This window comes from Streptomyces sp. NPDC007808 (genome assembly GCF_042868655.1).
In the GTDB taxonomy this organism is placed as follows: domain Bacteria; phylum Actinomycetota; class Actinomycetes; order Streptomycetales; family Streptomycetaceae; genus Streptomyces.
Genome location: NZ_JBIAEQ010000002.1, coordinates 216813 through 273678, shown reverse-complemented (window position 1 = coordinate 273678; position 56866 = coordinate 216813). Strand labels below are relative to the sequence as shown.

At 72.2% G+C, this 56866-nt stretch carries 49 protein-coding genes (1 of these 49 running past the window's edge); 14 read left to right on the top strand and 35 right to left on the bottom strand.

Annotated elements, in window-relative coordinates; all coding sequences use genetic code 11:
* Together ACFYNL_RS07445 and ACFYNL_RS07440 are read left to right on the top strand one after the other, a co-directional pair.
* Positions 1-1267: the 3' portion of a SpoIIE family protein phosphatase gene (locus ACFYNL_RS07445; protein WP_388800508.1), read on the top strand. Its footprint begins 407 nt before the window's first position; the window shows 1267 of its 1674 coding nt (coding positions 408-1674); its start codon lies beyond the left edge, outside the window; it ends in the stop codon at positions 1265-1267.
* A 28-nt stretch (positions 1268-1295) separates the two neighbouring features.
* Positions 1296-1652 carry a 5-carboxymethyl-2-hydroxymuconate Delta-isomerase gene (locus ACFYNL_RS07440; RefSeq protein WP_388798125.1) on the top strand — a complete coding sequence of 119 codons (357 nt, stop codon included), beginning with the start codon at positions 1296-1298 and terminating at the stop codon, positions 1650-1652.
* Between the two features lie 3 nt (positions 1653-1655).
* On the opposite strand, the gene ACFYNL_RS07435 is transcribed toward ACFYNL_RS07440, so the two are convergent.
* The 5 genes from ACFYNL_RS07435 to ACFYNL_RS07415 all read right to left on the bottom strand — a co-directional run bounded on the left by ACFYNL_RS07435 (position 1656) and on the right by ACFYNL_RS07415 (position 6931).
* Entirely contained in the window at positions 1656-2345 is a 690-nt protein-coding gene (locus ACFYNL_RS07435; protein WP_388798122.1) for a TetR/AcrR family transcriptional regulator, read from the bottom strand.
* Positions 2346-2401: 56 nt separating this feature from the next.
* On the bottom strand, positions 2402-3424 hold the full coding sequence (locus ACFYNL_RS07430) for a PDR/VanB family oxidoreductase (protein WP_388798119.1): 1023 nt from the start codon (positions 3422-3424) through the stop codon (positions 2402-2404).
* Positions 3424-4311 carry a metal-dependent hydrolase gene (locus ACFYNL_RS07425; protein WP_388798116.1) on the bottom strand — a complete coding sequence of 296 codons (888 nt, stop codon included), beginning with the start codon at positions 4309-4311 and terminating at the stop codon, positions 3424-3426. Before ACFYNL_RS07425 ends, ACFYNL_RS07430 begins: the two co-directional genes overlap by 1 nt.
* 100 nt (positions 4312-4411) lie before the next feature.
* Entirely contained in the window at positions 4412-6337 is a 1926-nt protein-coding gene (locus ACFYNL_RS07420; protein WP_388798113.1) for a hypothetical protein, read from the bottom strand.
* Positions 6338-6409: 72 nt separating this feature from the next.
* Complete coding sequence (locus ACFYNL_RS07415) at positions 6410-6931, bottom strand: tetratricopeptide repeat protein (protein ID WP_388800505.1); 522 nt, start codon at positions 6929-6931, stop codon at positions 6410-6412.
* A gap of 120 nt (positions 6932-7051) precedes the next feature.
* On the opposite strand from ACFYNL_RS07415, the gene ACFYNL_RS07410 reads away from it, so the two are divergent.
* A complete protein-coding gene (locus tag ACFYNL_RS07410; RefSeq protein ID WP_388798110.1) occupies positions 7052-7483 on the top strand; it encodes a hypothetical protein in 432 nt (143 codons plus the stop codon).
* 106 nt (positions 7484-7589) lie between these two features.
* Here the strand turns inward: ACFYNL_RS07410 and ACFYNL_RS07405 are convergent, their stop codons facing one another.
* From ACFYNL_RS07405 to ACFYNL_RS07370, 8 genes are all read right to left on the bottom strand, one after another.
* On the bottom strand, positions 7590-9137 hold the full coding sequence (locus ACFYNL_RS07405; RefSeq protein ID WP_388798107.1) for a DUF1996 domain-containing protein: 1548 nt from the start codon (positions 9135-9137) through the stop codon (positions 7590-7592).
* A gap of 202 nt (positions 9138-9339) precedes the next feature.
* Positions 9340-9993: a LuxR C-terminal-related transcriptional regulator gene (locus tag ACFYNL_RS07400; RefSeq protein ID WP_388798104.1), complete on the bottom strand. Its 654-nt coding sequence runs from the start codon at positions 9991-9993 to the stop codon at positions 9340-9342.
* Positions 9978-11246, bottom strand: a complete 1269-nt coding sequence (locus ACFYNL_RS07395; protein ID WP_388798101.1) for a sensor histidine kinase — start codon at positions 11244-11246, stop codon at positions 9978-9980. The genes ACFYNL_RS07400 and ACFYNL_RS07395 overlap by 16 nt, the downstream gene beginning before the upstream one ends.
* Positions 11247-11298: 52 nt before the next feature.
* Positions 11299-12327, bottom strand: coding sequence for an NAD-dependent epimerase/dehydratase family protein (locus tag ACFYNL_RS07390; RefSeq protein WP_388798098.1), 1029 nt, complete (start codon positions 12325-12327; stop codon positions 11299-11301).
* Positions 12328-12414: 87 nt separating this feature from the next.
* A complete protein-coding gene (locus ACFYNL_RS07385) occupies positions 12415-12972 on the bottom strand; it encodes a winged helix-turn-helix domain-containing protein (RefSeq protein ID WP_388798095.1) in 558 nt (185 codons plus the stop codon).
* Between the two features lie 350 nt (positions 12973-13322).
* On the bottom strand, positions 13323-14354 hold the full coding sequence (gene glnII, locus ACFYNL_RS07380; RefSeq protein ID WP_388798092.1) for a glutamine synthetase: 1032 nt from the start codon (positions 14352-14354) through the stop codon (positions 13323-13325).
* A gap of 250 nt (positions 14355-14604) precedes the next feature.
* The gene (locus ACFYNL_RS07375; protein ID WP_388798089.1) at positions 14605-15348 is read right to left on the bottom strand and encodes a hypothetical protein; all 744 of its coding nucleotides are present in this window, start codon (positions 15346-15348) and stop codon (positions 14605-14607) included.
* Between the two features lie 129 nt (positions 15349-15477).
* Positions 15478-15843 carry an arsenate reductase family protein gene (locus tag ACFYNL_RS07370; RefSeq protein ID WP_388798086.1) on the bottom strand — a complete coding sequence of 122 codons (366 nt, stop codon included), beginning with the start codon at positions 15841-15843 and terminating at the stop codon, positions 15478-15480.
* A gap of 243 nt (positions 15844-16086) precedes the next feature.
* On the opposite strand from ACFYNL_RS07370, the gene ACFYNL_RS07365 reads away from it, so the two are divergent.
* A complete protein-coding gene (locus ACFYNL_RS07365; RefSeq protein ID WP_388798083.1) occupies positions 16087-16413 on the top strand; it encodes a hypothetical protein in 327 nt (108 codons plus the stop codon).
* Between the two features lie 63 nt (positions 16414-16476).
* Here the strand turns inward: ACFYNL_RS07365 and ACFYNL_RS07360 are convergent, their stop codons facing one another.
* The gene (locus ACFYNL_RS07360; RefSeq protein ID WP_388798080.1) at positions 16477-17667 is read right to left on the bottom strand and encodes a winged helix DNA-binding domain-containing protein; all 1191 of its coding nucleotides are present in this window, start codon (positions 17665-17667) and stop codon (positions 16477-16479) included.
* Between the two features lie 490 nt (positions 17668-18157).
* Positions 18158-19804 carry a phosphotransferase gene (locus tag ACFYNL_RS07355; RefSeq protein WP_388798077.1) on the bottom strand — a complete coding sequence of 549 codons (1647 nt, stop codon included), beginning with the start codon at positions 19802-19804 and terminating at the stop codon, positions 18158-18160.
* Positions 19805-20037: 233 nt separating this feature from the next.
* Here ACFYNL_RS07355 and ACFYNL_RS07350 point away from each other — a divergent pair, with 233 nt between their 5' ends.
* Positions 20038-20325, top strand: a complete 288-nt coding sequence (locus ACFYNL_RS07350; protein WP_388798074.1) for a hypothetical protein — start codon at positions 20038-20040, stop codon at positions 20323-20325.
* A 34-nt stretch (positions 20326-20359) separates the two neighbouring features.
* Here the strand turns inward: ACFYNL_RS07350 and ACFYNL_RS07345 are convergent, their stop codons facing one another.
* From ACFYNL_RS07345 to glnA, 4 genes are all read right to left on the bottom strand, one after another.
* Positions 20360-20944, bottom strand: coding sequence for a hypothetical protein (locus tag ACFYNL_RS07345; RefSeq protein ID WP_388798071.1), 585 nt, complete (start codon positions 20942-20944; stop codon positions 20360-20362).
* A gap of 2 nt (positions 20945-20946) precedes the next feature.
* Positions 20947-21864 (bottom strand): zinc metalloprotease HtpX, encoded by a 918-nt coding sequence (gene htpX / locus ACFYNL_RS07340; RefSeq protein WP_388798068.1) that lies wholly within the window; start codon positions 21862-21864, stop codon positions 20947-20949.
* A 122-nt stretch (positions 21865-21986) separates the two neighbouring features.
* A complete protein-coding gene (locus ACFYNL_RS07335; RefSeq protein WP_388798065.1) occupies positions 21987-22256 on the bottom strand; it encodes a hypothetical protein in 270 nt (89 codons plus the stop codon).
* A 226-nt stretch (positions 22257-22482) separates the two neighbouring features.
* On the bottom strand, positions 22483-23892 hold the full coding sequence (gene glnA, locus ACFYNL_RS07330; RefSeq protein ID WP_388798062.1) for a type I glutamate--ammonia ligase: 1410 nt from the start codon (positions 23890-23892) through the stop codon (positions 22483-22485).
* Between the two features lie 198 nt (positions 23893-24090).
* Between glnA and ACFYNL_RS07325 the strand changes: the two genes are divergently transcribed.
* Positions 24091-24558, top strand: a complete 468-nt coding sequence (locus ACFYNL_RS07325) for an RDD family protein (protein WP_388798059.1) — start codon at positions 24091-24093, stop codon at positions 24556-24558.
* 86 nt (positions 24559-24644) lie between these two features.
* Here ACFYNL_RS07325 and ACFYNL_RS07320 read toward each other — a convergent pair whose 3' ends face one another.
* The 4 genes from ACFYNL_RS07320 to lipB all read right to left on the bottom strand — a co-directional run bounded on the left by ACFYNL_RS07320 (position 24645) and on the right by lipB (position 27756).
* A complete protein-coding gene (locus ACFYNL_RS07320; RefSeq protein WP_388798056.1) occupies positions 24645-25346 on the bottom strand; it encodes a DUF4191 domain-containing protein in 702 nt (233 codons plus the stop codon).
* 92 nt (positions 25347-25438) lie between these two features.
* Positions 25439-25639: a hypothetical protein gene (locus ACFYNL_RS07315; RefSeq protein WP_388798053.1), complete on the bottom strand. Its 201-nt coding sequence runs from the start codon at positions 25637-25639 to the stop codon at positions 25439-25441.
* Positions 25640-25895: 256 nt separating this feature from the next.
* A complete protein-coding gene (gene lipA, locus ACFYNL_RS07310; protein ID WP_388798050.1) occupies positions 25896-26861 on the bottom strand; it encodes a lipoyl synthase in 966 nt (321 codons plus the stop codon).
* A 94-nt stretch (positions 26862-26955) separates the two neighbouring features.
* Positions 26956-27756: a lipoyl(octanoyl) transferase LipB gene (lipB, locus tag ACFYNL_RS07305; RefSeq protein ID WP_388798047.1), complete on the bottom strand. Its 801-nt coding sequence runs from the start codon at positions 27754-27756 to the stop codon at positions 26956-26958.
* Between the two features lie 280 nt (positions 27757-28036).
* On the opposite strand from lipB, the gene ACFYNL_RS07300 reads away from it, so the two are divergent.
* Positions 28037-29512, top strand: coding sequence for a regulator (locus ACFYNL_RS07300; RefSeq protein ID WP_388798044.1), 1476 nt, complete (start codon positions 28037-28039; stop codon positions 29510-29512).
* 81 nt (positions 29513-29593) lie between these two features.
* Here the strand turns inward: ACFYNL_RS07300 and ACFYNL_RS07295 are convergent, their stop codons facing one another.
* Both ACFYNL_RS07295 and ACFYNL_RS07290 read right to left on the bottom strand, forming a co-directional pair.
* A complete protein-coding gene (locus tag ACFYNL_RS07295; RefSeq protein WP_388798041.1) occupies positions 29594-30976 on the bottom strand; it encodes an NAD(P)/FAD-dependent oxidoreductase in 1383 nt (460 codons plus the stop codon).
* A 153-nt stretch (positions 30977-31129) separates the two neighbouring features.
* A complete protein-coding gene (locus tag ACFYNL_RS07290; protein WP_388798038.1) occupies positions 31130-32026 on the bottom strand; it encodes a TIGR01777 family oxidoreductase in 897 nt (298 codons plus the stop codon).
* 71 nt (positions 32027-32097) lie between these two features.
* Between ACFYNL_RS07290 and ACFYNL_RS07285 the strand changes: the two genes are divergently transcribed.
* Positions 32098-32598 carry a GNAT family N-acetyltransferase gene (locus ACFYNL_RS07285; protein ID WP_388798035.1) on the top strand — a complete coding sequence of 167 codons (501 nt, stop codon included), beginning with the start codon at positions 32098-32100 and terminating at the stop codon, positions 32596-32598.
* Between the two features lie 18 nt (positions 32599-32616).
* On the opposite strand, the gene ACFYNL_RS07280 is transcribed toward ACFYNL_RS07285, so the two are convergent.
* Positions 32617-33804 carry a MarP family serine protease gene (locus ACFYNL_RS07280; protein WP_388798032.1) on the bottom strand — a complete coding sequence of 396 codons (1188 nt, stop codon included), beginning with the start codon at positions 33802-33804 and terminating at the stop codon, positions 32617-32619.
* Positions 33805-35052: 1248 nt separating this feature from the next.
* Here ACFYNL_RS07280 and ACFYNL_RS07275 point away from each other — a divergent pair.
* Positions 35053-35793, top strand: a complete 741-nt coding sequence (locus ACFYNL_RS07275) for a peptidoglycan recognition protein (protein WP_388800503.1) — start codon at positions 35053-35055, stop codon at positions 35791-35793.
* Positions 35794-35857: 64 nt separating this feature from the next.
* On the opposite strand, the gene ACFYNL_RS07270 is transcribed toward ACFYNL_RS07275, so the two are convergent.
* The 8 genes from ACFYNL_RS07270 to ACFYNL_RS07235 all read right to left on the bottom strand — a co-directional run bounded on the left by ACFYNL_RS07270 (position 35858) and on the right by ACFYNL_RS07235 (position 48154).
* Entirely contained in the window at positions 35858-36985 is a 1128-nt protein-coding gene (locus ACFYNL_RS07270) for a lipid II:glycine glycyltransferase FemX (protein WP_388798029.1), read from the bottom strand.
* A 648-nt stretch (positions 36986-37633) separates the two neighbouring features.
* Positions 37634-38152, bottom strand: a complete 519-nt coding sequence (locus ACFYNL_RS07265; protein ID WP_388800500.1) for a DUF4240 domain-containing protein — start codon at positions 38150-38152, stop codon at positions 37634-37636.
* Between the two features lie 110 nt (positions 38153-38262).
* Positions 38263-39249 carry a helix-turn-helix transcriptional regulator gene (locus tag ACFYNL_RS07260; protein ID WP_388798026.1) on the bottom strand — a complete coding sequence of 329 codons (987 nt, stop codon included), beginning with the start codon at positions 39247-39249 and terminating at the stop codon, positions 38263-38265.
* Between the two features lie 98 nt (positions 39250-39347).
* A complete protein-coding gene (gene aceE / locus ACFYNL_RS07255) occupies positions 39348-42050 on the bottom strand; it encodes a pyruvate dehydrogenase (acetyl-transferring), homodimeric type (protein WP_388798023.1) in 2703 nt (900 codons plus the stop codon).
* Positions 42051-42313: 263 nt separating this feature from the next.
* Entirely contained in the window at positions 42314-42943 is a 630-nt protein-coding gene (locus tag ACFYNL_RS07250) for a GntR family transcriptional regulator (RefSeq protein ID WP_388798019.1), read from the bottom strand.
* A gap of 194 nt (positions 42944-43137) precedes the next feature.
* The gene (sucB, locus tag ACFYNL_RS07245; protein ID WP_388798016.1) at positions 43138-44916 is read right to left on the bottom strand and encodes a 2-oxoglutarate dehydrogenase, E2 component, dihydrolipoamide succinyltransferase; all 1779 of its coding nucleotides are present in this window, start codon (positions 44914-44916) and stop codon (positions 43138-43140) included.
* A gap of 63 nt (positions 44917-44979) precedes the next feature.
* Entirely contained in the window at positions 44980-46368 is a 1389-nt protein-coding gene (lpdA, locus tag ACFYNL_RS07240) for a dihydrolipoyl dehydrogenase (protein WP_388798013.1), read from the bottom strand.
* Positions 46369-46612: 244 nt separating this feature from the next.
* The gene (locus tag ACFYNL_RS07235; protein ID WP_388798010.1) at positions 46613-48154 is read right to left on the bottom strand and encodes a leucyl aminopeptidase; all 1542 of its coding nucleotides are present in this window, start codon (positions 48152-48154) and stop codon (positions 46613-46615) included.
* A gap of 381 nt (positions 48155-48535) precedes the next feature.
* Here ACFYNL_RS07235 and ACFYNL_RS07230 point away from each other — a divergent pair, with 381 nt between their 5' ends.
* The 4 genes from ACFYNL_RS07230 to ACFYNL_RS07215 all read left to right on the top strand — a co-directional run bounded on the left by ACFYNL_RS07230 (position 48536) and on the right by ACFYNL_RS07215 (position 54411).
* Positions 48536-50590 carry a hypothetical protein gene (locus tag ACFYNL_RS07230; protein ID WP_388800497.1) on the top strand — a complete coding sequence of 685 codons (2055 nt, stop codon included), beginning with the start codon at positions 48536-48538 and terminating at the stop codon, positions 50588-50590.
* 127 nt (positions 50591-50717) lie between these two features.
* Complete coding sequence (pelF, locus tag ACFYNL_RS07225; RefSeq protein ID WP_388798007.1) at positions 50718-52241, top strand: GT4 family glycosyltransferase PelF; 1524 nt, start codon at positions 50718-50720, stop codon at positions 52239-52241.
* Positions 52238-53767: a hypothetical protein gene (locus ACFYNL_RS07220; RefSeq protein WP_388798004.1), complete on the top strand. Its 1530-nt coding sequence runs from the start codon at positions 52238-52240 to the stop codon at positions 53765-53767. Before pelF ends, ACFYNL_RS07220 begins: the two co-directional genes overlap by 4 nt.
* Positions 53764-54411: a spherulation-specific family 4 protein gene (locus ACFYNL_RS07215; protein ID WP_388798002.1), complete on the top strand. Its 648-nt coding sequence runs from the start codon at positions 53764-53766 to the stop codon at positions 54409-54411. Before ACFYNL_RS07220 ends, ACFYNL_RS07215 begins: the two co-directional genes overlap by 4 nt.
* A gap of 3 nt (positions 54412-54414) precedes the next feature.
* On the opposite strand, the gene ACFYNL_RS07210 is transcribed toward ACFYNL_RS07215, so the two are convergent.
* Positions 54415-55194, bottom strand: a complete 780-nt coding sequence (locus ACFYNL_RS07210; RefSeq protein ID WP_388800494.1) for an adenosylcobinamide-GDP ribazoletransferase — start codon at positions 55192-55194, stop codon at positions 54415-54417.
* 73 nt (positions 55195-55267) lie between these two features.
* Between ACFYNL_RS07210 and ACFYNL_RS07205 the strand changes: the two genes are divergently transcribed.
* On the top strand, positions 55268-56032 hold the full coding sequence (locus tag ACFYNL_RS07205) for a hypothetical protein (RefSeq protein WP_388797999.1): 765 nt from the start codon (positions 55268-55270) through the stop codon (positions 56030-56032).
* Positions 56033-56866: the final 834 nt, after the last annotated feature.

Below are 56866 nucleotides of genomic sequence, written 5' to 3'. Positions count from 1 at the left end.
GCGCCGGATGACCGCCGCGGCGACGCTCGCCCAGCGGCTGACGCTGCTGTCCGAGGCGATCGTCACCGTGCAGACCGCGCGCTGCCTGGGGGAGCTGGCCGACGCCGCCGCCGCGGGCGCGGCCCGGCTCACCGGCACCCCGGCCGTCGTCTTCGTCATCGGCCCGGACGGCGAACCGCACTGGGGCAGCTCCCGGCGCCTGCCCGGCGGGCACGGCGCCGCCCGCCGGGCGGACACCCCCTCCGCGCTGCCCGACGCGGCGCTCGGCGACACCGGCAGGCACGGCACCGCCCCGCACGTGGCGGCGGCACGGCTGATCACGCGGATCACCAAGGGCTGGGGCGGGCGGCGCGGCACGCACAGCACAATCGTCCCCGCCTCGCTGTGGCCCGCGGGGTTCTTCCGCCCCGGCGTCCAGGAGGACGCGCGCCTGGTGCTGGTGCTCCCCGAGACCGGCCCGGCCCCGGTCTGCGTGGCCACCCCGGTGCGCCCGGCCGACGACGACCTCCTCGCCCGGCTCGCCCAGGCCACCGCGCTCGCCGCCGAACCGCTGCTGATGTACCAGGCCGAACGGCACATCGCGCTCACCCTCCAGCACAGTTTCCTGCCCCAGCCGTACCGGATGCCCGCGCTGCCCGGCGTGGAGGTGGTCGTCCGGTACGTGCCCGCGTCCCGGCAGGCCGAGATCGGCGGCGACTTCTACGCCGCCCTGCGCACCTCGAAGGGGGTGCTCACCGCGGTCGGGGACGTCGTCGGGCACTCGCTGGACGCGGCCACCGTCATGGTCGAGATCAGGCACGCCCTACGCGCCTACTGCGTCGAGGAGAGCGACCCGGGCACGCTCGCCGCACGACTGGACCGCATGCTCCAGCACTACCACCCCGACGTCACCGCCACGGTCTGCCTGACCCTGGTCGACCCCGGCACCGGACGCACCAGCGTCGCCAACGCGGGCCACATCCCGCCGCTGATCGTGCGGGACGAGGGCGAGGCCGAGTACGTCCGCGCGGCCGGCCCGCTGCTCGGGCTCGGCCTGGACCGGCCCGAGCCGACCGAGCTGGTCCTCACCGGAAAGGAGCGGCTCCTCATGGTCACCGACGGGCTCATCGAGACCCGCGGCGTCGACCTCGCCGCCTCCATGGAGCAGTTGCGCACGGCCGCCGCCGATGCCCCGCCCGGCGTGGAGGAGCTGTGCGACACCCTGCTGGGCTGCTTCGGGCACCAGCAGGAGGACGACATCGCGATGCTGGCGCTGCGGTTAGGGTGAGCGCTGACGTCGTAGAACAGGAGTGCCCATGCCGCAGATCACCGTCGACTACTCCGCACCGCTCGCCGAGGGGTTCGACCGGCGCGGTTTCGTACTCGCCCTGCACGACGCGGTGGTCGAGATCGCGGCCGCTAAGTACGAGGCCTGCAAGACGCAGTTCCGGCCCGGCGAGGAGACGGCCGTCGGGCGGGACACGGACGGGCACGCCGTCGTCCACGTCACCCTGGGCCTGCTGGCGGGACGCACGGACGAGACCAAGGAGCGTCTGACCGAGGCGGTCCTGGAGCTGGTGCGCACCCATGTGAAGCCCGCCGACGGCACCGCGCTGCACGCGTCCGCCGAGGTGCGGGACCTGGATCCGTCGTACCGGAAGTTCGACGCCTGAGCCTCAGGAGGCCAGCGAGACGATCCGGGTGACCAGATCGCTGAACGGGCCGTCGGCCGGCTCGTCCTTCAGTATGCGGCGCAGCAACGCGCCCATCTCCTCGTCGTAGGCGGCGCTGACGGCGGCCAGCGCGGCGAAGTCGTGCACGAGCTGCTTCTCCAGCTCGGCGCGCGGGATGCGCCGGCCGTCCAGCCAGATCAGTGCCGTCGACTCGGCGAGGGATATCCAGGAGCGGACGACCAGTTCCAGCCGCGCGGGCGGGTCGTCCACCCGCAGATGCGAAAGGATCTGGACATACGCGGCCTGCCGGACGGAGTCGATGAGCGCGTTCGTCGCGGTGGAGCCGACCGCCGGACCGCCGCGCATCAACGCCGAGAAACCGGGGCCGTGCTCGTCGACGAAGTCGAAGAACCGGCGCATCACCCGCAGCAGGCGCGCCCCGAGCGGGCCGTCCTGCGGTTCCACGAACCGTTCCGCCAGATCCTGCGACGCACGCTTCAACGCGGCCTCGTACAGGCTGAGTTTGCCGGGGAAGTAGTGGTAGACCAGCGGCCGCGAGATGCCCGCGGCCGACGCTATCTCGTCGATGGAGACATCGTCGGGAGAGCGCTGGCTGAACAGTTCGAGGGCGACGCCGATCAACTGCTGCCGCCGCTCCTCGACTCCCATTCTTCGCCGTACCCCGGTAGTCATGCGAACACCTTACCGATCGATTCCGGCCTCGAACGGAGCGGACCGGTCGCCGATGTTCACATGTCCAGTACGAGTCGGTCACCTCGCGCCCGTGACACACAGATGAGCATGGAATCGCCCCGCTCCGCGTCCGTCAGCAGTTCGTCCCGGTGATCCACCTCGCCCTCCAGCACCCGTTGTTGGCAGGTCCCGCAGAAGCCCTGCTCGCAGGAGTACGCGGTGTCCGGCAGCTCGGCCCGCACGGCGGCCAGCACGGTCGAGTCCTCGGGGACGGTCAACGTCCTCCCGCTGCGCCGCAGTTCGACCTCGAAGGCACCGCCTCCCGAGGCACGGGGCGAGAACCGCTCCAGGTGCACCCGCGGCACCCGCTCCGCCACCGCCCCCATCAGCCCCTCGGGACCGCAGCAGTAGACGGCGGCGTGCTCGGGGACGTCCGCGAGGAACGCGTCCAGATCGGGCAGCCCCTCCACGACGAGGACCCGGTCCGCACCGAGTTTCTCGATCTCCTCCAGGAACGGCATCGACGCGCGGTCGCGCCCGCAGTACAGCAACCGCCACGCGACCCCCTGCGGCAGCGCCCGCAGCATCGGCAGGACGGGCGTGATCCCGATGCCGCCCACGACGAACACGTACGATGCGGCCTCGACCAGCGGGAACCGGTTCCGCGGCCCCCGCACCTCCAGCTCCATCCCCTCCCGTACCTGCTCGTGCACCTCGCGCGAGCCGCCCCGGCCGTCCGGGACCAGCCGGGCGGCCACGGTGTACGACGAGGTGTCCGCGGGATCGCCGCACAGCGAGTACTGCCGTACCAGCCCCGACGGCAGCACGAGGTCGAGATGGGCGCCCGGCTCCCAGCGCGGCAGGTCGTGCCCCTCCAGCCGCAGCCGTACGACTCCTTCGGCGACCGGCTCGCGCGAGGTCACCAGCAGCCGCAGCGCCCGCGAGCGGGGCCGCCCGGAGACGGGCTCCTCCAGGGCGGGCAGCGGCCACAGCGGCGAGGACCGTATCCGGCGGCGCAGCGCCCGCCGCGCGAGCAGGGCGGCACCGGCGACGACCATGACGGTCCGGGGCTTCGGCATCAGGCGGCGCCCTTCTCGTGCTTCTGCGCCGCGAGCGCGGCGGGGGAGGAGGCCAGATAGGCGAGGGCCTGCTCGGTCGAGCCCTCCTGGGAGGGGTGGTAGGCGCGGCTGAGGTAGCGCGGGACGGACCTGAGCATGTCGCCGGTCGTGGGCAGGGTGCCGCGCCGGCCGCGTACATGGAAGTCCTTGAAGCCGGCCCTGCCGTCGATGAGCGTCGGGTCGTTCTCCATGAAGAAGCGCGCCCCGCGCTGCCACAGGAACACCAGCGCGGTGAACGCCGTGGCCCATGTCCGCACCCGGCGCCGGTAGCTCCCGTCGACGTGCGTGAACAGGTCGAAGGCGACCGACCGGTGCTCGACCTCCTCCGCGCCGTGCCAGCGCAGCAGGTCCAGCATGGTCGGGTCGGCGCCCCGGCGGTCCAGTTCCTCGGCGTTCAGCACCCAGTCGCCGAGGAAGGCCGTGTAGTGCTCGATGGCCGCGATGAGCGCCACCCGCTCCATCAGCCACCAGCGCCGCGCCCGGCCGGGCGGCAGGGTGCCGTCGCCCAGCAGCTTCTCGAAGAGCCAGTCCACCTGCGCGGTGTACGGCGTCGGATCGAGCCCCTGGTCCCGCAGGTGCGGCAGCACCTCGTCATGGGCCTGCGAGTGCATCGCCTCCTGCCCGATGAACCCGAGGACGTCCTCGCGCAGCCGCTCGTCCCGGATGTACGGCAGCACCTGCTTGTAGACATGGACGAACCACCGCTCACCGGCGGGCAGGAGCAGATGCAGCACATTGATCGTGTGGGTCGTGAACGGGTCCCCGGGCACCCAGTGCAACGGAGTGTCGTCCCAGGAGAAGGACACCTTGCGGGCCTTGAGGGGCACCCGCTCCTGCTTGTTAGACATGGCGTCAATGTACTGACGGGTAGGGCGTGGGTGAACCCCTGTGCGGCACCTTGTTCACGCGGTTGTCAGCAAGGTGGCCTTCGTCGTACCGCCGCCCGCCTCATCCGAGCCCGTGGATCGACCGCCCGCTCTCCAGCGTGCCCTTGAGCTCGGCCTGGGCCCCCTGCTCGGCCCGCGCCGTCAGGAGACTGCCCCGCGAAGTGCCGCGCACGCCGCCCGTGGCCCGGATCGACGCCGTGTCCCCGGCGCCCGCCGCCAGCAGGTACCAGTCGCCGGTCTGCGCCTTCCACAGCACCCCGGCCAGCACATGCGGATCCCGCGCCCCGCAGGCCGAGACGTTCTGCGCCTTCGCCACCACCGCGGCGGCCGCCGAGCCCGGCGTCCGGAACTGGGCCAGCACCCGCTCGCCGCCGCCCCGCCAGGTCTCGGCACGGGTGCACACCCAGTCCGCCGAACCGGTCCCGTCGGGCAGCGGCTGCCGGGCGTACGTCCAGGCGTTGACCGTGCGCACGCCCGCGGAGCGCAGGTTGCCCAGCCAGCAGGAGTACGGCGCCCAGGCGCGCAGGGCCGCGGGCCCCGCCGCCTCGCCGGTCTTGCCGGGACGGCCGGTCGTGAGGCGGGCCGGGACCAGTTCGGCCAGGTCGGTCAGCAGCCGGGTGCCGGTGCTGTCGGTCACCTGCAGGACGTTCCAGGACGTGCACGTGGCGGACTGCCGGGTGGCGGGGCTCGCCATCGGCGAGGTGACGCCGTCGGACACGGTCAGGTCCATCGCACCGGTACGCGGCTTCAGCAGGTCCCGCTCGGCCGCCCTCTTCACCCAGGGCGCCATCAGATAGCGGACATTGCCGTCGGCCCGGCTCAGGACAACCGCGCTCGCCTCGGCCCCGGTCGCGCCGTCGACCCGGGAGAAGTCCAGGGCGGCGCCGGACGTGCCGTCATTCGGCTCGGCGTAGCGGGCGATGCGCAGCCCGTCGTAGAGGATCACCACGCGGGCGTTGTCGATGCTCCCCGCGTACAGCAGCTGCGGCGCCCCGGGCGGGCCGCCCGACGGGGTGCCGGGGGTGGCCGAGACCGCGACCGTCTCGCCGGGGCGTGCCCACACGGCGAGGGCGCGGCGCAGCAGGGCCGAGTCGTCGGTGAGGTCACCGCGCGCCGGCCACACCGAGAAGTCGGTGCGGGCGGAGGACTGCCAGGCCAGCGCCGGGATCTTCGTCAACTGGGCCGGGTCGAGGGCCGCCTCGGCCGCCGGGTTCTGCGCGTACGAGGGAGCGGCCGGGCCGTCCGGGCTCCAGCCCTCGCCGGGCAGGCCCAGCAGCGCCCCGCACACCAGCAGGGCCGCCCCGGCGGCGAGCGTGGCCTTCAGGTGCTGCCTGCGCCGCATCAGGTCGGTGGGCCGGGCCTGGAGCGAGCAGGGGTCGAACTCGGGGGAGTCGAGCAGCGCGTACTGCGCCTCGACGGTGTCGGCCTCCTCCAGCGCGGCGTCCCAGTCCTCGACGCCCGCCGCCGCCAGGACCTCGCACACGTCGTCGTCCGGGAGCTTCTCCAGACCGCGCAGGACGTAGGCCGCCCGCGCCGGGCCGGACAGCGCCGACAGCCGCTGGTCCAGGGCGAGTTCGTCGGCGCCGCCCGACCTGGGGAAGAGGCGCAGGCCCCACACGTGGGGCAGCAGCGGGGGCAGTTGGGAGCGCTTGGGCCAGGCGAGGCGCTTCAGCGGCTTGCCCGCCTCCAGTGCCGAACGCAGGACGCGCAGGCGCAGGAAGGCGTATCCGACGTCGCTCTCGCGGCCGGTCGACTGGGCCGGGATCGTGGGTGTCGCGCTCGTCCGGCCACGGGGCAGCGCGCGCTGGGTCAGGGAGTGCGCGGTCACCACGCGCCGGTTGCGGCCGAGGCTGGGCGGCAGCACCAGGTAGGCGAGCCGGACGAGGCGCGGGTAGTGCTCGACGAGCGCGGCCTCCGCCCGCTCGACGTCGACGACCGGGTCGGCCGGGGCGGGGGCGGGGCGCGGGGCGACATCCTGTGACTGCACGTTCAGCAGAACGAGCGAATCGTCGGTTGGTCACCGTCACTCCTGGCGCCCGAGGGCGTTCCCGTGCCCGGTTCAGTCCTCGGTCTCCACCAGCTCGCGCGCGTAGTTCGCCATGGAGCGCTGATAGCGCGGCAGATGGGGTGCGAGGGCGCCCAGGGCCAGGGACAGGCCCTCGCGGTCACGGCCGAGGCTCGACAGGCACAGGGCGAGTGTGGCCCGGACCGCGTCGTCGAGTTCGTCGGAAAGGGCGGTCAGTTCGGGGGTCAGGAGCTTGACGCCCTCCTCGGCCTGCCCGATGTTCCTGAGCGAGCTGGACATCTGGATCTTCGCCCGCCGGCCCTTGTAGCCGCTCAGACCCCGCGCGAGCGCCTCCCGGTACAGCGGTACCGCCTTGTCGGAGTGCCCGGTGGAGTCCCACGCGCATGCCTGCTCGAAGGGGCCGAGCGGGCTGTCGTCCGGCAGTTCGGCGACGAGGGCGTCGATCACCGCCCGGAAACCGGCCTGCCCGGCGGAGTCGGCCTGGTCGTCGAACGCGGCCCACGCGGCGATGACACGGTCTTCCCAGTCCTGGTTCACCGGATCACCCTCGCACAGGCGTCTCAGGGAGCGCACGGGTATTTTGAGCGCTCCGGCCGCCGCAGCCGTATCGAACACGAGGGCCCCGCGCCGGGGCCCGGTACGGCATGTCGCCGGAAGGGACCGGAGGAACAGCAGATGAGGTTGACCCGACCGAGGCTCGCGCTGGCCGGCGCGGCGGCGATCTGGACACTGGCGGGCTGCGGATCCGGCGGTAAGGGCGAGGCGGCCGTTCCCGAGACGGCCACCGGCAGCCTCGAACACCTGGCCGCCGAGGTGAAGTGCAAGCCGAACATGCAGACCGACGCGGACGAGATCCGGCAGGCCCTGTGCAAGAACCCCGACGGAAAGTTCGTCCTCGCCACCTTCGCCACCGACCGCGGTCAGCGCGAGTGGCTGAACGGCGCGAAGGACTACGGCGGCTACTACCTGGTGGGCCGCAAGTGGGTGGCCGTCGGCCAGGAGAAGACCGTCAACGCGCTGCAGACCACCCTCGGCGGCACCATGGAGGAAGGCTCCGAGCACATGAACCCCGGCGGCAGCCACAACAAGGGCGGCCACCACGGCTGACCACGCCAATTCTTTCTCGGGGGCATTCTTTTCTCTGGGCGTTCGCTCCGGACAGGGAAAGCCGGCGGTGGGAAATCCCACCGCCGGCTTTTTCAGTGGTTCAGGACTACTGGCAGTCCTGGCCGCTGTTGATGCACTGAACCATCTCGTTCATCAGGTCCTCGTCGAAGAAGTTGATGAAGTCGTTGTGGTCGGTGATCGGCTTGTGCAGCTGCTCCGGGAAGGAGTCCACCGCGAAGGCGTTCTGCACCTGTCCGTTGTCGATCTGCGGCGCCTGGACGTCGTAGACCAGGCGGACCTGGAGCTGGGGGATGGCCTGGAAGCCGTTCGAGCAGGTGCCGTCCGCCTCCACGAAGTCCACGTGGGTGCGGTGGTTGGCGCTGTCGATGTTCTGGCCGTCCCAGCAGCTCTGGAAGTTGGACGTGCGCACCACGGAGCTGCCCTCGGGGCAGATCGGGTACTTGTCCGTCACCTGCCGGTCCTCGAAGCCGGTGCAGCTCCAGGACGTGTTGGCGTTGTTCAGGCCGTTGGTGAAGGACTTGGCGTCACCGGTGATGATGCGCAGGGCCCTGGGCATCGCGACGACATCGCTGGTCCGGTTGCCGACGAACTTCAGCTGCGCCTCGCTGGCCTCGACGATCTTGCCGACGTTGCCGTCCTGGCCGCCACCGGGCTGACCCTGGTCGATGTCCTGCGTACCGTCCTGGATCCGCAGCACCGGCCAGAAGTACGACGACTTGTCACCCTGGTTCTGGCAGGTGGTGTTGCCGTTCGCCAGGTCCTCGTCGCTCGCGAAGGCGTTGTTGGCCTGGTTGCCGACGTAGTCGTGCTGGTGCTGGGCACCGTTGCTGACACCGGGGGCCACGATCACGTTGTCCGAGTTGCGGTTCTCGTTCTCGTTGACGCCGCAGTTCGTGGTGAAGCTGCCGGTCGAACCGCCGTCCCCGTTCGCCGCCAGACCGTTCGGCAGGTTGCGGGAGTTGGGCTGGACGTTCTCGATGTTGATGAAGTCGTCCGCCGACGGGCCGTTGCCGGCCTGGCCGCCGTTGCCCTGGTTCTGACCGTTGTCCTGGCCGCCGTCACCCTGGTCCTGACCCTGGTCCTGACCGTCGTTGTTCTGGTCCTGACCGTCGTTGTTCTGATCGCCGTCGTTCTGGCCGCCGTCGTTGGTCTGCGGCTGCTCGGCCGGAACTCCCTGGCACTGCGCGAACTGGTCGAGCCCGCGGGGGGCCTTGCCACCGACCCGGTTGATCTGGATGCGGATCCGGTCGAGCGTGGCCACTCGCTTGGACTTCAGCGGGCCGAGGATGGCGTTGCTGACGAAGCTCGCGTCACCTGCCTGGGCCTGACGGGTCTCCGCCAGCCGCGTGTAGGCGTCGGTGATCTGCCTGTCGAGCAGCGCCAGCTCCTTGGCGACACCCTTACGCGCGCTCCTCGGCACCCTCGTCAGCTTCTGGCCGACGTCCGGGCAGTTGATCGTCGCGATCTGGGCGTTCGTGGACTTCGTCCGGTTCCACCCGGAGTTGTTGTCCTCGTGCGCCGAAGCATAGAAATTGGCCCAGACAAGCCCGCCCCCACCGAGCGCTAGGGCCGCCGATGCGGCAATGGCCTTGGTGGCCAGCGGCGTACGGCGTTTTCTCGTGTTGCGTCCCATGGAACTCCTCTGACTTCCTTTTTCGGGGCATCGAGGCGCCCGACAGGAGTGAAGCGGCTCCTTCTCATACGGAGCGCGTCCCAGGGGTGTTCAGCCGTCTCGGAAATTGTTGAGGGATTCGTGGGTGCACTGTGTGCTCAACAGGCGCACGGACACCGGGAGTTGTCGATCCTCGACGACGCGTGAATGAGCGGGTCCGTTTTCATCTGCCGTGGTCGAGATACGCGAGAACCGCCAGCACGCGACGGTTGTCGTCGTCCGACACCTCCAGGCCCAGTTTGGCGAAGATGTTGGCGGTGTGCTTGGCGATCGCCCGTTCCGTGACGACCAGCCGGTCCGCGATCGCCGCGTTCGTCCGTCCCTGCGCCATCAGCTCCAGCACCTCCGTCTCGCGCGGCGTGAGCCGCGCCAGCGGCTGGTCGTCGGCCGCGCGCCGGGACAGCAGCTGCTGGATCACCTGCGGGTCCATCGCGGTGCCGCCCGCCGCGACCCGCCGTACGGCGTCCACGAACTGGTCCGCGTCGAACACCCGGTCCTTCAGCAGGTATCCGACCCCGCCGCTGCCGTCGGCGAGCAGCTCGCGCGCGTACAGCTGCTCCACGTGCTGGGACAGGACCAGCACCGGCAGCCCGGGCTTGTTCGCGCGGGCCCGCAGCGCGCACTGCAGGCCCTCGTCGGTGTGCGTGGGCGGCAGGCGTACGTCGACGACGGCGACGTCCGGGTCCAGCTCGGCCAGCGCCCGGGACAGCTCCGGGCCGGTCTTGACGGCCGCCGCGATCTCGAAGTCGTAGGCCTCCAGAAGCCGGACGAGGCCGTCCCGCAGCAGGAACAGGTCTTCGGCTAGGACAACGCGCAAGGAATCTCCATGGTGACCATGGTGGGACCGCCCGCGGGGCTGCTGACGGCCAGGACGCCGTCGAATGTACCGAGTCGCCGTTCGACCCCGGCCAGGCCCGAACCGGCCTCGATCACCGCGCCGCCCTTGCCGTTGTCGGTGACGGTGACGCGCAGCATGCCGTTCGTGTGGTGCAGGTCGGCCCAGATCCGGTCGGCGCCCGCGTGCTTGACGGCGTTGGTGAGCACCTCGCTGACCGCGAAGTACGCCGCCGACTCCACGGGTGCCTCCGCCCGCCCGGGCAGCTCCACGGTCACCTCGGTCGGCACCGGCAGCCGCAGCGCCAACGCCCGCACGGCGTCCCCCAGTCCGCGCTCGGCGAGCACGGGCGGGTGGATGCCGCGCACCAGGTCGCGCAGCTCGGCGAGGGCGTCGACGGAGGACCGGCGGGCCTGCGCCACGAGCTGCTTGGCCTTCGCCGGATCCTTGTCGAGCAGCGTCTCGATGGTCCCGAGGTCCATGCCCATCGCCACCAGCCGTGCCTGCGCCCCGTCGTGCAGGTCGCGTTCGATCCGGCGCAGTTCGGCGGCGGAGGTGTCGACGGCGTCCCGCCGGGTCTCGGTCAACACCCGCACCCGCTCGGCGAGTTCGCGCTGGTCGGAGCCGAGCACCGCCCGGGTGAGGCGGAAGTGGGCCCGCAGCAGGCGCGGGGTGAAGAAGTGGGCGAACAGCAGCAGTACGGCGGCCAGGGCGCCGGCACCGAGCGCGGACGCCTGCCCGGTCACCGGCACGAAGCCGTACCAGTACCCGTCGGGCAGGACCCGCCACAGCCCCGCCGCGATCGCGAACCCCTCCAGCGGATAGAAGAGCAGCACGGCCGGCAGCAGCGCGGTCAGGAATCCCGCCGTCATGTCGACCGGCAGCCACCGCAGGTCCCGCCAGGTCGCCGGGTCGCCCAGCATCCCGAAGGTGCGGGTCCACGGGTTGGCGACCCACGGCGACGGCAGCGGCCGGTACGCCGCGGGGATCCGCACCCCGCCCCACTCGGCCGCGAGCACCCGCCGCCAGTTCGCGAACGTCCGCACGCCGGTCAGCACGTACGGCGTCGTGACGAGGCCGACGCCGATCGGGATCAGCGCCATCGACACCAGGGACAGAACGAGGCAGACGACGGCCCCCGGCAGCGCCACCAGTGCCAGCGCCAACCCCCGTACCGCGGCGACCCCCATGCCCCGCGCTCTCGAACCGCGGCCGTTCTCCGTGTCGTTGGTCATGGCCTCAGTCTCGCCGAGGTGACAGCGGTGGTCACGGGGCCGAGGCCCCGCATCAGGGGGTGGTGCCAGGTACACCCTGCCCGGTGGCCGCGAGCACCTTCGCCTCCGCCTCGGGATCGAGGCCCACGGCGGGCCGGTCCGGGCGCAGGGGTGCCGTACCGCCGATGTCCTGGAGCCATCGCCAGGTGTCGGCGACGGTCTCCTCGACGGGCCGGCAGCGCAGCCCGGTCGCGACGGCCCGGGACACGTCGGCGGTGTGCAGCGCGTCGTGCATGTCGCTGCCCGGCGGCACCCACACCGGGAGCTGGGTCCACGGCTCGATGCCCGCGTCCAGGATCACCTCGGGCGCGGTCCAGCGCAGGTCGGCGGCCCCGCCGACGGTGGCCACGCAGGCGTCGAGCAACTCGCCCATGGTGGCGTGTCCTTGCGGGCTGATCAGGTTGTACGGGCCGCTCAGCCGCTGTTCCACCGCCCCCAGGACCCATTCCGCGAGGTCGCGGATGTCGAGGTACTGCAGGGGAAGGTCCCAAGGCCCCGGCGCCAGCACCGGTCCGCCACGGGCGATCCGGGTCAGCCACCAGGGCAGCCGGCCGATGTTCTCGTACGGCCCGAGCAGCAGCCCCGCCCGCACGAGAACGGAGCTGTCCGCCCCGAACTCCTCGACGGCGGCCAGCTCGCCGCCGCGCTTGTCGCGCTGGTAGTCGGTGTGCTCCGCACCGGCCTCGGCGCCTTCCACCAGCGGCGCGTCCTCGCCGTATCCCGCGGGCGGCGCCCACGCGTACACCGAGCAGCTCGACACGTACACATAGCGCCCGGCGCGGCCCCGCAGCAGCCGCGCCGAGTCCCGCACCGCGCGGGGCGCCGCCGACCAGGTGTCGACGACGGCGTCCCACTCGCCCGTGTGCTCGGCGAGAGCGGTGAGCCCGTCGGTCGCCGTGCGGTCCCCGCGCAGCGACCGCACCCCGGCCGGGGGCTCGTGCCGCCCCCGGTTGAAGACGGTCACGTCCCAGCCGCGCCCGAGGGCAGCCGTCACGACGGCCCGCCCCGCGAACTCCGTCCCACCCAGCACCAGAAGTCTCATGCCGTCGACTCTGCACGGTGCGGGCGCGGGGCGGAAGCGGACTCTGCCGTCAGCAGAAGGCTCCCCGGGCAGCGGCCGGGGCGGGGATCAGCGCCCGGCCGGCGGGGTGTACTTGTACCCCACCCGCCGCACGGTCCGGATCACGTCCCGGTGCTCGGCTCCCAGCTTGCGGCGCAGCCGGGCGATGTGGACGTCGACGGTACGGCCGTCGCCCACGTGCCCGTATCCCCACACCGTGCTGACCAGCTGGTCCCGTGTGTGCACGCGATCGGGGTGGGCCACCAGATGGGCGAGCAGCTCGAACTCCAGGTAGGTGAGATCGAGTTCCCGCCCGTCGACCGCCGCGGTGCGCCGCACGGTGTCGACGGAGACGAGCGGGTCGCCGCCGGGGCCACGGGTCCGGTCCGGGACCGGTACCGGCGGCTGCCGGTCGGCCGGGACGAGCACCAGGTAGCCGATCATCGGCGGCTGCCCCGGCAGCGTGGGCAGGGCGTGCTGGGGCGCGGGCAGCCAGGTGGCACCGGGCGGCAGCAGGTCGGCTACGTCGATCGCCTCGTCCCGGTCGACGGCACGCAGATGCAGCCGTGAGCCGCTCGGGGCGGGGGAGTCGAGCGTGGCGGAGGACAGGGGACGAGTGGTCGCCATGAGAAGTCAGCTCTTTCGCGCGAGAAGTCCGTCGGACGCGGACGTGGACGAAGACGTGAGAGGACGTACGTCGTTTCGCGCTGGCCGAAGGCCGGAGAGTACGGCGTCAGAGGGCCGGCGCGTTCATCGCGCGGCAACACAGCCGGTCGAAGTCGTGGTGCTGACGGGAAGGCCAGAAAGGCTCCAGGTCGGGGCGACCCGGCGCGGGGTGCTTCTGGAAACCGACCATGGCCCCATTGAAGCAGACGCCCGCCCGGGAGGGGACCCTTGGTCCGGGCGAACCGGTCCACGCACGGCGAAGGGGGCGGCCACCTCGGCGGTGGACGCCCCCTTCGACGAGCTGTGGGAGATCAGACCTGGCCGGCCTTCTCCAGCGCCGAGCAGCAGGTGTCGACGAGCAGGCGGGTCACCACGTACGGGTCGACGTTGGCGTTCGGGCGGCGGTCCTCGATGTAGCCCTTGCCGTCCTTCTCGACCTGCCACGGGATACGGACCGAGGCGCCGCGGTTGGAGACGCCGTAGGAGTACTCGTTCCACGGGGCGGTCTCGTGCAGACCGGTCAGGCGGTCGTCGATGCCGGCGCCGTAGTTCTTGACGTGGTCGAGCGGCTTGGAGCCCTCGCCGAGCGACTCGCACGCGGTGATGATCGCGTCGTAGCCCTCGCGCATGGCCTTCGTGGAGAAGTTGGTGTGCGCGCCGGCGCCGTTCCAGTCGCCCTTGACCGGCTTCGGGTCGAGGGTGGCGGCGACGCCGAAGTCCTCGGCGGTGCGGTAGAGCAGCCAGCGGGCCACCCACAGCTGGTCGGAGACCTCCAGCGGCGCCAGCGGGCCGACCTGGAACTCCCACTGGCCGGGCATGACCTCGGCGTTGATGCCGGACAGGCCCAGACCCGCCTTCAGGCAGTTGTCCAGGTGGGCCTCGACGACGTCACGGCCGAAGATCTCGTCGGCGCCGACACCGCAGTAGTAGCCGCCCTGCGGGGCCGGGAAGCCGCCCTTGGGGAAGCCGAGCGGGTAGCCGTCCTGGAAGAAGGTGTACTCCTGCTCGATACCGAAGATCGGCTCCTGAGCGGCGAACTTCTCGGCGACCTCGACGAGCGCCGCGCGGGTGTTCGTGGCGTGCGGGGTGAGGTCGATGTTCAGGACCTCGCACAGGACGAGGATGTCGTCACCGCCGCGGATCGGGTCCGGGCAGGTGAAGACCGGCTTGAGCACGCAGTCCGAGGCGTGGCCCTCGGCCTGGTTGGTGGAGGACCCGTCGAAGCCCCAGATCGGCAGCGCGTCGAGACCGGCGGGAGCGCCCGCGATGATCTTCGTCTTGGAACGCAGCTTGGCCGTCGGCTCGGTGCCGTCGATCCAGATGTACTCAGCCTTGAAGGTCACGGGCCACATCCTTCGGGGGTGGGTCTGGGCGCAGTTGCGGGTGCTGCGGCGCTGCGGCACTGAGGCGCCGCCGTTGATGTCCGCGAGCCTGTCAACAGGCGATTTCCCGGTCATTGCTCGAATGTGAACCCCGTGTTACCTGGGGGTGGTGTGGCGCGTTTCACGTACCTCGATGTCACACGCGCGAGTCCTGCCGCTCGTGGCCGCGAGCGGCAGGACCCATGACACGTACGGCGCGACTACTCCGACATCACCCCACCTTCTCGATCACCGCGCGACGGATCAGGAACTTGCCGGGTTCGCGGACCTGCTCGAAGGCCGCGTTGTTGAGGAGCACGCAGCTACCGGAGACCGAGGTCACCTCGACCGTCGTGGACTTGTTGTTGTCCAGGTTGGTGACCTTCAGCTTCGTGCCGGCCGGGAACTGGTTGCTGGACGCCGCCGGAGCACCGCCCTCGCCGGAGAGCGTGACCGTCGAGCCGTTGCAGACCTGCTGGCCCGAGGCCGCGCCCGCGCCGCCGTTCCCGGCGTTCCCGTTCTCCGCAGGGGCGCTCTGCGACGGGGCGGCGCCACCCGCCTGCTGACCGCCACCCTGATCACCGCCCGCCTGCTGACCGCCGCCCTGCTGACCGCCGCCCTGCTGGCCGCCCTGCGCCGGCTGCGAAGCCTGGGAGCCCTGAGCCGACTCCCCAACCGCGCACCCGGACGCTTCCTGCTGGACCTGGATCTGCTTGATGACGGCTTCACGGTTGGCGATCCTGGCCTCGGACTGCGCGTCCGGATTGGCCCGTTGCCCCTCGATGAACCGCTGGTTGTTGCCGAGGGCGGTGGCGAGCCCCTGACAGACGGTGGACTCCGCGGCGGACTTGGTCGTCGGCGTCTGCGAGGCGTTCGAGGTGCTCGCCATGACGAAGGCACCACCACCCGCCACCGTCGCCGCGCTCACCAGCAGCGCGAGCTTCTTCTTCGGACCGAGAGTTCTCCTACGCGACATGCGCGCCTCCTGGGAGGTAGGGGAGCGTACGCCGTTATGTACGAGATACCGATCGAGGTTACTCAGCGGTCGTGGAGGTCATTGGAGTAACGTGCGTCACAGCAAGGGAAGTTGGCGGGGTGGGGGGCTTCAGCCCTCGCGGGACAAGGCGTCCCGTACCGCCTCGTCGGTGCGCGCGACGACGGCCGTGCCGTCCTGCGCGGTGATGATCGGCCGCTGGATCAGCTTGGGGTGCTCGGCCAGGGCCTTGATCCACCGGCCCCGGGAGTCCGCGTCCCGTGCCCACTCCTTGACCCCGAGCTCCTTGGCGGCCGTCTCCTGGGTCCGGGTGATGTCCCAGGGTTCGAGCCCGAGCCGGTCGAGTACGTCGCGGATCTCGTCCTCGGTGGGTACGTCCTCCAGGTAGCGGCGGACGGTGTAGTCGGCCCCCTCGGCGTCGAGCAGGCTGATGGCGCTGCGGCACTTGGAACAGGCCGGGTTGATCCAGATCTCCATGTGTCTCACGGTATCCCGGGGTGGCCGGCGAGCTCCGCCGACGGGGCCGTGTTCGATTTCCCCGAGGCCCCAGGGGCACCTTCGGGACCTGCTGTGACGCAGCGGCAACTTTGTTGCTGACCAGGCGATTTCACCGTCTCCACGACCCTCGGATTGTCAGTGGCGGGCAGTAGACTGTACGTAGTGTTCGAAGGACGTCGCCGGGAAGCCGGCCGGCGCTCCGACCGCGACAGGAGGATGCCTGTGCCCGCTGCCGCACTGAAGCCGAAGCCGACCCGCAAGCCCTTGCCCACCCAGTCCACCGCGAAGCACCCGGTCCTGCTCGACCTGCCGTACGCGCCCGTGCAGAAGCGGCCGCTGCCGGCGGGGCGTCCGCGCGACTGGTACGTGACCCACAACCGCCGCCTCAAGGCCATGCGCCTGGCGATCGCCCTGCTCGACTCGGGCGTCTACATGCCGAACCAGGCGCGTGACGAGACGATCCGGAGCGCCGCGGAGACGATCGGCGTGCATCCGCCGTCGGCGACGACGTGCCACATGGTGCGGGCGCTGATGCGGTACTCGCGGTAGTCGTGGCGCCGGGTGCCGTCCGTCTCGGGGCACCCGGCGCCGCCGGCGCCGTCGACCGGCCCGCTACCGCGTCAACTCCCGCTCCAGCGGCGTACGGAACCGCGGGGTCACCCGGGCCGGACCCACCCACCCCCGCAGCCGGTCGGCCTCCGCCGCGATCGCCGCCTCCGCCGCGCGCCGCTCCGCGCCGCCCAGGTCCTGGAGCAACCGCCAGACGACCTCGCCGTCCTTGCGCTGGGCCCATCCGCCCACCACCCGTCCGTCCCACCAGACCGTAGGTCCCACGTTGCCGCTCCGGTCGAACAGGGACGGCCACAGGTCCGGCGCCAGATACCAATCCCGCCGCTGCCACCCCATCGCCGTGGGGTCGAGGGCGGGCAGCAGCGCCGCCCACGGCTCGACGTGCTCCGGGGCCGGATCGGCATCGCCGGCGACGACGAACCCCGTGCCCTCGTCCAGGGACACGGCCTGTGCCCCGATCGCCGTCAGCGCGCGGCGCACCTCCGTCACCCGCCACCCCGTCCACCACTTGAGGTCGGCCTCCGTCGCCGGTCCGCACACCGCGAGCCAGCGCCGCAGCAGTTCCGCCTGGGCCCCGGCCACGTCCAGCTCCGGATGCTCGGGCGCCGGTGCCCACCGGAACTGCGAGGACGTCCAGGAGCCCAGGGGCCGTCCCCGCACCACCTTCCCCTCGACGCCCAGCACCCGCAGCAGCCGCGTCGAGACGGTGTGCACGCCCTCGTAGCTCTTGCCCGCCCCGTACCGGAACTGCTCGCGCAACCGGGGTTCGTCCTCGGCGAGTTCGGCCGCCGTCGCCTGTCCGCGCCGCGCCAGCGCCGCCAGCGCCGACTCCTCGACCTCCGCCAGCCAGGCCGCGTCCGGCGCCCCCGCCGCGGCCATGTGCTTGACCAGCGTGGCCCGCTCCCGGGCGGCGACCGCGAGGCCGGTCGAGGCGTGCACGACGGCCGTCAGCGCGGCGGGGAAGACGAACACGGTGTGCCGCATGCCGTGCATACGGACCAGCGTCCGGTCCTCGTACAGCGCGCGCTCGGTGTCCGCGACGGTCTTCGCGGGCGTCGCCAGTCGTGCGCCCACGGCCAGGTACACGGTCGCCGGGTCGGTGCCGTGCAGGGCGACCAGGGACTCGGCGACCTCCGCCGGCCGGGCCGCTCGCGCCGCCCCGGCCAACCGATGCCGCAGACCCAGCCGGGCCCGTCGCTCCGCCACACCGATGTACCGCAGCCCGTCACCCATCCCGGCCTCCACCCGTCCTGCCCGCACGCGGTCTTCCCGCCCCTCCACGCATCCTTGCGGACGGCACTGACAACGGCACGCTGCCGGGGTTCACCTGGTCCGCGACCCGATCACCGTGCCGGGTACGGCGTCGGCGATACCCGTGCCGGGGACGCCAGCCCGAGCCGTGCCGGGGACGCCACCCCGAGCCGTGCCGGGGACGCCACCCGGTTGCCGTACCCGGCAGGCGCACGTCGCCCGTTCGGCCGGTGCACTGCGATCAGTGCGGGCGCGATGGACAGCGGCCGGGGCACGCACGGCATACGTCGGCCGGGGCACGCACGGCATACGTCGGCCGCAGCACGGGCCGGCCGCACGGTCACCGAGTTCGCGCCGGCCCACGCCGACCGGACCGCTGCCGATCACACGGCCCCCCGGCGCGGCCGTCCCGGCCGGTGCCGTCGACACCGCGCCCGGGGTCACCTTCAGCCGCCCCCGTGCGGCCATGGCGTCAGCCGTACAGCTCCAGCAGCCCGGCCACGTACGCCCCCAGCCGCTCGCCCAGCACCTCGGGCGTCAGCTCCGTGCGCCCCAGGTCGCGCCACGGCCCGGCCAGCTTCGCCGCGTCCGGCGCGTAGGCCAGGGCGTCCAGCAGCCGCCAGTACAGGTGGTCGTCGGTGTCGGCGAGCGGGCGTCCGCCGTGCGCCTCGTACCGCTGCCGGAAACCGAGCCCGTGCTCCGGGCCGTGCAGCAGGGCGAGCGCCGTGGAGCAGTGGGCGACGTCGAGGTCGGCCGGACCCCAGGACGTCTCCACCCAGTCGACGACACCGCTGATCCGCAGCCGCTCGCCCGCGCCGTCGAACAGCACGTTCCCCGGGTGGAAGTCCCGGTGCAGGAAGCAGCCGCGGTACGCGGGGGCCTCGCGGCGGATCACGTCCACGGCCCGTTCCCACAGCGCCCCGTCCGGTGCCTGCACCCGCTCCGGGGACGTCCACGCCTGGTAGGTGCGCGGACGATCGTCCGGTACGACCCGGTGGATCGCGGCGAGTTGGGACGCCAGCAGGTCCAGGCGGCGGTCCAGGTCCTGCTCGTCGACCCGTACCCGACCGGGCAGCAGGGACATCAGCAGCGAGGGGTGGTCGCAGTGCTCGGCTGTGGCGTCGACCGCGATCAACCGGGGAGCGGGGACCTCCGCCTGCCCGGCGAGCAGGGTGAGGACCGACGCCTCCCGGGTCAGCAGCCCCGGCGCGTGCCCGCGGAAGAAGGGCTTCACGAAGGTGCGCAGCGCGAGCCGGGTTCCGTCGTCGAGGGTGAGCCGCCGCATCTGCGAGCTCCATCCCCCCTGCGCGAAGGCGGTGTCGGTGACGGTCCGGCCCTCCGGCAGCTGCTTGGCCAGCCAGGAGCGGGTGGCCGTCCAGCCCCCGTCACCGAGGCCGGTCAGTACGGCCGTCACGAACTCTCGCCTGTCGTCCGCGTGTTCCTCGAACCACAGCCCCAGCATGTGCTCCGCGTCCGGCACGTCGAACCGGGTGAACTGGGCATGTGCGGCCAGAGCGTCCTGCACGGCCTCCGTCACCGCCGGCGGGATGATCGCGTCCGTCCCCGGCACCGCGAGCACCGCCCGGCCCTCGTACCCCCGCAGCACGTCCAGCGCGGGCGCCGTACGCCAGCCCTCCGGCCTGCGGATGATCTCGCTGAACCGCCCTTCGCCCTCCCCGAAGGGCACCTCCCACGCCTCCTCGGCGTACACCGCGGGCGCGCACAGCCCCACCGCCACCACGCGCGCCCCGTAGTGCGCGACGACGTCCGCGACCGTCTGTCCGCTCATGCTGAACCCGACCACGACCAGCGGACCGTCCGCCGGCACGCGCGCGTCGATGACGGCCACCGCCTGCTCCATGCGCCTGCGCAGGCTCAACTCCCGCAGTTCCCCCGTGCTTTCACCGTGCCCGGAGAAGTCGAAGGCGAGCCCGCGGCAGCCGCGCGAGACGAACTCGCCGAGCAGCGGGAGCAGCCGGTCCTTGGTGCCGTTGCCGGCGCCGTGCAGCAGCACGACGGTGGCGGCCCGGGGGTCATCGGCGTCACCGGCGTACACCCCGCTGAGCAGTTCACCGTCGGTGGCGTGTGTGAAGGAGGAGAACTCGGTCATGCGCCCCATTCATTCACGGCACGCAGGCCACGGGAAAAGGAGATGCACGCCCGGTGACCGGATCCCTACGCTGGACACGCGTAACGGAGCAGCTCACGCCGCTTCGCGCAGGGCAGGCGCCGCCCTGTGGACTCGGGGCTACTCTCTACGCACCGACGGACGGTCGTCCTTCCCCCAGCGCCCCGTCGGAGTATCGGTCACCGCTCAGATCAAGATCCGACCCACGTTCACGGAGGCCCGTGATGGGCACCATCGTCATGTCCGGGACCGTCGTCCTGGTGATCCTAGGATTCGGAAACCACCTCTACTGGCTGGCCGCGGTCGGTGTGCTGTTCCTGTACCTGCGCTACGGCCGGGGCTCCGCCGCGCCGAGCGGCGGAGCCGGGGGAGGGGCCTCCTCGGGAGGCGCCGTGCCCGCCGACTACCGCGCCTACCGCGACCGCCGTGACACGCAGGCCAAGTGGGAGCGCCGCTACCGTCGCGAGCGTCCCCTGGAGTCCCGTCGTCAGGAGCGCGAGAGGAGCAGGTGAGACCAGCTCCGCCGGTAGCCCGCGGTGCCCCCGGTCACAGGCCGGGGGCACCCCACAGGGGGAACCAGCGGCCCAGGTCCTGCTCGATCCGCAGGTCGTCGGTGAGCGCCGCCTTCACCCGTAGCTCCAGCGGGTTGTCACGGCGCTCCTCGGCACCGGCCAGTGGCGCGAACGGGTAGAAGGTGCCGCGCTTGTAGAGGTAGACGAGGGCGAGCCGGCTGCCCGCGTCGTTCTCGAACCCGACCAGCGAGCACAGCAGTTGCGGGCCGAAGCCGTTGACCTCCATCGCGCTGTTCACCGCGTGCAGGTCGTTGACGAGCTCCGGCAACCGGTCGGGGGCGCGCCGGGAGACCAGCCATGAGTAGCCGTAGCCGTCCCGGGTCAGCTCCACCGGCCGGCCCTCGCGCTCCGCGTCCGCATCGAGCAGCGCCTGCACCTCGCGGTGTGTCTGCTCGAAGACAGCGCCCTCGACCGCCGCGAAGCACACCGCCCCGCTCCCGGTCGGCCGGAACCCGGCCGCCGCCTCCAGGGTCACCGCCGCCGACGGCAGCCCGAAGAGCTGGTCGAGATCGGGCGTGACCGGTTTCGTACGACCGAGCAGGATGTCCAGTAGTCCCATGCTCAGGCCCCTCCCGGAGCCGCCGCCTCACCCAGCTCGACGGAGATCCGTCCCAGCTGGTCGAGCCGCTGCTCCAGGCTCGGGTGGGTCGACAGGAGCCGCGCGAGGTTCGGCTCCCGGCCGAGTGCCGGGGTGAAGTAGAAGGCGTTGAAGGCCTGCGCGGTCCGCAGGTCCCGGCTGGGGATCCGGGCGATGTCGCCGGAGACCTTGGTGAGCGCGGAGGCCAGCACCGAGGGCCGTCCGGTGAGCAGCGCCGCGGCCCTGTCGGCGGCCAGCTCGCGGTACCGGGACAGGGCTCTGATCAGCAGGAAGCTCAGCGCGTACACGGCCGCCGACACGCCCATCACGGCGGCGAGGACGACCGCGGTGTTCTGGTCCCGGCGCCCGCCGCCGAACAGCTGCGAGTAGAAGGCGAACCGCACGACCAGGCCCGCGATCACACCGAGGAACGAGGCCACCGTGATCACGGCGACGTCCTTGTGCGCCACGTGCGACAGCTCGTGCGCGAGCACACCCTCCAGCTCGTCCGGCTCCAGCCGCCGCAGCAGCCCCGTGGTCACGCAGACCACGGCGTGATCGGCGTTCCGCCCGGTGGCGAAGGCGTTCGGCATCTCCATGTCCGAGACGGCGACGACGGGTTTCGGCATGTCGGCGAGGGCGCACAGCCGGTCGACCACCCCGTGCAGTTCGGGATACTCCTCCCGCTCCACGACCCGCCCGCGCATCGCGAACAGCGCGACCCGGTCCGAGAACCAGTACTGCGCCCCCAGCAGCGCGGCCGCGACCACCACGACCAGCACCCAGGACTTCAGCAGCACGATCAGCGCGGCGACGAAGCCCACGTACAGCAACCCGAGCAGAAACAGCGTGACCCCCATACGGGTGGTCAGTCGGCGATCACTTCGCAAGCGGCTGTGCATCTGGCCTCACCCCGCGCACTCAGGCACTCGTCCCACTGCCCAGTGTGCACCCGGTGACCCCCATGAACGGGTCGTGACCAGCTCTGGGAGCGGCAAAAGGTCCGCGCCCGAACGGACGAGCCCTAGTAAGACCCGCGGAAGTTGATGTAGCCCAGCAGCAGGATCACCCCGGCGACGCAGCCGAGGACCACGACCGTGGAGATCCAGCCCGACCGGCGGTGCCGTCGTGCCACGTGGTCGGGCTCGGCCCGGAACGGCACGGGGCCGGGCGGGTTGTGCTTCCAGCGCGCGGCGAGCATGCGGGCCCGGGCCGAGGGCTCCTTGTGCTCGGCCTGGTCCGCCCATCTGAGGTCGAACTCGGGCTGCTGGTCGTCGTGTTCGTGCTCGGGCATGTCCCGTCCACCCCCGTGTGGTCTCATCGGCAGAATAGAACACGCGCCCGTGTTCGCGCTGCCGACGCAGGTCACCGGGCGTCAGCGAGGGAACCGGTTCCGGTACGCGGTCGGGCCCCATGACGCGGGGCGTGAGCGTGGGAGTGCGCCGCACACGACCGAGCCCCTGCCGCTCACGAGGAACGGCAGGGGCTCATGAACTCCGCCGAGGACGGAGATCCCGGTTTTAGACGTCGAAGTACAGCTCGAACTCGTGCGGGTGCGGACGCAGCTGCAGCGGCGCGATCTCGTTCGTGCGCTTGTAGTCGATCCACGTCTCGATCAGGTCCGGCGTGAAGACGTCGCCCTGGAGGAGGAACTCGTGGTCGGCCTCCAGCGAGTCGAGGACGGCCGGGAGCGAGGTCGGGACCTGCGGGACGCCCGCGTGCTCCTCGGGAGCCAGCTCGTACAGGTCCTTGTCGATCGGCTCGGCCGGCTCGATCTTGTTCTTGATGCCGTCCAGGCCCGCGAGCAGCAGGGCCGAGAAGGCCAGGTACGGGTTGCCGGAGGAGTCGGGCGCGCGGAACTCGACGCGCTTGGCCTTCGGGTTGGAGCCCGTGATCGGGATACGCATGGCCGCAGAGCGGTTGCGCTGCGAGTAGACCAGGTTCACCGGCGCCTCGAAGCCCGGCACCAGACGGTGGTACGAGTTCACCGTCGGGTTGGTGAAGGCCAGCAGCGACGGGGCGTGCTTGAGGATGCCGCCGATGTAGTAGCGGGCGGTGTCCGACAGGCCCGCGTAACCGGCCTCGTCGTAGAAGAGCGGGGAGCCGCCCTGCCACAGCGACTGGTGCACGTGCATGCCCGAGCCGTTGTCACCGAAGATCGGCTTCGGCATGAAGGTCGCGGTCTTGCCGTTGCGCCAGGCGACGTTCTTCACGATGTACTTGAAGAGCTGCAGGTCGTCGGCGGCCGCGAGCAGGGTGTTGAACTTGTAGTTGATCTCGGCCTGGCCGGCGGTGCCCACCTCGTGGTGCTGGCGCTCGACCTTCAGACCGGCGCGGTCCAGCTCCAGGGAGATCTCGGCGCGCAGGTCGGCGAAGTGGTCGACCGGCGGGGTCGGGAAGTAGCCGCCCTTGTAACGGACCTTGTAACCACGGTTGTCCTCCAGGGCGCCGGTGTTCCAGGCGCCGGCCTCGGAGTCGATGTGGTAGAAGGACTCGTTCTCCGACGTCTTGAAGCGCACGCTGTCGAAGACGTAGAACTCGGCCTCGGGACCGAAGTACGCGGTGTCCGCGATACCGGTGGAGGCGAGGTAGGCCTCGGCCTTCTTCGCCACGTTGCGCGGGTCACGGCTGTACTGCTCGCCGGTGATCGGGTCGTGGATGAAGAAGTTGATGTTGAGGGTCTTGTCACGGCGGAACGGGTCGACCCGGGCGGTCGACAGGTCCGCGCGCAGCGCCATGTCGGACTCGTGGATGGCCTGGAAACCACGGATCGACGATCCGTCGAAGGCGAGCTCCTCGTCCGCGTCGAACGCCTCGACGGGCACCGTGAAGTGCTGCATGACGCCCGGCAGGTCGCAGAAGCGGACGTCGACGAACTTGACGTCCTCGTCCGCGATGAACTTCTTGGCCTCGTCGGCGTTCTGGAACATCCAGCTCCTCCTACTCCCGACCGTCCTCGCCGGGGTGGTAGTTCGTTCGTGCGGCCAGTGCGGTGGCACACGCTGACCTCGACCCTAGGGACGGGTGATTTCTCGGGCGTGACCCATTTGTTTCGCACACGTTAACCGGACATCCCGCACCTCACCCCACCTGTCCACATCGCAAAACGGGCACAGTACGGTGGTCACGTGGACAAGAGGCAAGCAATCGGATCCTGGCTCTCCGGCCCCCGCGCGGCCGCCGAGGACGCCGGTGTCGACTTCGGATACAGGGGGCAGCAGCTCGGCCTTCCGCAGGAGGGGCCGGGCTCCATCGCCCGCCCGGGCCGGCGGCTCGGCGCCCTCGCCGTCGACTGGGGCCTCTGCGTCTTGATCGCATACGGTCTGATCACCGACGGCTACGGCCAGGCGACCAGCAACTGGGCTCTGCTCCTCTTCTTCCTGGTGAGCGTCCTGACCGTCGGCACGGTCGGCTTCACTCCGGGTAAGCGCCTCTTCGGCCTGCGCGTGGTCACCCTGGAGACCGGCACCGTCAACCCGCTGCGCGCCCTGCTGCGCACGGCCCTGCTGTGCGTCGCCGTCCCGGCCCTGATCTGGGACCGCGACGGCCGGGGCCTGCACGACCGGCTGGCGGGCACCGTGGAAGTGCGTATCTAGCGCCTCTCGTACGACGAAGCGCGCCTCTCGTACGACGAAGGGGGCGCCCGGAGTGATCCGGGCGCCCCCTTTCTCGTATGAGGAGGTCAGCGGGCCTTGGGCCCGCCCTTCGGCAGCTTCATGCCCTTGGGCATCGGGCCCTTCGGCAGCGGCATGTTGCTCATGAGGTCGCCCATGGCCCGCAGCCGGTCGTTGGTGGCGGTCACCTGGGGGCCGGTCAGCACGCGCGGCAGCTTCAGCATCGTCGTGCGCAGCTTCTTCAGCTCGACCTGGCCCTCGCCGACGCCGACGATCAGATCGTGCACCGGTACGTCGGCGACGATACGGTTCATCTTCCTCTTCTCGGCGGCCAGCAGGCTCTTCACCCGGTTCGGGTTGCCCTCGGCGACCAGCACGATGCCGGCCTTGCCGACGGCCCGGTGGACCACGTCCTGGCTGCGGTTCATCGCCACCGCGGGTGTCGTCGTCCAGCCTCGGCCGATGTTGTCCAGCACGGCCGCTGCGGCGCCCGGCTGGCCCTCCATCTGCCCGAAGGCGGCCCGCTCGGCCCGGCGCCCGAACACGATCGCCGTCGCGAGGAAGGCGAGCAGGAGGCCCAGGATGCCGAGATAGATGGGGTGACCGATCAAGAAACCGATCGCGAGGAAGACACCGAAGGTGACGATTCCGACTGCCGCGAGTACAAGACCGATCTTCTTGTCGGCCCTGCGGGTCATCTTGTAGGTCAGGGCGATCTGCTTCAGTCGCCCGGGGTTAGCAGCGTCCGCTGCAGTTTCCTTCCTCGCCATGCCACGAAGTCTACGTGGCCCCACAAGCGCCGACGACGGCAGTGCCGCGCGACCCCCCGTCGGCATGCCGCCGCGCCGCGTGGGTGCCGGGGTCAGGGGCGGACGGTGGTGGCCTGGTCCAGGACGCGCTGTGCCTCCACCCGGTCCTTGGCGCGACGGCGGTCCTCCAGCACGGACGTCCAGGCGTTGCGGCGGGCGGTGCGGTGACCGCTGCTCATGAGCAGCGACTCGACGGCACGGAGTGCAGTCGTGAACGACGGGATGGCGGTGGCGCGAACGGGCGCGGCCTGCATGGTGGAGGTCCCCCCTCGGGAATGGGCCTTTGGCGAATGGTGCACGGGGCGTACAACCAGGGTCACTGAATGGTGTTACCAGGACGTGACCGACCGGTCAAACACCCATGAAGCCTTGATGTGTGGCCCGAAACGCCTGACGCGGCCCGGATCGTGCCCCTATCTGCGGGGACGTCCAGGGCCGCGTCGAGGGGCGGCTACCGAGGGGTAGTTGCTTGTGCGTAGATTCACACGCCGTATGTGGCACTCCGTGTCATCACACGGCCTGCGACGCGATGTACGCGCCACGCTTCTCCACAGCCATCTGGTACAGCCGGCCGGCCCGGTAGGAGGAGCGCACCAGCGGGCCGGACATCACACCGGAGAAGCCGATCTGCTCGGCCTCCTCCTTCAGCTCCACGAACTCCTGCGGCTTGACCCAGCGCTCCACCGGGTGGTGCCGCACGGAGGGCCGCAGGTACTGCGTGATGGTGACCAGCTCGCAACCGGCCTCGTGCAGCTGCCGCAGCGCCTTGCTGATCTCCTCGCGGGTCTCGCCCATGCCGAGGATCAGGTTCGACTTGGTGACCAGACCGAAGTCGCGGGCCTCGGTGATGACCTTCAGCGAGCGCTCGTAGCGGAAGCCCGGCCGGATGCGCTTGAAGATCCGGGGCACCGTCTCGACGTTGTGCGCGAAGACCTCGGGGCGGGAGTCGAAGACCTCCTGGAGCAGCTCCGGCACGGCGTTGAAGTCCGGGGCGAGCAGCTCGACCTTGGTGCGGCCGGCCTCGCGGCCGGCGGTCTGCCGGTGGATCTGGCGAACCGTCTCGGCGTACAGCCAGGCGCCGCCGTCGGGGAGGTCGTCGCGGGCGACGCCGGTGATGGTGGCGTAGTTCAGGTCCATGGTGACCACCGACTCGCCGACGCGGCGCGGCTCGTCGCGGTCGAGCGCCTCGGGCTTGCCGGTGTCGATCTGGCAGAAGTCGCAGCGCCGGGTGCACTGGTCGCCGCCGATGAGGAAGGTCGCCTCGCGGTCCTCCCAGCACTCGTAGATGTTCGGGCAGCCGGCTTCCTGGCAGACCGTGTGCAGGCCCTCGCTCTTCACGAGGTTCTGCATCTTGGTGTACTCGGGACCCATTTTCGCCCGGGTCTTGATCCACTCGGGCTTGCGCTCGATGGGGGTCTGGCTGTTGCGGACCTCCAGGCGCAGCATCTTGCGTCCGTCGGGTGAGACTGCGGACACGACCGGCTCCCTAGCGATTGATTCTTCGGCGCCCTCAAGGGTACGCCCGTGGATTTGAATGCCTGCGTGGGTGTCAGCCCCTCCACGGGCCCCTTTATGCCGCCGGCTGCTTCTCGATCTCCCGCGGCTTGAGGTCCGCGTTCTCCAGTACCTCCCGCAGATGCCGCTCGACGATGGGCAGCACCTCGTCGATGGTGACGTCCCGGCCGAGCTCGCCCGCCAGGGAAGCCACTCCCGCGTCGCGGATGCCGCACGGGATGATCCTGTCGAACCACTTGTTGTCCGGGTTCACGTTCAGCGCGAAGCCGTGCATCGTCACGCCCTTGGCGACCCGGATCCCGATCGCCGCGATCTTGCGGTCCTCGCGCCGCTGGCCGGCGTTGGAGGGGGCGTACTCCGGGCCGTTCAGGCGCGGGTCGAACTCCTCGTCGGTCAGGCGGGGGTCGAAGTCGAGGGACAGCCCGCCGAGCGCCGGGCGCCGCTCCACCGGGTCGCCGAGCACCCATACGCCGCTGCGGCCCTCGACCCGGGTGGTCTCCAGGCCGAACTCCGCACAGGTGCGGATCAGGGCCTCCTCCAGGCGCCGTACGTGGGCGACGACGTCGACGGGGCGGGGCAGCTTCTGGATCGGGTAGCCGACCAGTTGGCCCGGCCCGTGCCAGGTGATCTTGCCGCCGCGGTCCACGTCGACGACCGGCGTGCCGTCCAGGGGGCGTTCGCTGTCCGCCGTGCGGCGGCCCGCCGTGTAGACCGGGGGGTGTTCGAGCAGCAGGACCGTGTCGGGGATCTCGTCCGCGAACCGTGCCGCGTGCACCCGGCGCTGCTCGTCCCACGCCTCCTGGTACTCGACGGCGTCCGCGCCGAACCCCATGCGCACGAACCGCAACTCACCCACGGCAAGCCTCCCTGGAAGCCTCAGAAGGTCGTAAGGCACAAAGCGTGCCCACGCCACTGTACGACCGCCGCGTTCGGGTGACGCCTCCCGGCCTGCGTCAGCCCGGTAGGGCAATCCTCACACGATCGGATGAATAGGCGGCGTAATGTGCGATCGGCTGTTTACTCTCCGCTACATTCGCGCCGTTCGAGATGCCAAAAGGGCTGCTCACAGGCAATCCGGGCACCACGGCGGCCGCACCGGCCCCGCGCGGCCCGAAAGGCAGGAGACCGCACCGCAGATGACGGAACGACCCGCGCAGCGCACTCCCAACCGCCAGCTCGCCGCGCTCATCGCAGAAGCGGGATTCTCCAACGCGGGTCTCGCCCGCCGGGTGGACCAGCTCGGCCTCGAACACGGGCTTGATCTGAGATACGACAAGACATCGGTCACCCGCTGGCTGCGCGGGCAGCAGCCGCGCGGCACCACCCCGGCCCTCATCGCCGAGGTCTTCACCCGCCGGCTGGGACGCCGGCTCACCGCCCAGGACCTCGGTCTCGACGCCTGCGCGCCCGTGTACGCGGGGCTGGAGTTCGCCGCGACCCCCGAGGAGGCCGTCGACATCGTCAGCGGCCTGTGGCGCAAGGACTCCGGCAGCCACGCCGAACTGCGCAAGATCGCCTTCACCCCGGCCGGACTCGTCGTGCCGAGCCGGGACTGGCTGATCGGCCGCGCCGACGAGAAGGTCACCCGGGGTGAGCAGATCACCCGCATCCCGACCCAGGGGCGGCCCGCCTCCGCCAAGTTCCCGGCCGTGCTCGAACACGGGGGAGCGACCGCCCGGCAGCGCGGCCAGGCCGAGCGTGGGCCCGGGCAGAAGGTCACCGGCGGCGACATCGCCGCACTGCGCTCGGTCGCCGAGCTGTTCCGCTCCCTCGACGACATGTACGGCGGCGGCCACGCCCGGCAGGCCCTCGTGCGGTACCTGGAGCACGAGTGCGAGCCGATGCTGCGCGGCACCTACGGCGAGCAGACCGGCCGCAGGCTGTTCGCGGCCGCCGCGGACCTGACCAGGCTCGCGGGCTGGACGTCGTACGACATCGCCGCGCACGGCCTCGCGCAGCGGTACTTCGTGCAGGCGCTGCGCCTCGCCCAGGCGGCGGGCGACCGCCCGTACGGCTCCTACGTCCTCGTGACGATGAGCCGCCAGGCCGTCTACCTCGGGCACGGCCGCGAGGCCGTCCAGCTGGCGCGGGTGGCCCAGCAGGGGGTGGGCACCAGCGCGCCGCCGGTCGTGCAGGCCCTGCTGCACGCGTGCGAGGCGCGCGGGCACGGCGTACTGGGCGAGGTGCGCGCCTGCACGGCCTCCCTCGTGCGGGCCGAGCGGGCCCTGGAAGCCGCCCGGCCCGGCGACGACGTCCCGTACTGGGCGCGCTTCTTCGACGAGGCACAGCTCGCCGACGAGTTCGGCCACTGCCACCGCGATCTGCAGCAGTTCCGCGCGGCGGCCCAGCACGCCGAGCGCTCCCTGCAACTGCGCGCCCCCGCGTACGCCCGGAGCCGCCTGTTCTGTCGGGTCGTGCTCGCCTCCGCCCGCCTCGGCCTCGGCGAGCTGGACCAGGCCTGCCTGCTGGGCGCGGAGGCCGCGGGTCAGGCCTCGGAGATGCGGTCCGTGCGGGCGATCGAGTACGTCAAGGACTTCGAGCGGAGGCTGGAGCCGTACAGGGACGCGGCGCCCGTGCGGGGGTACCGCGACAAGGTCGCGGCGCTGGGGTAGGTCAGGGCGTACCGGTTCCGCCGCCGCGGTGTCGGCCACGGCGGCGGGGGCCGGGCGCGCCCGACCGCCCGGGCCGGTCGCTCAGGCCGCCGCCCTCAAGGGCTCCGCGCGGTGCAGCGACCCCGCGGCGCCCAGGTCGGTCAGGATGGCCGCCGCGGCACGGTGGGCCGAGTGCAGGGCCCCCTGCACCGTGCTGGTGTCCCGGTGGTCGCCGCACACGTACAGCCCCGCCAGCAACCGCACCGGGCGCCGCAGGTCGTGCGGCGGACGCATCGCGGGGACGGCCTGCGGGGTGTGGTGCACGGCCAGCGTCTCCCAGCGAGCGGTGGAGGTGCCGTAGAGACGGGACAGATGCATCCGTACGGCCATGTCGATGCCGGGTGGCGGTGTACCCAGCACGGTCGACGACACCAGCGTCCGGCCCGCGGGCGCTCGGCTCGGGTCGACCTGGCTGATCACGGCGGTGTGCGCGACCGGGCCGCCGCGGTCGGCGTCGAGCAGCAGCGAGGCGCCGGTCGCCGGCGGTTCGTCGGTGGTGTGGTGGAGGACCGTGACCGGGTGGAAGTCCGGTACGCGCAGGCCCGGAAGCAGCTCGGCCGCCGTGCGTGCGTCCGTCGCCAGCAGCACGGCCCGGCAGCGTATCTCGCCGTGTTCCGCGGTGGTCACCGACGTCGTGGCGACCGATGTGACCCGCACCCCGGTGCGCAGGACGCCCGGCGGCAAGGCCCGCGCCAGCTGCTCCGGCAGTGCCTGGGCGCCGCCCTCGGGCACGCACAGCCGTCCGCTCGCGAAGGCACGCAGCGCGAGGTCGGCGCAGCGGCTGGACGTCGTCAGCTCCGGGTCGCACAGCAGGGCGGCGAGCAGCGGCCGCAGGAAGCCGTCGATCGTGCGCGCGGGGACGCCCCGGGCGGCGAGGGCCTGCGCGGCCGGCAACTCGGGTCGCGCCAGCAGCCGTTCGACGGGCGAGGAGGCGAGGCGGGCGAGGGCGGCGCCGAGCCGGGCCTGGTCGACGGCGGTACCCAGCGGGGCGCTCGCACGCACCCGTGGCAGGGACGTCGACCCCTGAGCGCTCCGCAGGGACGACGACCTGGGGGCGCTCGCCAAGGCGCGTACCGCATGGAGTGCGCCCCTCGCGCGCCTGGCGCTCAGCGGACGGGCGAACGCGCCCGCGCGATGCCGGCGTCCGTCGCTGTACAGCAGTACCCCCGGCGCGAAGAGGCGCAGCGCGAGTGCGTCGAGCCCCGCGGTGAGGCGTAGTTCCGGGTACGAGGTCGACAGGAGCCGGCCGATCCGGTCGAGCCGGAACCCGTCGATCTTCTCGGTCGACATTCGGCCGCCCGGGCAAGGGGCTGCCTCCAGGACCGCGGTCGTTACTCCTGCGCTGGTCAGTCGATGTGCCGCGGAGAGTCCGGCGACCCCGGCTCCCACGATGACGACGTCCGCCTGGTACGCGGGCTCAAGCACGTGCCCCTCCTCGAGGTTGCGCGGCCGGTGGAGACGTGATGCCCCCAACAGGCTCTGGGGATACCCGAGTTCGGGACGAGGTTAGGGCCGTGATCGGTCAGGAACAGTCGCGCATCGACAGAGCACGGTCGCACGACGGTCGCATACGAGCATTCACCGTGCCGCCCGGATCGCCTCCTCGATCTCCGGGAAGGCGAAGGTGAACCCGGACCGCAACAGCCGCGTCGGCAGGACGCGTACGCTGCCCAGCACGTCACCGGCCAGCTCGCCGAGCACGGTCCGCAGTACGGGTGCCGGGACGGAGAACAGCGTCGGCCGGCGCAGCACGCGCCCCATCGCCTCGGTGATCTCACGGTTCGTCAGCGGGTGGGGAGCGGTCACGTTGAACGGGCCCGACAGGTCGTCCCGGTCGATCAGGTGCCGGATGGCGGCCACCTCGTCGTGCAGCGAGACGAACGACCAGTACTGCTGCCCGTCCCCCATCCGCCCGCCCAGTCCGGCCTGGAACAGGGGGAACAGCCGCCCCCACGCCCCGCCGTGGCGGGCCACCACCAGGCCCGTGCGCGGGAACACCGTCCGCACGCCCGCCTCCCGCGCGGGGGCCGCCGCGCCCTCCCACTCCACGACCAGCTCGGGCAGGAAGCCCTGACCGGGCGGGGCGCTCTCGTCGACGGCCCGCTCGCCGGTCTCGCCGTAGTAGCCGATCGCGCTGCCGTTCACGAAGACCCGCGGAGGCTCGTCCAGCGAGGCGATCGCCTCCGCGAGCGCCGCCGTGCCCAGCACCCGGCCGCTGCGCAGCTTCGCCTTGTACGCGTCCGTCCAGCGCCGCGAACCCACGTTCGCCCCGGCCAGGTTGACCACCGCGTCACAACCGGCCAGCCCTGCCACGTCCACGTGCTTGTTCTCCGGGTCCCAGCGCACCTCGTCCCTCGCCCTGGGCTCCCGGCGCACCAGCCGCACCACCTCGTGCCCGTCGGCGGCCAGAGACCGGACCAGTGCGCCGCCGATCAGGCCGGAGGCTCCGGCCACCGCGATCCTCGAAAGTTGCATGCCCTCATCCTGTCTCCGCCGGCACAAAAACCCCGGACGTGTTCCCGCCATCCGGCCATAGGGTGACGCTCATGCCTCTACCGCACCAGCCGCCGCGCATACGCACCGCCCTGTCGGACGACGATGAGGCGCTGGCCCTCCTGGACCGTCTCACCTGGTCGCCGCTGCACGCGGTCACGCCCGAGCCGCAGCCGCCGTACGGGCCGTTCTTCGACGAGCGTCACGTCCCCGACGACTACCTGGTCGCCGAGCTCGACCGGCGCGTCGTCGGGTACATCCGTCTCGCCTTCCCCACCCCGCTCGCGTCCAACGCCCATGTGCGGCAGATACAGGGCCTGGCCGTCGCCGACGAGGCCCGGGGCCGGGGCGTGGCACGCGCCCTGATCCGCGCCGCCGTCGAGGAGGCCCGCCGCCGGGGTGCCCGGCGTCTCACCCTGCGTGTCCTCGGGCACAACACACCGGCCCGCAAGCTGTACGAGTCCGAGGGGTTCGTGGTGGAGGGGGTGCTGCCCGAGGAGTTCTTCCTGGGCGGGAGGTACCTCGACGACGTGCTGATGGGACGCCGCGTGTGACGAGGCCGTCGCCTCGGCTCACGACGTGATGAGCTCTCCGGTGTCCACCGGTGCCGTCGCCTTCGCCGCGCGTTCGGCGTCGGCGGCGACCTCGGCGGCCGTCAGTACGTAGCCGGTCTCGGCGTCGGAGGTGGAGCGGGCGAACACGACCCCGAACACCTTGCCGTCCGTGGTCAGCAGGGGGCCGCCGGAGTTGCCGGGGCGGACCGTGGAGCGGATCGAGTAGATCTCGCGGGTGGCGGCCGCGTCGTTGTAGATGTTCTGGCCCGTGGCCCGCACCCGGTTCGCGACCGTCGCCGCCTGGAGGTTCAGATCGCCGTCCTCCGGATAGCCCGCCACGACGGCGGAGTCGCCCCGGGCGGCCTCGTCGTCGAAGCGCAGCACGGGAGCGCGCAGGTCGGGGACGTACAGCACGGCCACGTCCCGCTGCGGGTCGAAGAGCACCACCCGTGACTCGTACGACCGCCCGACGCCGCCGACCCGCACACCGGGCTCGTCGATGCCGGCCACCACGTGGGCGTTGGTCATCACATGCTCCGGGGCGTAGACGAAGCCGCTGCCCTCGCGGCCCTGGGTGCCCGAGACACCCTCGATCTTGACCGTGCTGAGCTTGGCGGCGTTCGTCGCGGCGGCGGTGACGCTGTCGCCGGTGGGCTTGGCGACCTCCGCGGTCGACTCGTTCTCGAACGGGTTGAAGACCTGCGGGAAGCCCGCCTCGGTGAGCGCGGAGGTGGCCCGCGAGAACCAGGCCGGCGTCGTGTCCGGCATCGTGTCCTGCACCGTGCCGAGCAGGCGGGAGTCCCGGATCGCCGAGCTGAGCAGCGGTGAGGAGGAGGACGCCGCGAGGACGCTCGCCGCGACCCAGGACACGATCAGCACGGCCACGGAGTTGGCCACGGCCCCGCCGACGCCGTCGGCCACCCTGAGCGGTCCCCCGTCCAGCTCCCGGCGCAACCGCAGCGCCAGCCGGCCCGCCAGCTCGTGCACCAGCACCGCCGGGACCAGCACCGTGAGCACCGCGGTCACGGTCGCCCGGGTCGTGCCCGGAGTGACCAGGTCCATCATCCACGGCAGGATCCATACGCCGATCACCGCGCCGCCGACGAAACCGGCCAGGGACACGCAGCCGGCCACCAGTCCACGGCGGTAGCCGGAGGCCGCGTAGGCCAGGATCACCAGCAACAGCAGGATGTCGAGCAGGTCCACGGAGCCGCCTTTCTCTCGGACCCCTTAGTACGCGCGGAAAGCGCTTGTTGATCAGCACGCGCGGGCGGGCCGCAGGGAACTGCCACGGAGCGTGCACCTGGAGAAACGTCCCGGACCGCGAGGTTGGTTCCACGGAGTGTCACGCCACACATCGCGGGCGGACGGGATCCGTCGGACAGTAGGACCATGCGTGTCTTCCGACGGGCCACCCGAAGGGTCTTCCGACGAACACGGGGGAGACGAAGACCACGTGCCGTACGAATACCGTGGGCTGCGCCGACCCAGGGGGCGGCGGAGCCCGCCGAGGGAAGTGCCGAGGCCGGGCACGCGCGGCATGCGGGGCCGACCGGGGCGAGCCCCGGCGCGCCCGCCGGCACCGGGGCCGAGCGGGGCCCGGGCGGTGCTCCGGGGCGGTCTGAGGGGGCCGTGCGGGGGTCGCCGGACGAGCGGGCCGCGCGTGCTGATTGGGTGATGCCGGAGGCGTCGGCCGGGTCCGCTGACCGCGTGGGGCCGGATGGGCCCGAGGTGTCGGCTGGTCGTGACGCGGGGTCGGATGAATCTGCGGTGTCGGTCGACGGCGTGAGGCGGCTCCACCGCCTGCGACGGCATCGCCGCCACATCCAGGCGCCCCTCACGGATGGGCCCGTGGAGGGGCCCGTGGATGGGCCCGTGGATGGGCCCGTGGTCTCGGTCGGTCACGGACCGGATGAACCCGCTGCCTCCGCCGATCACGGGGTGTCCGACGGGCCTGCCGTGCCGACCGTTCACCTGCCGGGGGCTTCGGCTGAGCCTTCGGTGTCCGGCGATGGGGCGGTGTCGGACTCGTCTCTGCCGACCGGTCACGTGGTGCCGGGGGCGGGGGCCGTGCGTGCCGGCCGCGGGGCTTCGGCTGAGCCTTCGCCGCCGGCCGATGGCCTGGTGCCGGATGAGCCCCCTGGCTTCGCCGATGACGGGATGCTGGATGAGCCTGCTGTCCCCGGCGAGGACGGGGTGTCGGCCGAGCCCGCCGTGCCGGTCGGGCACGCGGTGTCGGGTGAGGCCGCCGCATCGGCTGATCGTCTAGTGCCCGGCGAGTCCGCCGCGCCCGGTGAGAGCGGCCTTCCCGTCGAACCCCTGGGGCGGGACGAGTCGGGGGCGGAGCCGGTCGGGCGGGACGGGGCGGCCGTGCGGTCGTCCGCGGGGGAGGCGGCCGTGCCGCCGGCCCGGTCGGGGAGGCTTACCGGGTGGCGGGTTCCCGGTGCCGTGCTCGTGCTCCTCGGCTGCGCGCCCGGTCTCGCCGCCGGTCTCGCGCTGGTGCTGTGCGCGGAGGGGATCGGCGCGACCGTCGGGGCCGCTGTCCGGGCCGACCCGGTGCGGCCCGCCGTCGGGCACCAGGCGCCCCGGCCCCGCATCCTGCCGAGGTCGGCCTGGATGGACGACGACACCCGGCGTGCCCAGCCGCCCCCGCGCTACGACGACCGGGTCGTCGCCGTCTTCGTGCACCACACCGACTCGCCCAACGGCTACGACTGCGCCGACGTGCCCCGCATCATCCGCTACCTGTACGCGGGCCAGACCGGCTCCCGGGACTGGGACGACATCGGCTACAACTTCCTCGTCGACCGCTGCGGCACCATCTACGAGGGCCGCGCGGGCGGCGTCGACCGTCCCGTCACCGGAGCCCACACCCAGGGCTTCAACCACCGCACCGCCGGCATCGCCGCCCTGGGCACCTTCACGGCAGGCGTCCCCGTGCCGAAGGCGATGACCGACGCGATCGCCGCGCTGGCCGCGTGGAAGCTGGGGCTCTCCGACACCGATCCCCGCACACAGGTCCGCCTGACCTCCAGCAACAGCCACAGCCGCTACGCCGCCGGCACCAGCGTGGCGTTCCCCGCCCTCGCCGGCCACAACGAGGGCTACATGACCAGCTGTCCCGGCGCCGCCCTCACCGCCCGGCTGCCCGAGATCAGACAGCTCGCGGCACGGCTTCAGGGCAGGAACCCCTGAGCCCTGTCCGCGCGGTCCCGCCTGCCCCGCGCGCCAGGCCCGGTGCGCGCACGCGCGTGAAGCGTCACCGGCGCCCCAGGTACACGCCCAGCGCCCGCTGGAGCACCCTGCCCTGGCCGCCCACCGGCAGCTCCCACTCCCCGAGGTGCTCCACCACCCGGCCGCCCGTGCCCGTCTTGAAGCGGAGACGCCCGAGCAGTCGGCCCTCGAAGAGGCAGGGCGTGACGGAGCGCAGGTCGTACGTCGCGGCTCCCGCCGCCCGTGCGTCACCCAGCATGCGCCACAACAGCGCGCTGCTCGGGCGCAATTGCCGCCCCCGGCGACCGGACGCGGCGTACGAGTGCCAGACCCGCGAGCCGACATTGATCATGAGGGCCGCGGAGAGCACCTCGCCGTCGTACTCGGCGAGATACAGGCGCAGCCGGTCGTCGTCCTCGGCGTTCAGCGCCTGCCACATCCGCCGGAAGTAGTCCAGCGGGCGGGCCTTGAACCCGTCGTGGGCGGCGGTCGCGGCGTACAGGCGGTGGAAGTCCGGCAGGTCCTCGGCTGAGCCCCAGGTGACCCGGACTCCGGCCTCCTCCGCCGTGCGCAGGGACTGCTCCCAGTGCGGGGCGAGGCCGCGGCGCAACTCGTCCGCCGACCGCCCGGCCAACGGGATCTCACAGCCGTAGCGAGGCTGCCCGAGACCGAAACCGCTCCCGTCGTCCTCCTCGCACCGCCGCCATCCGAGCCGCCGCAGCCGCTCGGCGACGTCGAGCGCGTACCCGTCGATACCGGCCGGGGGCAGATCGTTCAGATGCCGTACGTCGGGATCGGCGATGCCCGCCGCCACGGTGGCCGCGTCCCAGTGGCGCACCACGAGGGGTGGGCCGATCCGGACCGCGAACGCCCCGATCTTCTTCAGGTGGGCGACCAGCGGGTCCAGCCAGCGCTCCAGACGCGGGTCGCGCCAGTCGATCGTGGGCCCCTCGGGGAGATAGGCCAGATAGCGCCGGGTCCCCGGCAGCGGCCGGTACAGGACCAGGGCCGTCGCGACCAGTTCCCGCCCCTCGAACCAGCCCACGCTCTCCGGCAGCCAGTCCGGCTTCACATCGCCCCACTCGGGGATCTGGAGATGGCTGGCGTCGGGGTGCCGCCGCAGCAGGGCGAGGTGTTCCGCGCGCGGTATCTCCCGCACGAACAGGCTGGTCATGGGCAGGGTGCTCCTGGTAGGGGCGGCCAGGCTAAGCCGGGGATCACCGGGCCGGTCAAGAGCTCACGGGCGAACGGCCGCCGACGCGGGCCCGAACAGCGCGCGCACCCGGCCGCCTGCACAGGATCCTCGCAGCCACCGGACGCCCCAGGCCCGCGCGGCGGCCGTCGTCGTCCGCGGACCGGCCGCGGTCATGGCGTGCGTGCCGGGTCAGGCCGACAGGGCGTCGATGCGCCGGGCGGTGAGGGTCGATGAGGCGCAGGCGGGCGTCCCGTCGCCGTCGCCGGGGCCGAGCCGCAGCCGGGCGCTGGTACGCGGTGGCCGCCGTCGTCCGCGGACCGGCCGCGGTCATGGCGTCCGTGCCGGATCAGGCCGACAGGGCGTCGATGCGCCGGGCGGTGAGGGTCGATGAGGCGCAGGCGGGCGTCCCGTCGCCGTCGCCGGGGCCGAGCCGGGGCCGGAGCGCAGCCGGAGCCACAGCCGCAGCCAGAGCCGAGCCGCAGCCAGAGCCGAGCCGCAGCCAGAGCCGAGCCGCAGCCGAGCCACGTCCGGAGCCGCAGCCAGAGCCGGGCCGCAGCCAGAGTCGAGCCGCGGCCGAGCCGGAGCCGCCCCCGGGCCCCCGCGGCCCGAGCAAGTGCCCCGGCGGGCTCAGCCCTTGAACCGCTCCCACAGCCGCGGCAGCCGCTCCGCCAGTGCCCGTTCGTTTTCGAGGTCCACCGGCGTGCCCGCCGGTTCCGGGGGCGCGGGCGCGATGCCGAGTTCGGGGGCGATGGTGCCGGTGAGCTGCTCGTATGCCTCGTCGGCGGCGTAGCCGAGCTCCTCGCCGTCGCCATCGAACTCCTCGTCGAAGTCGTCCAGCAGTTCGGCGAGCGCGTCGGGCTCGTGCACCGCACCCTCGTACACCTCACGGCCCTGGCCGATCAGCCAGCACCGGAAGAAGTCGAACGCGTCGTCGCTGGCCCCGTCCAGCAGGATCCAGGCGGCGCCCCACAGGTCCCAGATGTACGCGCGGTTGTAGCGGGCCTCGAAGTGACGGGCGAAGTCCAGGATCATGTCCGGATCCAGCCCGAGGAGACGATCCACGAGCAGGTCGGCCTGCTCCTCGGGGTCGCCGTCGGCGGCCTCGCGGGTCTCGTCGATCAGCTCCCAGAACTCCGTCTCGTCCATCACGGGTCAAGCATCGGCCCTGGGCGGGTGGGACGCACGTGGAGTGCGGCGGATTGTTATGGGCGCACGGCCCGGGGTCACGGGGTGCCATGCGGCCGACACCGTACGGCTCAAGTGCCGTAAAGCGCCGCCAGCCGTATCGCGTCGCTCGCGAAGCGGGCCCGCATCGCCTGGGGCGCCAGCACCTCGACCTCCGGTCCCAGCGCCGAGAGCTGGGTGTGGGCGACCTCCTCCGACTCCACCGGGAGGGTCACCGTCACCCACCCGTCCCCGTCCGGGGCGCCGGCCGCCTCCAGTGCCTCCCGGGCGGACTGCGGATCGACGGTGTACGGCAACCTGAGCACCCCGTCCGGGGAGACCCGCACCACGACCTCGGCCCGCAGCAGGGACCGCGCGAACTGCTCGGCCCGCTCGTCCCAGAAGCCCGGCAGGTCGAACTCCTCGTCCCGCTGGAACCGGTCGTCCCCGGGCTCCACGGCGGTGAACCGGTCGATGCGGTACACCCGGTACGACCCGTGCCCCGCCACACGGGCGCACAGGTACCAGACCCCCGCCTTCAGCACCAGCCCGTACGGCTCCAGCTCGCGCCCCACCTCCCGCAAGCGCTCCCCCTCACCCCGCCGGTAGCGGGCGACGATCCGCCGGTCGTCCCACACCGCGTCCGCGACGGCCGGCAGCAGCTCGGGCGTCTTCGGTTCCCTGAACCAGTTCGGGGCGTCCAGATGGAACCGCTGAGCCGCCGTACGGGAGGCGTCGCGCAGGGAGGGCAGCAGGGCGGCGGACACCTTCAGCCGGGCGGCGGAGGCGGCGTCCTCCAGCCCCATCTCCCGCAGCGCCCCCGGGACGCCGCTGAGGAACAACGCCTCGGCCTCACTGCGGGCCAGCCCGGTCAGCCGGGTCCGGTAACCGCCGATGAGCCGGTACCCCCCGGCCCGCCCCCGGTCCGCGTACACCGGAACCCCGGCCTCCGACAACGCCTGGGCGTCCCGGGTGACGGTCCGCTCCGACACCTCCAGCTCCTGTGCCAGTTCGGCGGCGGTCATGGAGGGCCGGGACTGGAGCAGCAGCACCATTTTGATGAGCCGGGCAGCACGCATACGGCCATCATGCCGGGTGCCACCGACAGCGAAGGGGCACGGCGGCAGCCGTACCCCTTCATCAGCCGTCAGCCCCTGCGGGCCGCGTTCACCGGGCCCTACAGCCCGTACTTCTCACGTGCTTCCTTCACCGCGGCTGCCTTGACCTCGCCGCGCTTGGCCAGCTGGGCCAGGGCCGCGACGACGATCGACTGGGCGTCGACCCCGAAGTGACGGCGGGCCGCCTCACGGGTGTCGGACAGGCCGAAGCCGTCCGCGCCCAGCGAGGACCAGTCCTGCTCGACCCACTGCGCGATCTGGTCCGGTACCTGGCGCATGTAGTCGGACACCGCCAGCACCGGGCCCTCGGCACCCTGCAGCGCCTGCCGGACGTACGGCACCCGCTCCTCGCCGCGCAGCAGGGCCGCGTCGGCCTCCAGGGCGTCCCGGCGCAGCTCCGTCCAGGACGTCGCCGACCACACGTCGGCGGCCACGCCCCACTCCTGCGCGAGCAGCTGCTGCGCCTGCAGCGTCCAGTGGATCGCCGTGCCGGAGCCGAGCAGCTGGATGCGCGGGGCGTTCGCGGCCGGGGACAGGCCCGCCGACTCCGCCGTGTTGAAGCGGTACAGGCCCTTGACGATGCCCTGGTCGATCCCGTCCACAGCGGGCTTCGCGGGCTGCGGCAGCGGCTCGTTGTAGACGGTCAGGTAGTAGAAGACGTTCGGGTCCTCACCCGGCGCCGCCTCGCCGTACATCCGGCGCAGGCCGTCCTTGACGATCGCCGCGACCTCGTAGGCGAAGGCCGGGTCGTACGTCAGCGCGGCCGGGTTCGTCGCTGCGATGACGGGGGAGTGGCCGTCGGCGTGCTGGAGGCCCTCGCCGGTCAGCGTGGTCCGGCCCGCCGTCGCGCCGATGAGGAAACCGCGGCCGAGCTGGTCGCCGAGCTGCCACATCTGGTCGGCCGTGCGCTGCCAGCCGAACATCGAGTAGAAGATGTAGAACGGGATCATCGCCTCGCCGTGCGTCGCGTACGACGTCGAAGCGGCGATGAAGTCGGCCATCGAACCGGCCTCGGTGATCCCCTCGTTGAGGATCTGGCCGTTCTTGGCCTCCTTGTAGTACATGAGCTGGTCGCGGTCGACCGGCTCGTACGTCTGGCCCTTCGGCGAGTAGATCCCGAGGGACGGGAAGAGCGACTCCATACCGAAGGTGCGCGCCTCGTCCGGGACGATCGGCACCCAGCGCTTGCCGGTCTCCTTGTCGCGGACCAGGTCCTTCACCAGGCGGACGAAGGCCATGGTGGTGGCCACGTTCTGGGAGCCGGAGCCCTTGTCGAAGGAGGCGAACGCCTTCTCGGCGGGGGCGGGCAGCGGCGCCACCGGGTGCACGCGGCGGGCCGGGGCCGGACCGCCGAGGGCGGCGCGGCGCTCCTGGAGGTAGCGGACCTCGGGGGAGTCGGCGCCCGGGTGGCCGTAGGGGACGACCCCGTCGACGAAGTCGCTGTCCTTGATCGGCAGGTCGAGCAGGTCGCGCATCGCCTTGAACTCGTCCACCGTCAGTTTCTTCATCTGGTGGTTGGCGTTCTTCGACGCGAAGCCCTCGCCGAGGGTGTAGCCCTTGACCGTCTGGGCCAGGATCACGGTCGGCGCGCCCTTGAAGTCGACGGCGGCCTTGTAGGCGGCGTAGACCTTGCGGGCCTCGTGTCCACCGCGGGAGAGGTGGAAGCACTCCAGGATCTTGTCGTCGCTCAGCAGCTTCGCCATCTCGACGAGCGCCGGGTCCTTGCCGAAGAAGTCCTCGCGGATGTAGGCGGCGTCGCGCGTCTGGTACGTCTGCACCTGCGCGTCGGGTACCTCGCGCAGGCGGCGTACCAGCGCGCCCGTGGTGTCGAGCTGGAACAGCTCGTCCCAGGCCGTGCCCCACAGCGTCTTGACGACGTTCCAGCCGGCGCCGCGGAACTGGGCCTCCAGCTCCTGCACGATCTTGAAGTTGGCGCGGACCGGGCCGTCGAGGCGCTGCAGGTTGCAGTTGATGACGAAGGTCAGGTTGTCCAGGCCCTCGCGGGAGGCGAGTGCCAGGGCCGCCGTCGACTCGGGCTCGTCCATCTCGCCGTCGCCGAGGAAGGCCCACACGTGCGAGTTCGAGACGTCCTTGATGCCGCGCGCCGTCAGGTAGCGGTTGAAGCGGGCCTGGTAGATCGCCGACAGCGGGCCGAGGCCCATGGACACGGTCGGGAACTCCCACAGCCAGGGCAGGCGGCGGGGGTGCGGGTACGACGGCAGGCCGTCGCCACCGGACTCCTGGCGGAAGTTGTCCAGGTGCTGCTCGTTCAGACGGCCGTCGAGGAAGGCACGGGCGTAGATACCGGGGGAGGCGTGGCCCTGGATGTAGAGCTGGTCGCCCGAGCCGTCGGCCTCCTTGCCCTTGAAGAAGTGGTTGAAGCCGGTCTCGTACAGCCAGGCCGCGGAGGCGAAGGTGGCGATGTGGCCGCCGACGCCGTGCTTGGAGCCGCGGGTCACCATCGCGGCCGCGTTCCAGCGGTTCCACGCGGTGATACGGCGCTCCATCTCCTCGTCACCGGGCACGCCCGGCTCGGCGGAGGTGGGGATGGTGTTGACGTAGTCCGTCTCAAGGAGCTTGGGCAGCGCGATGCCGGTGCCCTCGGCCCGCTCCAGCGTGCGGCGCATCAGGTACGCGGCACGGTGCGGCCCGGCCGCCTTGGCGACCGCGTCCAGCGAGGCCTGCCATTCGGCGGTCTCCTCCGGGTCGCGGTCGGGGAGCTGGTCGAGCGCGCTCGGCTGGATGGCGTTGGGGTCGGTCATGTCGCCGCCTTCCTCAGTCGAAGGGGGTTCCCTCATCGGTAAGGGTTCGGGGGTGCCCTTGGTCTTTGGCAGGACAGGGCTGGCAGACCTCGGTGGAGGTCCGTCGGCGACTTTAACTCCCTGATCGATGATCGATCAAAGGGTGAAGGGCGAAAACCTCTTGATCACGAGAAAGTAGGCACGGGGTGCCTTTCGGGCAGGCACGGGGTGCCGCGCTTTCGAGAGGTCTTCGCAGGTGGGGCTACGTTTGAGCGGGAACGCGCTCAGGACTCGTGCCGCGGCGCGCAGCCGAGGACATGGGCCTTCACGATCTCGGCGATCCGGGGATCCCGGCGCTGGAAAGCGGCCACCAGCTCCTCGTGCTCCTCCGCGTACGACTGCTGCACCGTCCCCAGCCACCGGATGGACAGCGCCGTGAACACCTCGATGCCGAGCCCCTCCCAGGTGTGCAGCAGCACCGAGTTGCCCGCCGCCCGCACCATCTCCCGGTGGAAGGCGACCGTGTGCCGCACCTGGCCCGTGCCGTCGGAGTTGCGGTCGGCCTCGTACAGGGCGGTGACATGCGGTTCCAGGGCGGAGCAGTCCTCGGCGAGACGGTCGGCCGCGAGCTCCGCGGCGATGGCCTCCAGACCGGCCCGGACCGGGTAGCTCTCCTCCAGGTCGGCCGCGGTCAGACTCCGCACCCGCACGCCCTTGTTGGGCGCCGACTCGATCAGCCGCAGCGACTCCAGCTCCCGCAGCGCCTCCCGCACCGGCGTCTGGCTGACCTCCAGCTCGGTCGCGATACGCCGCTCCACGATCCGCTCGCCCGGCTGCCAGCGCCCGCTGATGATCCCCTCCAGGATGTGCTCGCGGATCTGTTCGCGCAGCGAGTGGATGACGGGCGCGGTCATGAGGGCTCCTTAGAGAGGGGCCACAGGCCCCCGGGGCGTTTTGACGTTTAGACAATACGGCCGCAACGCCGCGCGGGAAGGGCGCGCGGGGGCGCTTTCGCGCAGGTGAGACGAGACTTACACGCACGCACGGCAGTGCCCCTGCCCGGAAGCTTCCGGACAGGGGCACCGTACAGCCGTACCCGCGAAGGGGGTTACAGACCGAGCTCGACCTCGAACTCGCCCGCTTCCAGGATGGCCTTGACGGCCGTCAGGTAGCGGGCCGCGTCGGCGCCGTCCACCAGGCGGTGGTCGTAGGACAGGGTCAGGTACGTCATGTCGCGGACGCCGATGACCGTGCCCTCCGCCGTCTCGATGACGGCCGGGCGCTTGACGGTGGCACCGATGCCGAGGATCGCGACCTGGCCCGGCGGCACGATGATCGTGTCGAACAGGGCGCCGCGCGAACCGGTGTTGGAGATGGTGAAGGTCGCGCCGGACAGCTCGTCCGGAGTGATCTTGTTGGCGCGGACCTTGCCGGCCAGCTCCGCCGTCGCCTTGGCGATACCGGCGATGTTGAGGTCACCGGCGTGCTTGATGACCGGGGTCATCAGGCCCTTCTCGGAGTCCACCGCGATACCGACGTTCTCGGTGTCGAAGTAGGTGATCGTGCCCTCGGCCTCGTTGATCTTGGCGTTGATGACCGGGTGGGCCTTCAGCGCCTGGGCCGCCGCCTTCACGAAGAACGGCATCGGGGAGAGCTTGACGCCCTCGCGCGCGGCGAAGGAGTCCTTGGCCTGCGCGCGCAGACGCATCAGGCGGGTGACGTCGACCTCGACGACCGAGGACAGCTGCGCCTGCTCGTGCAGCGCCTTGACCATGTTGTCGCCGATGACCTTGCGGATGCGCGGCATCTTGACGGTCTGGCCGCGCAGGGGGGAGGCCTCCAGCGCCGGAGCCTTCTTGGCGGCCGGAGCAGCGGCAGCGGCGGGGGCCGGGGCAGCCGCGGCGGCCTTCGCGGCCTCGGCGGCGGCGACGACGTCCTGCTTGCGGATACGGCCGCCGACGCCGGTGCCCTTGACGGAGGCCAGGTCGACGCCGTTCTCGGCGGCGAGCTTGCGCACCAGCGGGGTGACGTAGGCGCCCTCGTCGGTGGCCTTGGCAGCGGCAGGTGCGGCCGGAGCCGGGGTGACCGGGGCCGGGGCGGCCGGAGCGGGAGCCGGGGCGGCGGGCTGGGCCGGAGCCGGAGCGGCAGCGGCGGGCGCGGCCGGAGCGGCGGGGGCCGGAGCCGCGGGCGCGGCAGGCGCGGCCGGAGCGGGGGCGGCGGCGGGGGCCGGGGCCTCCTGGGCCGGGGCGGCCGCCGGAGCGGCACCCGCGACGCCGATGACGGCCAGCTTGGCGCCGACCTCGGCCGTCTCGTCCTCGCCGACCACGATCTCCAGCAGCGTGCCGGAGGCGGGCGCCGGGATCTCGGTGTCGACCTTGTCCGTCGACACCTCCAGCAGCGGCTCGTCGGCCTCGACGCTGTCACCGACCGACTTCAGCCAGCGGGTGACGGTGCCCTCGGTGACGGACTCGCCGAGCGCGGGCAGGACCACGTCCGTGCCCTCGGCGGAACCGCCGCCCGAGGCGGCCTCGGCGGTCGGAGCCGGGGCCGGGGCGGCCTGCTCGGTGGACGGAGCGGCAGCGGCCGGCTCCGGGGCGGGCTCGGCGACCTGCTCGGCCTGCGGGGCCGGGGCGGCAGCGGGCGCGCCCGTGCCGTCGTCGATCACGGCCAGCTCGGCGCCGACCTCAACGGTCTCGTCCTCGGCGACCTTGATGGACGCCAGGACACCGGCGGCGGGGGAGGGGATCTCGGTGTCGACCTTGTCGGTCGAGACCTCGAGCAGCGGCTCGTCGGCCTCGACACGCTCGCCCTCGGCCTTCAGCCAGCGGGTGACAGTGCCCTCGGTGACGCTCTCACCGAGCGCCGGAAGGGTTACGGAAACCGCCATGGTTTCGGTTGCTCCTTACGGAAAGTGCGGAAGTCTGTGTCGTCGCGTTCGTCGACCGAGGGATCAGTCGTGCGCGTGGAGCGGCTTGCCGGCCAGGGCCAGGTGGGCCTCGCCGAGCGCCTCGTTCTGCGTCGGGTGGGCGTGGATCAGCTGGGCGACCTCGGCGGGCAGCGCCTCCCAGTTGTAGATCAGCTGGGCCTCGCCGACCTGCTCGCCCATGCGGTCGCCGACCATGTGGACGCCGACCACCGCACCGTCCTTGACCTGGACGAGCTTGATCTCGCCCGCGGTGTTCAGGATCTTGCTCTTGCCGTTGCCCGCCAGGTTGTACTTCAGAGCGACGACCTTGTCCGCGCCGTAGATCTCCTTGGCCTTGGCCTCGGTGATGCCGACGGAGGCGACCTCCGGGTGGCAGTACGTGACCCGCGGGACACCGTCGTAGTCGATCGGGACGGTCTTCAGACCGGCCAGCCGCTCCGCGACCAGGATGCCCTCGGCGAAGCCGACGTGCGCGAGCTGGAGGGTCGGGACCAGGTCACCGACGGCGGAGATGGTCGGCACGTTCGTGCGCATGTACTCGTCGACGAGGACGTAGCCGCGGTCCATGGCGACGCCCTGCTCCTCGTAGCCGAGACCGGCGGAGACGGGGCCGCGGCCGACCGCCACCAGCAGCACCTCGGCCTCGAACTCCTTGCCGTCGGCGAGGGTGACCTTGACGCCGTCCTGGGTGTACTCGGCCTTCTGGAAGAAGGTGCCCAGGTTGAACTTGATGCCGCGCTTGCGGAACGCGCGCTCGAGAAGCTTCGAGCTGTTCTCGTCCTCGACCGGGACGAGGTGCTTCAGGCCCTCGATCACGGTGACGTCGGCCCCGAAGGACTTCCACGCGGAGGCGAACTCGACGCCGATGACGCCGCCGCCGAGGATGATCGCGGACTTCGGCACGCGGTCCAGGACGAGGGCGTGGTCCGAGGAGATGATGCGGTCGCCGTCGATCTCCAGGCCCGGCAGCGACTTCGGCACGGAGCCGGTCGCCAGCAGGACGTGGCGGCCCTGGACGCGCTGACCGTTGACGTCGACGGAGGTCGGGGAGGACAGACGGCCCTCACCCTCGATGTACGTCACCTTGCGGGAGGCGACGAGGCCCTGCAGGCCCTTGTACAGGCCGGCGATCACGCCGTCCTTGTACTTGTGGACCCCGGCGATGTCGATGCCCTCGAAGGTGGCCTTCACACCGAACTGCGCGCTCTCGCGGGCCTGGTCGGCGATCTCGCCCGCGTGCAGCAGGGCCTTGGTGGGGATGCAGCCCCGGTGCAGGCAGGTGCCGCCGACCTTGTCCTTCTCGATCAGGGCGACGTCCAGGCCCAGCTGCGCCCCGCGCAGGGCCGCGGCGTAACCACCGCTACCACCGCCGAGGATCACTAGGTCGAAAACGGTGCTGGCGTCGTTCGCCACGTCACGTCCTCCATGCATGTGCGCCGTGCGCCGGTCGTCGATGACCGACAGGCGGCTGGTGTCCGGCCGCTCTATCTTTCGGCCCTGGGGTGGGGCCCTGTCCTGCCGAGCCCCATCTTCGCACTTGTCCACACCGAACGAGACGCCGGGCCGGTGTGTGAGACGCCCCACGTTCAGTTGAGCGGACAGCCGTGAGGGGGCCCCGCCCTACCCGCGCGCGGAGCCCCCTCACCCAGAACCGGCGTCAGCCCAGGTCGCCGGAAGCGGTCAGCTCGGCGAGCCGGACCAGCGTCCGCACGGCGGACCCGGTACCACCCTTGGGCGTGTATCCGAAGGGACCGCCCTCGTTGAACGCCGGCCCCGCGATGTCGAGGTGCGCCCAGGTGATGCCCTCGCCCACGAACTCGCGCAGGAACAGACCGGCGACCAGGCCGCCGCCCATGCGCTCACCCATGTTGGCGATGTCGGCGGTGGGCGAGTCCATCCCCTTGCGCAGGTGCTCCGGCAGCGGCATCGGCCAGGACGCCTCCCCGACCTCCTCGGCCGCCTCCACGATCGCGGAGCGGAACGCGTCGTCGTTGGCCATCACCCCGAAGGTGCGGTTGCCCAGCGCCAGCACCATCGCCCCGGTCAGCGTCGCGACGTCCACGATCGCGTCCGGCTTCTCCTGGGAAGCCGCCCACAGCGCGTCGGCGAGCACCAGCCGGCCCTCGGCGTCGGTGTTGAGCACCTCCACGGTCTTGCCGCTGTACATGCGCAGCACGTCACCCGGGCGCACCGCGGAACCCGACGGCATGTTCTCGGCGAGCGCCAGCCAGCCGGTGACGTTCACCTGGAGGCCGAGGCGCGCGGCGGCGACCACGGCGGCGAACACGGCGGCGGCGCCGCTCATGTCGCACTTCATCGTCTCGTTGTGCCCGGCCGGCTTCAGCGAGATGCCGCCCGAGTCGTAGGTGATGCCCTTGCCGACGAAGGCGAGGTGCTTGTCCGCCTTGGAGTGCGTGTACGTCAGCTTGACCAGCCGCGGAGCGGACGTCGAACCGCCGCCCACGCCGAGGATGCCGCCGTAACCGCCCTTGGTCAGGGCCTTCTCGTCGAGCACCTGCACCTTGATGCCGTGCTCCTTGGCCGCCTGCTGGGCCTCGGCGGCGAACGACGCCGGGTTGAGGTCGTTCGGCGGCATGTTGATCAGGTCGCGGGCGCGGTTGAGCTCCTCGCCGACGGCGGTCGCGCGCTGGATCGCCGCCTTGTGCTCCTTGTCGCGGGGCTTGGCGCCGAGCACGGCGACCTCGGCGAGCGGCGCCTTGCCGTTCTTGGCCTTGGCGTTGGTGCCGGTGCCCTTCGACTCCTTGTAGACGTCGAAGGAGTACGCCCCGAGCAGGGCGCCCTCCGCGATCGCGCCGGTGTCCGCGGCGTCGGTGATCGGCAGCGCGAAGGCGGCCTTCCTGGAGCCGGCGAGGGCACGGGCGGCGACGCCGGCGGCCTTGCGCAGCGCCTCACCGTCGTAGGCGCCGTCCTCGGCGTCATCGGGCGCGGCGCCCAGGCCCACCGCCACCAGGAGCGGGGCCTTGAAGCCGGCGGGGGCGGGGAGCTTCGTCACCTCGCCCTCGGCACCGGAGGCGCCGAGGGTCTCCAGGACGCCGGCGAGCTTGCCGTCGTACGCCTTGTCCACGGCCTCGGCGCCCGGCGCCACGACCGGTCCCTTGGCGCCCTTGGCGACACCGATCACGATCGCGTCGGCCCGCAGGCCGGGCGCCGCGGCGGTGCTGAGAGTGAGAGCAGTCACGGTGGTGAAATCTCGCTTCCGATGTGAAGTTGCAATGGCCGAACGGTGTGGGTCGACCGGGCCCGACGGCCGACCCTAGTTCCGACCTACGGGTGCGGTCTCAGCGGGGCCTTCCCCGGTACGGCGAACACTCGGGATGAGCCTACGCTCGCGTGCGCACTCGCTCATTCCTGCGGGCGTTCACCTGTCGGTGGCGTACTGGTCATCTCTTGACTCCAGGCCCGGTGAGCTGAGTCACACTCGTCTGGTTCCGGCAAGTGATCAGCTTGCCGCTTTGCATGATTTCCACGGATCCCCCGCCGATGCGCCCCGTGGGCCGCGAGGGGATCTTCTGGGGGGAAGGGACACTCAATGCACCCAACGGCGCACAGCGCGCACAGAATGCACCCGACGGCGCACAGCGCGCGCAGATGGACACATCGCAGGAACGCCGTCGCCGCCCTGACGGCCGCCGGCCTGCTCGCCCTGGGGCTCTCGGCACCGCGCGCCGCAGCCGCCGCGGAACCGCGCATCGACCTCAAGGTGCTGGTCGTGGACGACGGCGACAGCCCCGTCCGGGCCATCACCGCCCAGCTGAAGAGCACCGGCATCCCGTACACCACGATCGACCTGAACGACGCGAACCGCCCGACCATCACGGCCGCGTTCCTCAGCGACACGGTGAACGGCACACCCCGGGCCAAGTACCAGGGCGTCGTCCTGCCCGCCGAGGCCCCCTTCGGCGCGGGCTCCGCGGAGCAGACCGCGCTGGAGAACTACGAGCGGACCTACGGCATCCCGCAGGTCGACGCCTACACCTGGGCCCACCCGGGCGTCGGCCTCGACTACACCAGCGAGGGCGGCTGGGCCGGCTCCCTCGACGGGCGCGAGGCGTCCGTCACCGCGGCCGGCAAGGCGGGGTACTTCGGCTATCTCGACGGCGCCCTCACCTTCGAGGACAACGACCCTGCCGTACTGGAGAGCTACGGCTACCTCGCCCGGCCCCGCACCGGCTTCACCAGCTATGTCGACGCGCCCGTGCCCGGCGGCTCCGGGCGCGGCAGCCTGGTCGGCGAGTACCACCGCGACGGGCGCCGCGAACTGGTGGTGACCTTCGCCTACAACCAGCACCAGCAGCAGTTCCGGGTGCTCGCCCGGGGCATCGTCGAATGGCTGACCCGGGGCGTGCACCTGGGGCAGACGCGCAACTACTTCGCGGTGCACGTCGACGACGTGTTCGCGCCCGACAGCCGCTGGGACACCGAACGCAACTGCACCCCCGGTGACTTCGACTGCGCGGGCGGCGACGGCGAGGGGACCGCGCCGATCCGTATGACGGCCGAGGACGCGGCGTACGCCGCGCAGTGGCAGCGCGAGCGCGGCTTCACCCTCGACATGGTCTACAACGCCGGCTCCGGCGAGGAGTGGAAGAGCGAGAACGGCGGCACCGACGCCCTCACCGACCGGCTGCTCGCCGACAAGGCGCGCTACCGCTGGATCAACCACACCTACACGCACCCGTTCCTCGGCTGTGTCCAGGACACCTCGACCGTCCCGTGGAGCTGCGCGAAGAACGCCGACGGCTCGACCCGGTACATGAGCCGGGCGGACATCGCCGCGCAGATCCGCGACAACCACAACTGGGCCGTCGCCAAGGGGCTTCCGGTCGACCGCACGGAACTCGTGACCGGCGAGCACTCGGGTCTGAAGACCTCGCCGCAGCAGCCCGCCGACAACCCGAACCTGGCCGGAGCCCTCGCCGACACCGGCGTGAAGTGGATCGCCTCGGACAACTCCCGCGAGCCCGCCCAGCGCCCGGTCGGCGCCGCGCTGACCGTGCCCCGGCACCCGATGAACGTGTACTACAACGTGGGTACCGAGGCGGAGATGACCGACGAGTACAACTGGATCTACACCTCCGAGGCCGACGGCGGCAGCGGTGTCTGTGAGACCAACCCCGCCTCCACCTGCCTGGACGCACCGCTGGACACCGCCACCGGCTACGACGAGCACATCGTCCCGCAGGAGGCCCGCACCGCCCTCGGGCACGTCGTCTCGGGCGACCCGCGCCCGCACTACGCCCACCAGTCCAACCTGGCCGAGGACCGCACCCTGTACCCGGTCCTGGACAAGGTGCTCGCCGACTACCAGGCGCTCTTCGCCGACAACACCCCGGTGCAGAACGTCTCCCAGAAGTCGATCGGCACCGAGCTCCAGCGCCGCGCCGCCTGGCAGACCGCGCTCGCGAACGGCTCCGTCACGGCGTACCGCATCGGCACCTCCGTCACCGTCAACGCCCCGTCCGGGACCCAGATCCCGGTGACCGCACCAGAAGGAACCGTCAAGCAACTCCTCGTCGGCACCAGCGCGTTCGGGACGCCGTACGCGGGAGAGCGCTCGGCCTGGACCACGCCGGGACTCCTGCAGACCGCGCTGAAGCTGAAGCTGCCGACCTAGGAGGCTCCCTGGCCGACAGGGCCCGGCGCAGGGCCGGCCATGCGCACCCCGGTCAGCTCACGACCAGACGCCCGGGGTGCGCGCAGGGGCCGTAGCACCACACTTTGTTCCACAGGGGGGAACTCGCATGATGCGCACGGGCCGTCATGTCACCATGCTGACCGAGGGCACCTATCCGCACGTCCACGGGGGTGTCAGCACCTGGTGCGACCAGCTCGTCAAGGGCATGCCCGAGGTCGACTTCCACATCGTGTCGCTCACCGGAACCGGCCGCGAACCCGTGACCTGGGAGCTGCCGCCCAACGTCTACCGGCACACCTCCGTACCGACCTGGGGCCCGCGTCCCGGACGGGGGCGGGCGCCGTACGGCCGGGCCCGCCGCCGGTTCACCGACTGCTACGAGCGCTTCCTGCTCTCCTTCCTCGACCCCGAGGCGTCCTGCGACTTCGGCGATGCCCTGGACGAGCTGGCCCGTCTCGCCCGGGACGGCCGGCTGTCGTCGGCGCTGCGCACCGAGTCGGCGCTCAGGTCCCTGATGTGGATATGGACGATGCCGCATCTGCCGACCGCGGCCGCCCACCCGACCGTCCACGACGCCCTGACCGCGACCGACCTGCTGGAACACGCCCTGCGCCCGCTCGGCACCCGTGTCCCCGAGGACTGCGTCGCCCACGCGGTCAGCAGCGGCCTCGCCACGCTCCCCGCGCTCGCCGCGCGTCGGCTGGACGGTGTGCCGTTCCTCCTCACCGAGCACGGCATCTACCTGCGCGAGCGCTACCTCGGCTACCGCAGCGACGCCCAGCGCTGGCCCGTGAAGGCGTTCATGCTCGGCTTCTACCGGGAGCTGAACTCGCTCGGATACCGCACGGCCGACCTGATCACCCCCTGCAACCAGTACAACCGCCGCTGGGAGGAGCGCGGCGGCGCCGACGCCGACAAGATCCGCACGGTCTACAACGGCGTCGACCCGCTCGCCTTCCCGCACGCCGGACCCGAGCCGGACATCCCCACCCTCACCTGGTGCGGCCGGGTCGACCCCATCAAGGACCTGGAGACCCTGCTGAGGGCCTACGCCATGGTCCGCGCCGAACTCCCGGAGACCCGCCTGCGGTTGTTCGGCCCGGTGCCGGCAGGCGGCGAGGCCTACCGCACCAAGCTGGAGAAGCTCGCCGCGGAGCTGGGCGTGACGGACGGCCTGACCTTCGAGGGCCGCATCAGCGAGGTCTGGCGCGCCTATGCCGCCGGGCATGTCGTGATGCTGTCGTCCATCTCCGAGGGCTTCCCGTTCTCCATCATCGAGGCCATGTCCTGCGGCCGTACGACGGTCTCGACGGACGTCGGGGGAGTGCGCGAGGCGGTCGGCGACACCGGGCTCGTGGTGCCGCCGCGTGAGCCGGAGAAGATGGCGGCGGCCGCGCTGACCCTGCTCAGGGACGACGAACGACGCCGCCGTCTGGGCGGGTTGTCCCGTCAACGAGTGATCGACCGGTTCACCCTGCGCCGCTCCGTGGACAACTTCCGGACGATCTACCAAGAGCTCGCGGGCGGCCCCGAGGTGTACGAGCCCACGCTCGAAACGGTCGCCGACTGGACCCTGGAACTGCGCAGCCCCTGGTACCAGAAGGTCGCGACGGACGGCGCCGCCTGGTGAGCGGAAGCCTCTGGATGCCGCCGGGCTCCCACCCCGACGCCCTGCCCGCGGTACCGCGCCAGCGCGCCCGGCCCAGCTGGGCGCACCCGGACCCGGTCGACGAACTGGCCGAACGCCTCGACGACTTCGTGGCGGCGGCCGTCCACCCCGACGAGATCGCCGCGCTCCTGGAGTCCGACGGCCTCTCCGACGACCAGATACGTGAGCGCTACGGCGTCAAGGACTCCTTCGCGCTCGCCGAGGAGCTGTACGAACGGGTCGAGCGCCGCTACCCGGAGCCGGAACGTCCGGTCCACGACCCCTGGCAGGTCGGCCTGCTGGGCTGCCTGCTGCGCGGTGTCGTCTTCGCGCTCCCCGGCCTCGGCTACGTCCTCGGCGCACCCCTGCTCGCCGGCCCAGAGGACGACCTCGGCCTTCCCGCGGGCACGGTCCCGCTGCTGGCCGGCGCCCTGGTCGGCTGGACCTGGAACCAGGGCCTCGCCCACCGGGCGTACTTCTGGCTCGGGTTGGGCGACCGTGGTGCCGCCCGCCGTTCCCTGCTGCTCGGCGCTCCGGCCGGCGTGCTGCTCGGCGCCCTGGTCGCACTGGCCGTGGCGGCGACGGCGGCCACACCCCACCCGGCGGGGGCCGCCTTCGCCGCCGGGCAGTCCTGCTACTTGGGCGCGGCCACGGTCCTGCTGGTCATGGGGCGCGAACGCGTCCTGCTGGCTGCGCTTACCCCGATGGCCGCGGCAGCGGTGTTCGCGCAGCTGCACCCCGTCCCCGACCTGGCGAGAGGCGCCGTGCTGCTGGGCTCCCTGCTCGCGGTGACGGCGCTCGCCTCCCTCGAAGTGCGTCCGGCCGTCCGGGACCTGGGTGAGCGGGGCTGGACGGCGGGCCTCACCGCCCTCCTGCCCTTCGGCGGCTACGGCAGCGCACCGCGGGCGCAGCGCACCGCGTCCCCCGCCCTCACCGGGTCCTTCCCGTACGCGCTGTTCGGTCTGGGCACCGGTGTGCTCGTGCTGTACGCGGCCCTCGGCGACGCCCTCGCCGACGAGGGGGCCGGCGTGGTCGCCGCGCCGGCCGCCGTCGCCCTCACCCTCAGCATGGGCCCCGCCGAATGGCTGCTGCACCGCTTCCGCAGCGGCAGCCTGGCGGGCCTGCGCTCCAGCAGCACGCCCAGGGCGTTCCGGCGGACCACGGTGCTCACCGCCGTGAAGTGCCTGACCGCCTACCTGGCCGCGCTGCTCGCGCTCGGCCTCGCCACCTCCGCGCTGTGGCCGCACGCCCCCTCGGTCGCGGGTGTCCGCCTGGCCGGGCTGCTCCTGCTGGGAGTGGTCCTGTGGACGGGCCTGCTGCTCCAGTCCTTCGGCGCGGTGCTCAGCGCGGCGGCGGTCTGCTGCGGGGCCGCCCTCGCCCAGACGGCGGCCCTGGTGACGCACACGGGCAGCCCGGACGGGATCGGCCTGGTCGTCCACGGGACGGCGGCAGCGGCCCAGGCCGCGCTCGTCTGCGCCCTGCTGGGGAGGGTGACCGCCCACCGATGAGCGAGCTGCTGATCCCGTACTACGAGCACCCGTCCGTCCGCCCCGCGGAGTGGGACGCGATCATCGCCGCCGCACCCCGTCTGTACGGCGTCGTACTGAACCCGGCCAGCGGCCCCGGCGCGACGCCCGACGCGGCGTTCGCCGAGGTCGCGGCACGGCTGCGGGCGGCCGGCGGAGTGCGGGTGCTCGGCTACGCCGACACCGGCTACGGCCGCCGACCGCACGCCGACGTCGTCCGCGACCTCGTGCGGCACCGCGACTGGTACGGCGCGGACGGTGTCTTCCTGGACCAGGTCGCCTCGGGCCGTGCGGACTTCGGGTACTACCAGCGGCTCGCGACCGCGGCCTGGGGTGCCGGTTTCGGGACGCTCGCCCTGAACCACGGCACGCCACCCGACCCGGTGTACGCCAGGATCGCGGACCTCCTCGTCACCTTCGAGGGCACCTGGGCGTCGTACACCCGGCTCGGCCCGCAGCGATGGCGTGGCGGCACCGGAGTGCGGCTGTGCCACCTGGTGTACGGCGTACCGGCCGACGCCGAACCGGGGGCTCTGGCACGCGCCCGCGGGGCCACGGTCCACTGCGCGGTGCCGGGTACGGGCGATCACCCCTGGGGCACGCTGCCGCACGCCCTGGCGGGCTGAGGGTCAGCCCAGGCAGAGTACGACGAGGGCGGTCGTCGCCGCCGTCTCCGCGAGCCCGCCGAAGACGTCGCCGGTGACCCCGCCGAAGCGGCGGACGCAGTGCCGCAGCAGGACTTCGGCGGCGGTGAGCGCGGCGAGCACCGCGAGGGCGGTGCGGACGACGTCGGCCGCCCCGAGCAGCGCGCCCGCCGCCGCGGCGACACCGGTCACGGCCAGGGCGACGGCCACCGCGCCGGGCACCGGTACGACGCCGGCCACCGCGGCCCCGAGCCCCTCCGGACGTGCCGCGGGCACCCCCGTCCGGGCGGCCAGGGTGAGCGCGAGGCGGGCGGCGACGGCGGACGCGACGGTGGCCAGGGCGCCGCGGGCCCATGAGTCGCCGTACAGCTGGGCGAGCGCGGCCACCTGCGCCAGCAGCGCGAACACGAGCGTGATGACGCCGAAGGGCCCGATGTCCGACTGCTTCATGATCCGCAGCGCGTCCTCGGCCGGTTTGCCGCTGCCCAGCCCGTCGGCGGTGTCGGCCAGCCCGTCGAGATGCAGGCCCCGGGTGAGGACGGCCGGCACGGCGGCGCCGGCGACCGCGGCGAGGAGGGGGGCGGCGCCGAGGAACAGCAGCACCAGCGCGAGGACGGCCGCGGCGCCGCCGAGGACCACCCCGACGAGCGGAGCGCACAGCATCCCGCCGCGCGCGGCGTCCCGGTCCCACCGGCTCACCCGGACGGGCAGCACACTGAGCGTGCCGAAGGCGAAACGAAGACCGTGCAGGGGCGGGAAGGTCATGGACACGGCGGAAGGGTAGCCCGGACGTCGTCCCCGACAGGCGGCCCACCCCCGCCGCGGAGACACTGGGGACATGGGTGACTGGTGGCAGCGGAACATCATCGAACCGGGCAAACTCCCGCTGCTGCTGGCCCTGACCGCCTTTGTGGTCACCTTCCTGGTGACCCGGGTCATCACCCGCATGATCCGGGCGGGCAAAGGGCCCTTCCGCAACATCGAGACCGGCGCCGTCCACGTCCACCACGTGGTCCCCGGAGTCGTCCTCACGATCATCGGCGGCTTCTGCGCGGTCGCCGGCGGCCAGCGCGGCTTCGGCTCCGCCGTGGCCGCCGTGGTCTTCGGGGTGGGCGCGGGCCTGGTCCTGGACGAGTTCGCGCTGATCCTGCACCTGGACGACGTGTACTGGACCGAGGCCGGCCGCAAGAGCGTCGAGGTGGTCGTGCTGACCGCCGCCGTGGTCGGCCTGCTCCTGCTCGGCTTCGCGCCCTTCGGGGTCAACGACCTCGACGAGAACGAGATGCAGAACCGAGGGTCGGCGCTCGGCACGATCGCCGGGAACTTCCTCCTCGCCCTGATCGCCCTCGCCAAGGGCAAGGCCCGGATCGCGATCTTCGGGGTGATCATTCCCTTCATCGCCCTGTTCGGCGCCATCCGCCTGGCCCGGCCCGCCTCTCCGTGGGCCAAGCGCTTCTACGGCCGTCGCCCGCGGGCCCGCGCCAAGGCCCAGTTGCGCGCCTACCACCACGACCGGCGCTGGTCGGGCCTCAGCCGCAAGGTCCAGGACTGGATCGGCGGCGCGCCCGACGCGGATCCGGCCCGGGCCCTGGAACACCGCTGACGCACCGCCGACACCGCGCACAGCACCGGCACACCGCCGGGTGCCCGGTACCGGCGAGGCTCTCCTGCAGCACGACCTCGACCACGACTCGGCGCCACCGGCCTGTCCGGCCGGGTGGCGCCAGCGCGGCGACGCCGAGCGACTCGCGCCGCGCGGCGGCACACCGCTGCGCCACGGAGCTTCCGTACTGCGGCGGTTGCGCCGTTCGCTCGCCGCCGCAACCGGCGCCCCGCCAGGCCGACGCGGGCCCGGCGTCACCGCACCCGTTCGTCACCCGGCCGGAGTCCGCCGACGCCGCCCCACCGCGCGCGGCCCCTACTCGGCCCCCGGCTCCTCGACCACCGCTTCCGCGGGCTTCTCCGCCTCGGCAGCCTTCTCCGCCTCCGTGGCCTTCTCCGCCTCCACCGGCGCCTCCGGCTCCAGCGGTTGTTCCGGGAGTTCGGCCGACCGGTGCGGCGTTGGCGTCCACGGCGACCTGGGCCGCGGCCACCGCCTGGGCCGCGTTGCACACGTCGGCGAAGCGGGCCGGGGCGATCACCGTGGGCAGGGCCGGCGGGCCCCCGGGCGCCGCCCCACCGCGCGCGGCCCCTACTCGGCCCCCGGCTCCTCGGCCACCGCTTCCGCGGGCTTCTCCGCCTCGACAGCCTTCTCCGCCTCCAGCGGCGCCTCCGGCTCCAGCGGTTGTTCCGGGAGTTCGGCCGACCGGTGCGGCGTTGGCGTCCACGGCGACCTGGGCTGCGGCCACCGCCTGGGCCGCGTTGCACACGTCGGCGAAGCGGGCCGGGGCGATCACCGTGGGCAGGGCCGGCGGGCCCCCGGGCGCCGCCCCACCGC

Excerpts from the sequence above, each read along its gene's own strand:
- ACFYNL_RS07375 (WP_388798089.1), bottom strand. The coding sequence starts at position 15,348 with ATGTCGCGTAGGAGAACTCTCGGTCCGAAGAAGAAGCTCGCGCTGCTG.
- ACFYNL_RS07360 (WP_388798080.1), bottom strand. The coding sequence starts at position 17,667 with ATGGGTGACGGGCTGCGGTACATCGGTGTGGCGGAGCGACGGGCCCGG.
- ACFYNL_RS07285 (WP_388798035.1), top strand. The coding sequence starts at position 32,098 with ATGCCTCTACCGCACCAGCCGCCGCGCATACGCACCGCCCTGTCGGAC.
- ACFYNL_RS07345 (WP_388798071.1), bottom strand. The coding sequence starts at position 20,944 with ATGGGACTACTGGACATCCTGCTCGGTCGTACGAAACCGGTCACGCCC.
- ACFYNL_RS07215 (WP_388798002.1), top strand. The coding sequence starts at position 53,764 with ATGAGCGAGCTGCTGATCCCGTACTACGAGCACCCGTCCGTCCGCCCC.
- ACFYNL_RS07335 (WP_388798065.1), bottom strand. The coding sequence starts at position 22,256 with ATGCCCGAGCACGAACACGACGACCAGCAGCCCGAGTTCGACCTCAGA.
- pelF (WP_388798007.1), top strand. The coding sequence starts at position 50,718 with ATGATGCGCACGGGCCGTCATGTCACCATGCTGACCGAGGGCACCTAT.
- ACFYNL_RS07395 (WP_388798101.1), bottom strand. The coding sequence starts at position 11,246 with ATGACCAACGACACGGAGAACGGCCGCGGTTCGAGAGCGCGGGGCATG.
- ACFYNL_RS07230 (WP_388800497.1), top strand. The coding sequence starts at position 48,536 with ATGCACCCGACGGCGCACAGCGCGCGCAGATGGACACATCGCAGGAAC.
- ACFYNL_RS07320 (WP_388798056.1), bottom strand. The coding sequence starts at position 25,346 with ATGGCGAGGAAGGAAACTGCAGCGGACGCTGCTAACCCCGGGCGACTG.
- ACFYNL_RS07210 (WP_388800494.1), bottom strand. The coding sequence starts at position 55,194 with ATGACCTTCCCGCCCCTGCACGGTCTTCGTTTCGCCTTCGGCACGCTC.
- sucB (WP_388798016.1), bottom strand. The coding sequence starts at position 44,916 with ATGGCGGTTTCCGTAACCCTTCCGGCGCTCGGTGAGAGCGTCACCGAG.
- ACFYNL_RS07265 (WP_388800500.1), bottom strand. The coding sequence starts at position 38,152 with ATGGACGAGACGGAGTTCTGGGAGCTGATCGACGAGACCCGCGAGGCC.
- ACFYNL_RS07205 (WP_388797999.1), top strand. The coding sequence starts at position 55,268 with ATGGGTGACTGGTGGCAGCGGAACATCATCGAACCGGGCAAACTCCCG.
- ACFYNL_RS07405 (WP_388798107.1), bottom strand. The coding sequence starts at position 9,137 with ATGGGACGCAACACGAGAAAACGCCGTACGCCGCTGGCCACCAAGGCC.
- ACFYNL_RS07440 (WP_388798125.1), top strand. The coding sequence starts at position 1,296 with ATGCCGCAGATCACCGTCGACTACTCCGCACCGCTCGCCGAGGGGTTC.
- ACFYNL_RS07315 (WP_388798053.1), bottom strand. The coding sequence starts at position 25,639 with ATGCAGGCCGCGCCCGTTCGCGCCACCGCCATCCCGTCGTTCACGACT.
- ACFYNL_RS07350 (WP_388798074.1), top strand. The coding sequence starts at position 20,038 with ATGGGCACCATCGTCATGTCCGGGACCGTCGTCCTGGTGATCCTAGGA.
- ACFYNL_RS07270 (WP_388798029.1), bottom strand. The coding sequence starts at position 36,985 with ATGACCAGCCTGTTCGTGCGGGAGATACCGCGCGCGGAACACCTCGCC.
- ACFYNL_RS07390 (WP_388798098.1), bottom strand. The coding sequence starts at position 12,327 with ATGAGACTTCTGGTGCTGGGTGGGACGGAGTTCGCGGGGCGGGCCGTC.
- ACFYNL_RS07435 (WP_388798122.1), bottom strand. The coding sequence starts at position 2,345 with ATGACTACCGGGGTACGGCGAAGAATGGGAGTCGAGGAGCGGCGGCAG.
- aceE (WP_388798023.1), bottom strand. The coding sequence starts at position 42,050 with ATGACCGACCCCAACGCCATCCAGCCGAGCGCGCTCGACCAGCTCCCC.
- ACFYNL_RS07410 (WP_388798110.1), top strand. The coding sequence starts at position 7,052 with ATGAGGTTGACCCGACCGAGGCTCGCGCTGGCCGGCGCGGCGGCGATC.
- ACFYNL_RS07260 (WP_388798026.1), bottom strand. The coding sequence starts at position 39,249 with ATGCGTGCTGCCCGGCTCATCAAAATGGTGCTGCTGCTCCAGTCCCGG.
- ACFYNL_RS07425 (WP_388798116.1), bottom strand. The coding sequence starts at position 4,311 with ATGTCTAACAAGCAGGAGCGGGTGCCCCTCAAGGCCCGCAAGGTGTCC.
- ACFYNL_RS07370 (WP_388798086.1), bottom strand. The coding sequence starts at position 15,843 with ATGGAGATCTGGATCAACCCGGCCTGTTCCAAGTGCCGCAGCGCCATC.
- ACFYNL_RS07430 (WP_388798119.1), bottom strand. The coding sequence starts at position 3,424 with ATGCCGAAGCCCCGGACCGTCATGGTCGTCGCCGGTGCCGCCCTGCTC.
- ACFYNL_RS07250 (WP_388798019.1), bottom strand. The coding sequence starts at position 42,943 with ATGACCGCGCCCGTCATCCACTCGCTGCGCGAACAGATCCGCGAGCAC.
- ACFYNL_RS07385 (WP_388798095.1), bottom strand. The coding sequence starts at position 12,972 with ATGGCGACCACTCGTCCCCTGTCCTCCGCCACGCTCGACTCCCCCGCC.
- htpX (WP_388798068.1), bottom strand. The coding sequence starts at position 21,864 with ATGCACAGCCGCTTGCGAAGTGATCGCCGACTGACCACCCGTATGGGG.
- ACFYNL_RS07355 (WP_388798077.1), bottom strand. The coding sequence starts at position 19,804 with ATGGGGCGCATGACCGAGTTCTCCTCCTTCACACACGCCACCGACGGT.
- glnA (WP_388798062.1), bottom strand. The coding sequence starts at position 23,892 with ATGTTCCAGAACGCCGACGAGGCCAAGAAGTTCATCGCGGACGAGGAC.
- ACFYNL_RS07290 (WP_388798038.1), bottom strand. The coding sequence starts at position 32,026 with ATGCAACTTTCGAGGATCGCGGTGGCCGGAGCCTCCGGCCTGATCGGC.
- ACFYNL_RS07300 (WP_388798044.1), top strand. The coding sequence starts at position 28,037 with ATGACGGAACGACCCGCGCAGCGCACTCCCAACCGCCAGCTCGCCGCG.